The following is a 53466-nucleotide window of genomic DNA, read 5'->3' on the forward strand; positions in this document are numbered from 1 at the left end:
CCGCCCCTGACCCGTACCGCCACGTCTCGCATACGGGTCACGCTAAGGGCCTCCCCAGTCTCCCGGATGATCCTTAAGGCGGGCTTGAGTATCGCCTCACCGGCCCTTAACCACCGCGCTGAGGTGGGCGTTCCGTCGGGGTAACAAGAGCGATGCTGCGGGGAAACAGCGGACGCGCACTCTCGTGACATGACCTCGGACCAGCATGTGGTGGTGATCGGCGGCGGCCTCGCGGGCCTGCGGCTCGCGCAGCGGCTCGGCGCGGGATCGGGCCCGGCGGTCACCGTCCTGGGCGAGGAACCGCACGTCCCGTACAACCGGGTGCTCCTCACCGAGGTGCTGGCCGGCCGGTACGCACCGGAGGTGGCGGCCCTGCCGGCGCCCGGACCGGCGCTGCGCCGCGGCGTCCGGGCGGTCCGCATCGACCGTGCCGACCGGACGGTCCACTGCGACGACGGAAGCACGGAGCGGTACGACACCCTGGTCCTGGCCACGGGTTCCAATCCCGTGCTGCCCCCGCTGCGCGGTCTGTTCGCACCCGGGGGCGGGGACCTCCCCGACGGGGTGCACGCCTTCCGCACCATGGACGACTGCCTGGCGCTCTCGGCGGCCGTACGCCCCGGGGTACGGGCGGTGGTGGTCGGCGGGGGCCTGCTGGGCGTCTCCGCGGCCCGGGCGCTGGCCGCCCGCGGCGCGCAGGTGGTCCTGGCACAGCAGGCGCAGCGGCTGATGGAGCGCCAGCTGGACGCGGACTCGTCGGCCCTGCTCCACGCGCACCTGACCGGGATCGGCGTGGAGATCCACACGGAATGCCGGGCCCGCGGCCTGACCGTGGAGGGTCCGGCGGCAACGGCCGCCGCCGCGGCGAAGGCCCCGCTCCCCGGTGCGGCGGACCCCCGCCGGGTCACCGGGGTCGAGTTCGCCGACGGGTACCGGCTCGACGCCGACCTCGTCGTCCTGGCCTGCGGCGTACGGCCCCGCACCGGCCTCGCCTCGGCCGCCGGCCTGGAGGTGCGCACCGGCATCGTGGTCGACGACGAGCTGCGCACCGCCGACCCCCGCGTCCACGCCCTCGGCGACTGCGCCGAGCACGCGGGCCGGGTGTACGGCCTGGCCGGTGCCGCCCTGGAGCAGGCCGACGCCCTCGCGGCCGTCCTCACCGGTTCCGGGACCCCGTACACCGGGACCCGCGCCCTGACCCGCCTCACCCTCACCGCCGGTGAACACCCCCTCGACCTCGCCGCCTTCGGCGAGACCGACCCGCTGCCCGGCGACGACGTGCTCCGCCTCGCCGACGCCACCCGCCGGACCTACCGCAAGGTCGTCGTCCGCGGCGACCGCCTCGTCGGCGGAGTGCTGGTCGGCGAACTCTCCACGGTGGGGGCCCTCGCCCGCACCTGGAACGACGACGCTTCCCTGCCCGACCCCGCCGACCTGTTCCACCTGCTCACCGACGACGGAGGCCACTGACATGACCGAGCCCCAGCCCACGATCGTGCTCATCGGGCACGGCATGGTCGGCCAGCGCTACCTCGAAGCGCTCGCCGAGGACGGGACCACCGCCACGCACCGGATCACCGTGCTCTGCGAGGAGCCCCGGCCCGCCTACGACCGTGTGCACCTGACCTCGTACTTCTCGGGCAGCAGCGCGGAGGACCTGTCCATGACCCCGGCGGGGTTCATGGAGGAGCACGGCATCTCCCTCCACCTCGGTGACCCGGCCGAGTCGATCGACCGGGACGCCCGCACCGTGACCTCCCGCTCCGGGCGCGTCTTCCCGTACGACGTCCTCGTCCTGGCGACCGGCAGCTACCCCTTCGTTCCGCCCGTGCCCGGCAAGGACGCCACCGGCTGCTTCGTCTACCGCACCATCGAGGACCTCCTGGCGATCGAGGAGTACGCCAAGGACCACGTCCGGGGCGCGGTCGTCGGCGGCGGTCTCCTCGGGCTGGAGGCGGCCGGCGCCCTCAAGGGGCTGGGCCTGGACACGCGCATCGTCGAGTTCGCCCCGCGCCTGATGCCCGTCCAGGTCGATGACGGCGGCGGCGCCGCCCTGCTGCGCACCATCGAGTCCATGGGCCTGACCGTGCACACCGGGGTCGGCACCCAGGAGGTGCTGACCGGCGAGGACGGCCGGGTGACGGGCATGCGGCTCTCCGACGGCTCGTCCGTCGAGACCGATCTCGTGGTCTTCTCCGCCGGTGTCCGCCCCCGCGACCAGCTGGCCCGCGACGCGGGGCTGGAGGTCGGCGAGCGCGGCGGCATCACGGTCGACTCCCGCTGCCGCACCTCCGACCCCCGCGTCTACGCCATCGGCGAGTGCGCCCTGGCCAGCGACGGCCGGGTCTACGGCCTGGTCGCCCCCGGCTACGAGATGGCGCTGACCGCCGCAGGTGACCTGCTGGGCCGGGACAAGGAGTTCACCGGGGCCGACCTCTCCACCAAGCTGAAGCTCCTCGGCGTGGACGTGGCCTCCTTCGGCGACGCCCACGGCAACGCCCCGGACAGCCTGGACGTGGTCTGGTCCGACTCCCGCTCCGGCGTCTACAAGAAGCTCGTGGTCTCCCCCGACGGGGTGCTCCTGGGCGGGGTGCTGGTCGGCGACGCCGACTCGTACGGCCTGCTGCGCCCGCTCACCGGCAGCGTCCCGCCGGTCGCCCCCGAGCAGCTGGTCCTGCCCGCCGGGCTCGGGGCGCCCGCCGCGCTCGGCCCGTCCGCGCTCCCCGACAGCGCGGTGATCTGCTCCTGCCACAACGTCACCAAGAAGTCGATCACCGCCTGCTCCACCCTCCCCGAGGTCAAGAAGTGCACCAAGGCGGGCACCGGCTGCGGCAGCTGCCTCAAGGTGATCGGCCAGCTGCTGCCCGCCGCCACCGACAAGGGGCTCTGCGCCTGCTTCCCGCACACCCGCGCCGAGCTGTACGAGATCGTCCGCACCCGCCGCCTGACCTCGTACGAGCAGCTGCTCGACGGGCACGGCCGGCCGGAGGCCCGCGGCGGTGACGGGTGCGAGGTCTGCAAGCCCGCCGTGGGCTCGATCATCGCCTCCCTCGCCCCGACGCTGGGTGCGAGCGGCTACGTCCTGGACGGGGAGCAGGCCGCCCTCCAGGACACCAACGACCACTTCCTCGCGAACCTGCAGCGCAACGGCTCGTACTCGGTCGTCCCGCGCATCCCCGGGGGCGAGGTCACCCCGGAGAAGCTGATCGTGATCGGCGAGGTGGCCCGCGACTTCGGGCTCTACACGAAGATCACCGGCGGTCAGCGGATCGACCTGTTCGGGGCGAGCGTGGACCAGCTCCCGCAGATCTGGGCCCGGCTCGTCGACGCCGGGTTCGAGTCCGGGCACGCGTACGGGAAGTCCCTGCGGACGGTGAAGTCCTGCGTGGGACAGACCTGGTGCCGCTACGGGGTCCAGGACAGCGTGCGGATGGCCATCGACCTGGAGCTGCGCTACCGGGGCCTGCGCGCCCCGCACAAGCTGAAGTCGGCGGTCTCCGGCTGCGCCCGCGAGTGCGCGGAGGCACAGAGCAAGGACTTCGGGGTCATCGCGACGGCGAATGGCTGGAACTTGTACGTCGGCGGCAACGGCGGGGCCGTGCCCCGGCACGCCGACCTGCTCGCCCAGGACCTCTCGGACGCCGAACTGGTGCGGCTCATCGACCGGTTCCTGATGTTCTACATCCGCACCGCCGACCGGCTGGAGCGGACCTCCACCTGGCTGGACCGGCTGGAGGGCGGCCTGGACCACCTGCGGGACGTGGTCGTGCACGACTCGCTCGGGCTGTGCGACGAGCTGGAGTCACTGATGGCCGACCACGTGTCGCACTACCGCGACGAATGGGCCGAGACGCTCCAGGACCCGGAGCGGCTGCGCCGGTTCGTGTCCTTCGTCAACGCGCCCGGCGCCCCCGACCCGACCGTGAAGTTCGTCCCCGAACGGGACCAGGTCAAGCCCGACCTGGCCGTTCTCACCCTGGAGCCCGTAGGAGGCACCCGATGACCGTCGAACTCGAAGTCGCCGAGGGCTGGCTGACGGTGTGCGAACTGTCCGCGCTCACCCCCGGGCGCGGGGTCGCCGCCCTGCTGCCCGACGGGAGCCAGGCCGCCGTGTTCGCCGACCGCTCGGGGCGCACGTACGCGATCGGCAACCGGGACCCCTTCACCGGCGCGCAGGTGCTCTCGCGGGGGCTGCTGGGCCGCGCACAGGGCAGGCCCTTCGTGGCCTCTCCGCTGCTCAAGCAGCGATTCGACCTGGAGTCGGGGCGCTGCCTGGACGACGAGGAGGTGGCGGTCCGGACCTACCGGGTACGGACCGCCGCGACCTCGTAGGGGGCGGGGCTCAGCCCTGGACCGCCGCCGGGTCCATCCACATGATCTCCCAGGTGTGGCCGTCGAGGTCGTCGAAGGCGCGGCCGTACATGAAGCCGTGGTCCTGGGCCGGCCGGGGCTCGGTGGCTCCGGCCGCGAGGGCCCCGTCGACGAGTTCGTCGACCTTGGTGCGGCTCTCGGCGCTCAGACACAGCAGCACCTCGGAGGTCTTGGTGGCGTCCGCGATCTCCTTGTGGGTGAAGTCCTTGTAGCGGGCCTCGGCGAGGAGCATGGCGACGATGGTGTCGCTGATCACCATGGAGGCGGTGTTCTCGTCGCTGAACTGGGCGTTGAAGGAGTAGCCGAGCTTGCCCCAGAAGGCCTTGCTGGCCTCCAGGTCCTTGACGGGCAGGTTGACGAAGATCATGGTCGCGGACATCTCGGTCCCTCTTCTTCTCTCGTGGTGCGCTGTCGAGAGGTAGACCGGGGGCCTTGCGAGAACTCATCGCTGGGGCGGGATTTTTCTCCGGAGTTTTTTCCTCGGCCCGCCGGACCGGTGAAAGCGCAGGTCAGGCCGCCGAGCGCAGTTCCAGCGCGGCCAGCGGGACGAAGCCGACGCGGCCCTCGGCGTGCAGCGGCGGGGCGTCGGCCCCGGCCAGGCGCTTGTGCAGGGTCAGCGCGATCCGCTCGCCCTGCGCCTTGGCCCGTTCCGCGTTCGGCCCCCGGTGCAGGCCGTCGACCGTGGCCCGCCACAGCTGGACCCAGCGTCCGAAGTCCGCGCCGGTCATGGCCCGGGCGGAGTGCACTGCGGCGTGCGGGGCGAAGGCGTTGCGCCGGTAGTCGGCGCTGCGGAAGAGGGCCCGCTCCCAGAAGTCGGTGATCCGGGGCAGGTGGACCTCCAGGTCGGTGCCCGCGATCTCGGTGAAGAAGGGTCCGATCCGGCGGTCGGCGAAGGCGGCGGTGTAGAAGCGGCGCAGCACGACGTCGAGGTCGGCGCGGCCGCGGATGTCGGTGCCGGGGTCGGTGCCGGCGGCGCAGTGGTTCACCGTTCCAGCATCCTCCCCGGTGGGCGGCCTCCCCAGGGCAGAAAGTCCCTGCGCTGGTCCCTGCACAGGTCCCGCGGCGCCGGGACCCGCCGCCCGACGCCCGGTGCGGTGGAGGCCTTGAAGTCTGCGCCGGAGGATTGAACTCGTAGCGGTCGCTCGTGCGTAATGAGGATTTGAGGTCACGTCAACTCAGTGCTCCTAGGTTCCTCGACGCGTGCGACTCCGCGCCCGACCGGGCGCGGGGCCTTCCTCCCACAGGAGTGACCGTGGAACGTCGTACCTTTCTGCGCGGTGCCGTCATCGGCTCGTCGGCTGCCGCCTTCGGTGGCACGCTGATGCACGGCGCCGCCTACGCGGCCCCGGCTCAGCCCGGCGCCGGTCCGTACGGGGCCCTCGGCGCGGCGGACGCGAACGGCATCCAGCTGCCCGCCGGCTTCACCAGCAGGGTGATCGCCCGCTCCGGCCAGAACGTCGGCTCCACCTCGTACAAGTGGCACAGCGCCCCGGACGGCGGCGCCTGTTTCGTGGACGGCACGGGCTGGATCTACGTGTCGAACTCGGAGATCAACCCCAGCGGCGGCGCGAGCGCGGTGAAGTTCAACTCCTCCGGCACGATCACCGGCGCCTACCGGATCCTCTCCAACACCCGGCAGAACTGCGCGGGCGGCAAGACCCCCTGGAACACCTGGCTGTCCTGCGAGGAGGTCACCCGCGGCTACGTGTACGAGACCGACCCGTACGGGGTGAACGCGGCCGTCCAGCGGCCCGCGATGGGGCAGTTCAAGCACGAGGCGGCCGCCGCCGACCCGGTCCGCCAGGTGATCTACCTGACGGAGGACGAGACGGACGGGTGCTTCTACCGCTTCGTCCCGACCACCTGGGGGAACCTCTCCTCGGGCACCCTCCAGGTGCTCAAGGCCTCCACCGCCACCTCGGGCTCCTTCACCTGGGCCAACGTCCCCGACCGCGACGGCTCCCCCACCGCCACCCGCAGCCAGGTCTCGGGCGCGAAGAAGTTCAGCGGCGGCGAGGGCTGCCACTACGCCAACGACACCGTCTGGTTCACCACCAAGGGCGACAACCGGGTCTGGCAGCTCAACCTCACGAACAACACCTACGAGCTGGCCTACGACGACTCGCTGGTCCCCGGCGGCGCGGCCCCGCTGACGGGCGTGGACAACGTCACCGGGTCCTCGTACGGCGACCTGTACGTCGCCGAGGACGGCGGCAACATGGAGATCTGCCTGATCACCCCGGACGACGTGGTCGCGCCGTTCCTGCGGATCACCGGCCAGTCCTCCTCGGAGATCTGCGGTCCGGCCTTCTCCCCCGCCGGGAACCGGCTGTACTTCTCCAGCCAGCGCGGCACGAGCGGCAGCTCCTCCGGCGGCATCACCTACGAGGTCACCGGACCGTTCCGGGTCTGACCCGGCAGCGGTGAGGGCGCGGTCCCCGGGGAGCTCCCCGGGGACCGCGCCCTCGCGCGTTCCTACGAGGCCACCGCGCCGCCCTTGAGGAGGGCGGCGCCCAGCGGGGTCACCGTGTGCAGCACCGCATTGCCGTGCCGCAGGGTGGTGACTAGGCCCGCCTCGCGCATCACGCAGGCGTGCTGGCTCGCGGAGGCCAGCGAGACCCCGGCCCGGCGGGCGAGTTCGCTGGTGGTCGCGCCGTCGCCGATGGCCTTCAGCACCACCGAGCGGGTGTGCCCGACCAGTTTGCCCAGGGTGCGCACCCGCTGGTCCTCCGCCGGTCCCGCTGCGTCCCCGGTCGGCGCGGAGACCAGCTGCGCGGCGGCCGGGTAGACCAGCACCGGCGGCAGCTCCGGGTCGTGCAGGGTCACCGCGGTGCGGCGGCAGAAGAAGGAGGGCTGGAGCAGCAGCCCGCGCCCCCGCAGCCGTACGTCCCGGTCCACCGGGTAGTCGCACTCCAGCACCGGGGCCCGCCAGCGCAGCATCGGCGGCAGCGAGGCCAGCAGCTCGTCGGCGCCCCCGTCCAGCAGGGCCCGGCCGCGCGCGGCCCGCTCGGCCTCGATCTGTGCCTGGATGTGCGTCCAGTACGGCTCCACGGCGGAACGGTGATAGGCGCGCAGCTCGCCCAGCAGGCGGGGCAGGTGCTTGGTGCCGCCGTCCATGAACTCCCGCAGCCGGGGCGTCACGGGGGCGCCGGCGCCGAGCAGCGCGAGTTCCCCGCGCATGCGCTCGGGGCGGATCGCGCGGAGCGCGTCGACTCCCACGTCCCACCCGTACTGCCCCTCCACAGGGGTCAGGAAATCGGGGAAATAACCGCGGCTCGGTATGAGCATACCGAGCATGCGTGTTTCACTGTTCAACCGGCTCCGAGTTTCCGTTCGCCATTCACCGAACAACCGGGCGTCACGCCGGTCCCTTAAGCGGTGAAAGCTGAGAATCGTTTCCCACAACGCATCGGGACGCCCTGCCATCCGTACGCGTGCCAGGTCCACTCCAGTGAAATGGATACGCAGCACCGAACCCCCACCTGTGCAACCGCAATCCCCCCGCCCCATGAGTATGCATGCCGTCACACGTGGTCACCACGCCCTTTCGGCCACAGTTGAAACCCCTTTCGGCAGGGGCGTGACAACCGAAATCCTGTACTCCGCCGGGCACACTCCGATGCGACCGAAACGCTCCGCGAAGGCCGTGGGGGGCTTTGCGGGGCCTGGCGGTCGGTCGCACGGGAAGCGCCGACGTGCCCGGCAGAATGACAGCAGGCGGTGGACGGGTGGGGATCCGTCCGCCGCCTGCTGCCGTAAAGACTTGTTGAACAATAAAAATAGGCGCGCCCGCCCCCAGGGTGTCAGGGAACCCGGGGGCAGGCGCGGTCTGTGGGCCCTGTGCAGGGCGGGGGATCAGCGGCTGTCGCTGCCCTTGGACTCGGCGGCGGCACGGCCGGCCTCCAGGCGCGCCACCGGGATCCGGAAGGGCGAGCAGGAGACGTAGTCGAGGCCTACCTCGTGGAAGAAGTGGACGGACTCGGGGTCGCCGCCGTGCTCGCCGCAGACGCCGAGCTTGAGGTCGGGGCGGGTGGCCCGGCCGGCCACGACCGCGCTGCGCACGAGGGCGCCGACGCCGTCCTTGTCGATGGTCTCGAAGGGCGAGACCCCGAAGATGCCCTTCTCCAGGTAAGCGGTGAAGAACGAGGCCTCCACGTCGTCCCGGGAGAAGCCCCAGACCGTCTGCGTCAGGTCGTTCGTGCCGAAGGAGAAGAACTGCGCGGCCTCGGCGATCTGCCCTGCGGTCAGGGCGGCGCGGGGCAGCTCGATCATGGTGCCGATGGTCAGCTTGAGGCTGGTGCCGGTGGCGGCCTCCACCTCGGCGATGACCTGGTCGGCCTCCTCGCGGACGATCTCCAGCTCCTGGACCGTGCCCACGAGCGGGACCATGATCTCGACCCGCGGGTCGCCCTTCGCGTTCACGCGCTCGGCCGCGGCCTCGGCGATCGCCCGGACCTGCATGGCGAACAGACCGGGGATGACCAGGCCGAGGCGGACGCCGCGCAGACCCAGCATCGGGTTCTGCTCGTGCAGCTTGTGCACGGCCTGGAGCAGGCGCAGGTCGTTCTCGTTGGCGTCCTGACGGGACTCCGCGAGGGCGACGCGCACCGACAGCTCGGTGATGTCGGGCAGGAACTCGTGCAGCGGCGGGTCCAGCAGGCGGACGGTGACGGGCAGGCCGTCCATCGCCTCGAACAGCTCGACGAAGTCCTTCTTCTGGAGCGGCAGGAGGGCACTGAGTGCCTCCTCGCGCTCGCCGTCGGTGTCCGCGAGGATCAGTCGCTCCACCAGTTCACGGCGCTCGCCGAGGAACATGTGCTCGGTGCGGCACAGGCCGATGCCCTGGGCGCCGAAGCGGCGGGCGCGCAGCGCGTCCTCGGCGTTGTCGGCGTTGGCGCGCACGCGCAGCCGGCGGACGCGGTCGGCGTAGGCCATGATCCGGTGGACGGCGGCGACCAGCTCGTCGGCGTCGTCGGCGCCGGCGTGCATGCGGCCCTCGAAGTACTCGACGACCGGGGACGGTACGACGGGTACCTCACCGAGGTAGACCTTGCCGGTGGAGCCGTCGATGGAGACGACGTCGCCCTCTTCGATGACCGTCCCGCCGACCGTCATGCGGCGGCGCTTGGTGTCGACGTCGAGCTCCTCGGCGCCGCAGACACAGGTCTTGCCCATGCCGCGGGCGACGACGGCGGCGTGCGAGGTCTTGCCGCCGCGGGAGGTCAGGATGCCCTCGGAGGCGATCATTCCGTCGAGGTCGTCCGGGTTGGTCTCGCGGCGGATCAGGATGACCTTCTCGCCGGAGCGGGACCACTTCACCGCGGTGTACGAGTCGAAGACGGCCTTGCCGACGGCCGCGCCCGGGGAGGCGGCGATGCCGCGGCCGAGCAGCTCGGTCTTCGCGTTCTCGTCGAAGCGCGGGAACATCAGCTGGGCCAGCTGGGCGCCGTTGACGCGCTGGAGGGCCTCGGCCTCGTCGATCAGGCCCTGGTCCACGAGCTGCGTGGCGATGCGGAAGGCGGCGCCGGCGGTGCGCTTGCCCACGCGGGTCTGGAGCATCCACAGCTGGCCGCGCTCGATGGTGAACTCGATGTCGCACAGGTCCTTGTAGTGCGTCTCGAGGGTCTCCATGATGCCCATGAGCTGGTCGTAGGACTTCTTGTCGATCTGCTCCAGATCGGCGAGCGGCACGGTGTTGCGGATGCCCGCGACGACGTCCTCGCCCTGCGCGTTCTGCAGGTAGTCGCCGTAGACGCCCTGGTGGCCGCTGGCGGGGTCGCGGGTGAAGGCGACGCCGGTGCCGGAGTCGGGGCCGAGGTTGCCGAAGACCATGGAGCAGATGTTGACCGCGGTGCCCAGGTCGCCGGGGATGCGCTCCTGGCGGCGGTAGAGCTTGGCGCGGTCGGTGTTCCAGGAGTTGAAGACCGCCTCGATGGCGAGGTCCATCTGCTCGCGGGCGTCCTGCGGGAACTCGCGGCCGGCCTCCTTCGCCACGATCTTCTTGAAGAGCTTGACCAGCTTCTTCAGGTCGGCGGCGTCGAGGTCGGTGTCGACGGTGACCTTCTTGGCGGCCTTGGCCTCCTCGAGGGCTTCCTCGAAGAGCTCGCCGTCGACGCCGAGGACGGTCTTGCCGAACATCTGGATGAGGCGGCGGTAGGAGTCCCACGCGAAGCGCTCTTCGCCGGCCTGGGTGGCGAGGCCGGTGACCGACTCGTCCGAGAGGCCGATGTTGAGGACGGTGTCCATCATGCCGGGCATCGAGAACTTCGCACCGGAACGCACGGAGACCAGCAGCGGGTCGTCCGACTGCCCGAGCTTCTTGCCCATCTTCGTCTCGAGGGCCGCGAGGTGGGCGCTGACCTCGTCGCGCAGGGCGGCCGGGGCCGCGCCGCTGTCGAGGTAGACCTTGCAGGCCTCGGTGGTGATGGTGAAGCCGGGAGGGACCGGCAGACCCAGGTTGGTCATCTCGGCGAGGTTGGCTCCCTTGCCGCCGAGAAGGTCCTTGAGGTCGCGGTTGCCCTCGGTGAAGTCGTAGACGAGCTTCTGATCTTTGTTTTCCGACACGGGTCTCGACTCCTCGAGGCTCGGTGGCTGCCCTGACGGCCAGGAACATACCCAGATCGAAGGCTTCTGGGTACGTCCACATGCTCGTCATACGGCTGTAACCACCCGTGCGCCAGCAGATCGAAAGTAACCGGTGGGTAATGGGAAAGTACGAAAAGCCTTCACAACCCGAAGGCGGAGGGGGCTCCTGGGGCCTGATTGCGCTCGGATGAGCGATCATCGATACATTTGCGTTCAAGTCTTGAACGCTCAAAGGGTGGCACCCAGTGCCACCCTTTGAAAGTCTTACCCGTGACTTCAGTGCTCATCTGAGCGAAACCCCACCCATGCGTGGCGTATATCACGCGACACGGAGGGCGATTTGTCAGCCTCCGGAGGTGTCCAGTTCGGCTTCCTCGCTCACGCCCGCGCAGTCGTACGGGTCCTTCAGCCAGCCCTCCGGCAGGACAACTCGGTTGTTTCCGGACGTCCGCCCCCGGGGACCGTCCGCACTCTCGGGCCAGGCTTGATCCAGATCAAGCTCGCTCAGATGAGCGTCCAGTTCGGCGAGGGACGAGGTGACGGCGAGCTTCTTGCGCATCTCCGACCCCACCGAGAAGCCCTTGAGGTACCAGGCCACGTGCTTACGGAAGTCGATCACCCCGCGCGCCTCGTCGCCGATCCACTCCCCCAGCAGCTGCGCGTGCCGGTGCATGGTGCCCGCGACCTCGCGCAGCGTGGGCTTGTGGAAGTCCTCGGGGCGCCCCTCGAAGGCCGCCACCAGGTCGTTGAACAGCCACGGCCGCCCCAGGCAGCCGCGGCCGACGACCACGCCGTCGCAGCCGGTCTCGCGGACCATGCGCAGGGCGTCCTCGGCGCACCAGATGTCGCCGTTGCCGAGCACGGGGATCTCGGGCACGTGCTCCTTGAGCCGCGCGATGGCCTCCCAGTCGGCGGTGCCGCCGTAGTGCTGGGCGGTGGTGCGCCCGTGCAGGGCGATCGCGGTCACCCCCTCCTCGACGGCGATCCGGCCGGCGTCGAGGTAGGTGAGGTGCTCGTCGTTGATGCCCTTGCGCATCTTCATGGTCACGGGCAGGTCCCCGGCGCCGGCGACGGCCTCGCGCAGGATCGCCCGCAGCAGGTTCCGCTTGTACGGGAGGGCCGAGCCGCCGCCCTTGCGGGTCACCTTGGGGACCGGGCAGCCGAAGTTGAGGTCGATGTGGTCGGCGCGGTCCTCTTCGACGATCATGCGGACCGCTTTGCCGACCGTGCCGGGGTCGACCCCGTACAGCTGGATCGAGCGGGGCTTCTCGGTCTCGTCGAAGTGGATCAGCTGCATGGTCTTCTCGTTGCGCTCGACCAGGGCGCGGGTCGTGATCATCTCGCTCACGAACAGCCCCTTGCCGCCCGAGAACTCCCGGCAGAGGGTACGGAACGGGGCATTGGTGATGCCGGCCATGGGCGCGAGCACCACCGGGGGCTGCACGGTGTGCGGGCCGATCGCGAGAGGCGGAGGGAGCGTGGTCATTCCTCCATTGTCGCGCACGGCCAGAACGCCAGTTTGGCGTACTCTCCCCGATATGTCCGACTTGAGTCACCGGCGGCGCATGCTCGTGCTGGGGATCTGCTGCACGAGCCTGTTCATCGTCAGCCTCGACAACACCGTCCTGAACGTCGCCCTGCCCTCCATGCGCCAGGACCTCGACGCCTCGGTCGCCGGGATGCAGTGGACGATCGACGCGTACACATTGGTCCTGGCCTCGCTGCTGATGCTGGCGGGGTCCACGGCCGACCGGATCGGCCGCCGGAAGGTCTTCATCGCGGGCCTGGTCCTCTTCACCCTCGGCTCGCTGCTGTGCTCGATGACCCCGAGCCTGGAGTGGCTGATCGTCTTCCGGATGATCCAGGCCGTCGGCGGCTCGATGCTGAACCCGGTCGCCATGTCGATCATCGCCAACACCTTCACCGAACCAGCGCAGCGCGCCCGCGCCATCGGGATCTGGGGCGCGGTGGCGGGCATCTCCATGGCCGCGGGCCCGCTGATCGGCGGGGTGCTGGTGGACTCGGTGGGCTGGCGGTCCATCTTCTGGGTGAACCTGCCGGTCGGACTTCTCGCCCTCGTGCTGACCGTGCGCTACATCCCGGAGTCGCGGGCCGCCCGGCCGCGCCGCCTGGATCCCGTCGGTCAGCTGCTGGTCATGACCCTGCTCGGCACGGTGACGTACGCGATCATCGAGGGCCCCGCCGCGGGCTGGGGCTCGCCGGTGATCACCGGCTGCGCCCTGGTGGCCGTCGCCTCGCTGGTGGCGCTGCTGCTGTACGAGCCCCGGCGGACGGATCCGCTGATCGATCCGCGCTTCTTCCGCAGCGTCCCCTTCAGCGGCGCGACGGTGATCGCGGTGAGCGCCTTCGCGGGACTGTCCGGGGTGCTGTTCCTGAACACCCTCTACCTCCAGGACGTACGGGGGCTCAGCGCCCTGGACGCCGGGCTGTACCTGCTGCCGATGGCGGTCCCGACCTTCCTGAGCGCGCCGCTGGCGGGGCGGCTGGTGGGCACCCGGGGGCCGCGGCTGCCGCTGCTGATCGCGGGCGTGGCGATGGCGGTGAGCGGGCTGCTCTTCGCGGTCTTCTCGGCCGAGACCTCCACTCCCCTGCTGTTCGTCGGCTACGTGCTCTTCGGGATCGGCTTCGGCATGGTGAACGCCCCGATCACCAACACCGCGGTCTCCGGGATGCCCCGCTCCCAGGCGGGCGTGGCGGCCGCCATCGCCTCCACCAGCCGGCAGACCGGCGGCGCGCTGGGCGTCGCGATCGCCGGGGCGGTCCTGTCGGCCGGGCTGGCCGGGGGCGCGGAGTTCACCGCGGCGGCCCGTCCGGCCTGGTGGTTCATCACGCTCTGCGGGCTCGTCGTCCTGGTGGTGGGCGTGGCGACGAGCGGCCGCTGGGCCCTGGCGACGGCGGAGCGGACGGCGCGCACGCTGGAGGCCACGGCCGGCCCGAACCCCGACCGGGCCCCTTCGCACTGACGAGTGACAGATATTGAAATCTGTCACTCGTCATGCCATTCTCGTTCCATGACTACTCCGCAGACCGCACACCGCACCCTCGGCTCCACCGGGCCCTCCGTCTTCCCGCTCGGCCTCGGCTGCATGGGCATGTCCGCCCTCTACGGCGAATCCGACCGGGCCGAGTCCCTCTCGACCATCCACGCCGCCCTGGACGCCGGGGTCACCCTGCTCGACACGGGCGACTTCTACGGCATGGGCCACAACGAACTGCTGATCAACGAAGCCCTGCGCACCGCCCCCACCGCCGCCCGCGAGCAGGCCCTGACCAGCGTCAAGTTCGGCGCGCTGCGCACGGTCGAGGGCGGCTTCACCGGCTACGACGGCCGCCCGGAGGCCGTCAAGAACTTCCTGGCCTACTCGCTGCAGCGGCTCGGCCGGGACCACATCGACATCTACCGGATCGCCCGGGTGGACCCGGACGTGCCGATCGAGGAGACCGTCGGCGCGATCGCCGAGGCCGTCGAGGCCGGGCACGTGCGGCACATCGGCCTCTCCGAGGTCGGCGCGGACACCCTGCGCCGGGCCGCAGCCGTGGCCCCGATCGCCGACCTCCAGATCGAGTACTCCCTGATCTCCCGCGGCATCGAGGAGGAGATCCTGCCCACCGCCCGCGAGCTCGGCATAGGCGTCACGGCGTACGGGGTGTTGTCCCGCGGCCTGATCAGCGGCCACTTCACCCGCGACCGCGCGCTGACCCCGGGCGACTTCCGCGGCATGAGCCCCCGCTTCCAGGGCGATAACCTCGACCGGAACCTCGACCTGGTGGACGCCCTGCGCAAGGTCGCGGAGGGCAAGGGCGTGAGCGTGGCCCAGACCGCCATCGCCTGGGTCCTCGCGCAGGGCCAGGACATCGTGCCCCTGGTGGGCGCCCGCCGCCGCGACCGGCTCGCCGAGGCACTGGGTGCCATGGAGGTGGAGCTGGAGGCCGCCGATCTGGCCGCCATCGAGGAGGCCGTGCCCGTCGGCGCCGCGGCGGGCGAGCGGTACCCGGCCGCGCAGATGGCCCACCTCGACAGCGAGCACTGAACGGCCGGTACGGTCGTACCCATGCCCCCCGCAGCTGCCGAGCCCCTGACACCCGAGCGCATCCTCGAGACGACCGAGGAGGTGCTGCGCCGCTTCGGCCCCAGCAAGGCGACCGTGGTGGACGTGGCGCGCGCCCTGGGAGTCAGCCACGGCAGCGTGTACCGGCACTTCCCGTCCAAGGCGGCGCTGAGGGAAGCCGTCACGGACCGCTGGCTCGCCAAGAGCGTGGTCATGCTGGAGGAGATCGCCTCGGCCCCGGCCGAGAGCGCCCCCTCCAAGCTGGAGGCGTGGCTGGAGGCCCTCTTCGCCGCCAAGCGCCGCAAGGCGGGCGATGATCCCGAGCTGTTCGCCACCTACACCGTGCTGCTCGGCGAGAACAGCGGTGTGGTGGACGCCCATCTCACCGAGCTGATCGCCCAGCTGGCCCGGATCATCGGCGAGGGCGTCGCCGCCGGCACGCTGGCCGCCGAGGACGTGCCCGCCGCTGCCCGCGCGGTGTTCGACGCCACCGGCCGCTTCCACGATCCGCAGTACGCGGCCGACTGGCTCTCGCCGACGATCCTCACGGAGTTCGAGGCCGTCACCGCCCTGGTCGTGCGCGGCCTGCGCGCCTGACAGGCGGTCCGCACTGTCCGGAAGCTGCCGGTCCGGACACCTTGGCAAGCATTTTGATCCGCTCGCCTTGTACATGCCATAAAACTGTCCCTACGGTCCCCCTACCGCACCCATCAGGCCGTTCCAGGGGGAACCTTGTCCACCGCAGCAGCCCGACCCGCACCACCCGCACGTTCCGGCGCAGCCACCGCCCTCGGCTGGATCCTGACCATCGGCCTCAACGTGGTCGCGCCGATCATCACCTACAACACGCTCACCGACGACCACGGATGGAGCGAGTTCTCGGCGCTGCTGCTCAGCAGCGCCTGGCCGGTGCTCGACAGCGCCATCCATGTGGCCTGGCGGCGCAAGCTCGACGAGTTCGCCGTCGTCACCCTGGTGTTCCTGCTGATCACGGCCGTCGTCTCGCTCGTCGGCGCCCACTCGGGCCGGGCCCTGCTGATCAAGGACTCCGCCGTCACGGGGCTCTTCGGGCTGCTCTGTCTGGCCACCCTGGCGGCGGCCCGTCCGCTGATGTTCTACTTCGGCCGCAAGTTCGCCACCGACGGCACCCCGGAGAGCACCGCCTGGTGGAACGGCCTGTGGCAGTACGAGGGTTTCCGCACGACCATGCGGCGCATGACCCTCGTCTGGGGCGTGGCCTACGTCATCGAGTCCCTGGTCCGGATCGCCCTGGCGTACGTCCTGGACACCGACACGATGGTGATCGTCAGCCCGATCATGATCTACGGCGTGCTGGCGGCCCTGGGCGTGTGGACCGCCCGCTACGGCAAGCGCTCCCAGGCCGAGGGCGAGCGGCGCGCGGCCGAGGCCGAAGCGGCGGCCGCGGGAGGCTGAGCCCGCGGCCGGAACGGCCGGTGGCCCGGTGCGCAGTGTGCGCACCGGGCCACCGGTCGTTCAGCGGGGGAACCTAGCAGCCGAGCAGGCGGCTGCCGAGGTAGCTCTGGATCTGGTCCAGGGAGACGCGCTCCTGCTTCATGGTGTCGCGCTCGCGCACGGTCACCGCGTTGTCATCCAGGGTGTCGAAGTCCACGGTGACGCAGAACGGCGTACCGATCTCGTCCTGGCGGCGGTAGCGGCGGCCGATGGCGCCCGCGTCGTCGAACTCGATGTTCCAGAACTTGCGCAGGTCCGCGGCCAGGCCCTTGGCCTTCGGCGAGAGGTCCGCGTTGCGGGACAGCGGCAGGACGGCGACCTTGATGGGCGCCAGGCGCGGGTCGAGGCGCATCACGGTGCGCTTCTCCATGACGCCCTTGGCGTTCGGAGCCTCGTCCTCGACGTACGCGTCGAGCATGAAGGCGAGCATGGCGCGGTTGACACCGGCCGCCGGCTCGATGACGTACGGGGTGTACTTCTCCTTGGTCTCCTGGTCGAAGTAGCTCAGGTCCTGACCGGAGGCGGCGGAGTGGGCCTTGAGGTCGAAGTCGGTGCGGTTGGCCACGCCTTCGAGCTCGGAGAACTCGTTACCACCGAAGTTGAAGCGGTACTCGATGTCGGCGGTGCGCTTCGAGTAGTGGGACAGCTTCTCCTTCGGGTGCTCGTACCAGCGGATGTTCTCCTCGCGGATGCCGAGGTCGCGGTACCAGTTCCACCGCTCCTGCATCCAGTACTCCTGCCACTGCTCGTCCTCGCCCGGCTTGACGAAGAACTCCATCTCCATCTGCTCGAACTCGCGCGTGCGGAAGATGAAGTTGCCCGGAGTGATCTCGTTCCGGAAGGACTTGCCCATCTGCGCGATGCCGAAGGGGGGCTTCTTGCGCGAAGCGGTCTGCACCAGGGCGAAGTTGGTGAAGATGCCCTGGGCGGTCTCGGGGCGCAGGTACGCCTTGGAGGCGGTGTCCTGGCTCGGGCCGAGGTGGGTCTCCAGCATGCCGGAGAACTGCTTGGGCTCGGTGAACTGGCCCTTCACGCCGCAGAACGGGCAGTTGATGTCGGCGAGGCCGTTGGCGGGCAGACGGCCGTGCTTGGCCTCGTACGCCTCTTCAAGGTGGTCCGCACGGTGACGCTTGTGACAGGACGTGCACTCGGTCAGCGGGTCCGAGAAGGTCGCGACGTGACCGGAGGCCACCCAGACCTCGGGGGCCAGGATCACGGACGAGTCGAGGCCGACGATGTCCTCACGTCCGGTGACCATCGCCTTCCACCACTGGCGCTTGATGTTCTCCTTGAGCTCGACACCCAGCGGACCGTAGTCCCAGGCAGCCCGGGAGCCGCCGTAGATGTCACTGCACGGGAAAACGAAGCCACGGCGCTTGCTCAGGCTGACGATGGTGTCGATCTTGTCGGCGGCCACGGTGCTCTCTTCATTACGAGGACGAACGGCGAAGTCTTTAGATTACCGGCGCCCGTACCCCCCCTTTCAAATCGGTTCCCCTTCCACGGCCCGGACCGGGGCCGCCCACCTGGGTTTTTGACAATCGTTTCCATCTTTGATGAAAATGGATGTCATGAACGTACGACGCCTGATACCCACCGCCGCCCTCGCCGGAGCCGTCGCCCTCGGCGCCACGGCCCTCACCGCCTGCTCCGGAGCCGCTGCCACCGGTGGTACGGACGGCAAGCTCGCCGTGACGGCGTCGTTCTACCCGATGCAGTTCCTCGCCGAGCAGATCGGCAAGGACCACGTGAAGGTCGACACCCTGACCAAGCCGGGCGTCGAACCGCACGACCTGGAGATCACGCCGAAGCAGACCGCCCAGCTCGGCGAGGCCGACGTGGTCCTCTACCTCAAGAGCCTCCAGCCCGCCGTCGACAAGGCCGTCGCCCAGTCCGGCGTGAAGAACGTCGTCGACGCCGCCGCCCTGACCACGCTGGAGTCCCACGGCTCCGCGGGACACGACCACGGCCACGAGGGCGAGGGCGAGGCGGGCCACTCCGAGGACGAGCACGGCCACGGGGCCGAGGGCGCCACGGACCCGCACGTCTGGCTCGACCCGGCCAAGTACGCCGAGGTCGCCCAGGGCGTCGGCAAGGCGCTGGAGAAGGCCGACCCGGACCACGCCGCCGACTACAAGAAGAACACCGACGAGCTCGTCGCCAAGCTGAACGGACTCGACTCGGAGTTCAAGGACGGCCTGCAGAACTCGGCGTCCAAGACCTTCATCACCACCCACGCCGCCTTCGGCTACCTCGCCGAGCGCTACGGCCTGGACCAGGAGGGCATCTCCGGCGTCGACCCCGAGTCCGAGCCGAGCCCGGCCCGGATGAAGGAGCTCCAGGAGGTGGCGAAGAAGGACAACGTCTCCACCGTGTTCTTCGAGACCCTGGCCAGCGACAAGACGGCCAAGACCCTCGCGGCCGACACCGGCCTGAAGACCGACGTCCTCGACCCGCTCGAGGGAATCACCGACAAGTCCCAGGGCGCTGACTACTTCGAGGTCATGCGGTCGAACCTGAAGAACCTGCAGAAGGCACTCGGAGCCAAGTGATGACAGCGGCAGCAACGGAGGCGCGAGCCATGCAGTCCACGCCCGGACAGGCAGCGGACCAGCCCGTCATATCCCTGCGCGGGGCCACCGCCTCGCTCGGCTCGCGCCCCGTGCTGCGCGGGGTCGACCTCACCGTCCACCGCGGTGAGGTCGTCGCGCTCCTCGGCGCCAACGGTTCCGGCAAGTCCACCGCGGTCCGCGCGGTCGTCGGCCAGGTCCCGCTGAGCCGCGGCGAGCTCTCCCTCTTCGGCACCCCGTTCAAGCAGTTCCGCACCTGGTCGCGCATCGGCTACGTACCGCAGCGCACCACCGCGGCCAGCGGGGTGCCCGCCACCGTGCGCGAGGTGGTCACCGCGGGCCGCCTGGCCCGCACCCGCTTCGGGCTGCTGCGCAAGGCCGACCGGGAGGCCGTGGACAAGGCCCTGGCCCTGGTCGACATGGACGGGTACGCCACCACCTCGGTGAACGCCCTCTCCGGCGGCCAGCACCAGCGGGTCCTGATCGCCCGCGCGCTCGCCGTGGAACCGGAGCTCCTGATCATGGACGAGCCCATGGCCGGCGTGGACCTCGCCAACCAGGAAGTACTGGCCAACGCCCTGCGCGCGCAGGTGGCGGACGGCGCGACCGTCCTGCTGGTGCTGCACGAGCTCGGCCCGCTGGAGCCGCTGATCGACCGGGCCGTGGTGCTCCGCGACGGCTGCGTGGTGCACGACGGGCCGCCGCCGGAGGCCGTCGGGCAGCACGCCCTGCCCGGCCACGACCACGTACACCCCCACGCGGCGCACGACGCCGAACCCCTGCGGACGGGACTGCTGAGCTGATGGACCTCCTGAACTACGCCTTCATGCAGCGGGCCCTGATCGCGGCCGCACTGGTCGGCATCACCGCCCCGGCCATCGGCACGTACCTGGTCCAGCGGCGCCAGGCGGTCATGGGCGACGGCATCGGCCACGTCGCGCTGACCGGTGTGGCGCTCGGGTTCCTGCTCAACACCAGCCCGGTGTGGACGGCCACCCTCGTCGCGGTCGCCGGCGCCGTCGGCATGGAGCTCATCCGCTCGCGCGGCAAGACCTCCGGCGACATCGCGCTCGCCATGCTCTTCTACGGTGGTCTGGCCGGCGGCGTCCTGATCATCAACCTGTCGCCCGGCGGCTCCAACGCCAGCCTGAGCAGCTACCTCTTCGGCGCGATCACCGCCGTCTCGGCCGAGGACATCACCGCCGTCGTCGTCCTCGCCGCCTTCGTCGTCGCGGTCACCATCGGGCTGCGCAAGCAGCTGTTCGCCGTCTGCCAGGACGAGGAGTTCGCCCGCGTCACCGGGCTGCCGGTGCGGGCCCTGAACCTGCTGATCGCGGTCACCGCCGCGGTCACCATCACCGTCGCCATGCGCATCGTGGGCCTGCTGCTGGTCAGCGCCATGATGGTGATCCCGGTCGCGGCCGCCCAGCGGGTCACCCGCGGATTCACCGCCACCCTGACGCTGGCCATGGTCATCGGCGTGCTCGTCTCCCTGGGCGGCACCGTGTCCACCTACTACCTCGACGCGCCGTCCGGCGCCACGATCGTGCTGCTCGCCATCGCCGTGTTCATGGTCATGGCGGCGGTGTCCGCGCCCCTGGCCCGGCGCCGGGCGAACGCGGCCCGCGCGGCCGAAGAGCTCTGCACCCGGGACGACGTGAAGGTCTAGGAGGAGCAGCCGCCTGGCACAATGGCGGCAGGCCGATACGAGGAGGAACCGGTGGCGACTGCGCCTGGCGAGACGAATACCGCGCCAGTACGAGGACGATCCACCCGGCAGCGGGCCGCGGTCGCGGCGGCGCTGGACGAGGTGGACGAGTTCCGCAGCGCCCAGGAACTCCACGACATGCTCAAGCACCGTGGTGATTCCGTGGGCCTGACCACCGTCTACCGCACCCTCCAGTCGCTCGCGGACGCCGGCGAGGTCGACGTCCTGCGCACCAGCGACGGGGAGTCCGTCTACCGCCGCTGCTCCACCGGGGACCACCACCACCACCTGGTCTGCCGCAAGTGCGGCAAGGCCGTGGAGGTGGAGGGGCCGGCCGTGGAGAAGTGGGCGGAGGCCATCGCGGCCGAGCACGGCTATGTGAACGTGGCCCACACCGTGGAGATCTTCGGCACCTGCGCGGACTGCGCCTCAGCCGGCTAGGTCGTCTCTTTCGGATCTTGTCGGTCAGGTCCGCGTCGTCCGGTGCCGTGCCTCGGCGTGCTGCCGGGGCTGCCGCGTACTGGACGTACTCGGTTGCCCCGGCAGTGCGGCGAGGCGCGGTGCCGGGCGGCGCGGACCCGGCAAGATCCGAAAGAGACGGCCTAGGCCCGCCCCCTCAGGACGTCCGGGCGACGGACGTCGGGATCTAGAGCCTGCGCAGGTTCCGGTCCAGGACCTCGCGCAGGCGGTCGATGTCGGCGGGGGCCTGGGCGCCGCGCTTCGGCAGCACCGTCATGGCCACCGCCGCCTTGTCGTCGCTGAGCATGAGGAACACCTCGGCCGTCTCCGCGTACGTCGGCTGGGCACCCCAGCCGATGTGCGTACGGGTGTCGGCCGTCGTCACCAGTACGCCGGACCCGTCGACGACGACCCGGGCCTCCCCGCACTTCTCCAGCGCCCCGCCGAAGGCCCGCGCCTGGATCTGCGGGCCGAACAGCGAGAAGGCCAACAGCACGGCTCCGGCGACGAAGAAGAACAGGGGCCTGCCGAGGATCCCGTCCCCTTCGTTCAGGGCCAGCGTGCCGAAGCCCAGCGCCATCAGCCCGCCCAGGGGGAACGCCCACCGCCTGCGGCGTCCCGAGGCGGTGTGCGCGTCCCGCGTGCGCAGTGCGTGCGCGATGTCCGCCTTGGTCACCTGGAAGACCAGCTCGACCGCCTGGCCGTCCCGCTGGGCCGTCGGCTCCGTATCCGTGTTCATGACAGGAGCCTAACGGCGGGATCCGGCCGTTTTCCTCAGCCGCTCTGGCCCTCGGACTGGTTGGGGACGGCTCCGCCGAAGCGGCGGTCGCGCTGGGCGTACTCCAGGCAGGCCCGCCACAGGTCACGGCGGTCGAAATCGGGCCACAGCACGTCCTGGTAGACCATCTCCGCGTACGCGCTCTGCCAGAGCAGGTAGTTGGAGGTGCGCTGCTCCCCACTGGGGCGCAGGAACAGGTCCACGTCCGGCATGTCCGGGTAGTACATGTACTTGGCGAAGGTCTTCTCGTTGACCTTCGACGGGTCCAGCCGGCCCGCGGCCACGTCCCGCGCGATCGTCTGCGCCGCGTCCGCGATCTCCGCGCGGCCGCCGTAGTTCACGCAGAAGTACAGCGTCATGGCGTCGTTGTCGACGGTCTGCTCCTGCGCGACCTGGAGCTCCTGGACGACCGACTTCCACATCTTCGGCATGCGGCCGACCCAACGGATGCGGATGCCCAGTTCGTTCATCTCGTCGCGGCGGCGCCGGATGACGTCGCGGTTGAAGTTCATCAGGAAGCGGACCTCGTCGGGCGAGCGCTTCCAGTTCTCCGTCGAGAAGGCGTACAGGGAGAGGTTCTTGACGCCCATCTCCAGGCAGCCCTTGAGCACGTCCAGGACGACGCCCTCGCCGACCTTGTGGCCCTCGGTGCGCGGCAGGCCGCGCTCCTTGGCCCAGCGGCCGTTGCCGTCCATGACGATGGCCACGTGGTTCGGGACCAGCTCGCCGGGGATCTTCGGCGGGCGCGCACCGGACGGGTGCGGCTCGGGAACCTTGTACTCCCTGCGAGAGCGTCCCAGAATCCCGCGTCGTGCCATGTGCCCAGCTCCTATTTCTCGACGTATCGCAGGGAGCGTAGCCCGCGTTCCAGATGCCAGTGCAAATAGGCGGAGACCAGCCCGCTGCCCTCGCGCACGTGACGCGCCTCGCACGCGTCGGCATGGCCCCAGTCACCCGTCAGCAGGGCACTGAGCAGGGCTATGGCCTCCGACGAGGGTACGACGCTGCCGGGTACCCGGCAGTCCCCGCATATCACCCCGCCCGCGGCCACGGAGAAGTGCCGGTTGGGGCCGTGGATCCCGCATTTCGCGCAGTCCTCGAAGCTGGGCGCGTAGCCGTTGACGGCGAGGGAGCGCAGCAGGAAGGCGTCGAGGATCAGGTTCGGCTCGTGTTCGCCGCGGGAGAGCGTGCGCAGGGCGCCGACGAGGAGCAGGTACTGCTGTACGGCGGGCTCGCCCTCGTTCTCGGTGAAGCGCTCGGCGGTCTCCAGCATGGCGGTGCCGGCCGTGTAGCGGCCGTAGTCGGTGACGATGCCGTTGCCGTACGGGGCGATGATCTCGGTCTGGGTGCAGAGCGGGAGGCTGCGGCCGATGAGCTCGCTGCCGCGTGCGAAGAACTGCACGTCGGCGTGGGAGAAGGGCTCCAGCCGGGCGCCGAACTTGGACTTCGTGCGCCGGACCCCGCGGGCCACGGCCCGTACCCGGCCGTGGCCCCGGGTCAGCAGCGTGATGATGCGGTCCGCCTCACCCAGCTTCTGGGTGCGCAGCACGATGCCGTCGTCGCGGAACAGACTCATGCGCCCATTGTCACCCGCGCGGCGGTGGTTCCGGGGACAGCGCCGGCCCCTCGTCCGGACCGGTGTCCGGACGAGGGGCGGGCACCCCTTGGGAGGATCAGGAGGCGGGCGTACCCGCGCCGTCCGCCTTCTCGGAGCCGTCGGCCTTCTCGGCGCCGGCTGCGGGGGCCGCCGCCTGGGCGGGCACCGCGGCGACGGGCTCGGCGTTCGCGTCCCCGGCCTCGGAGTCGGAGTCGGAGTCGGCGGTCGCGGGCTCGGCGTGCGCCGGCACGGCGGCCACGGGCTCCTCGGCCGCGGAGCCGTGGGCGGTGTCCTTGGCGAGACCGTTGAAGATCAGGTTGAGGACGATGGCGGCCGTGGCACCGAGGGTGACACCGCTGTTGAGCAGCGAGGACAGGTCCGCGTCCATGTGCTTGGTGAAGAAGACCGGGACGGTCGCCGGGAGCAGGGCGAAGGCCAGGGAGACGCCGACGATCAGTGCGTTCTTCTCCTCCTTGAGGTCCACCTTGCCCAGGGTCTGGATGCCGGCCAGGGCGACCATGCCGAACATGACGGTCGCGGCTCCGCCGAGGACCCCGTGCGGGACGGCGGCGACGATGGCGGCGGCCTTGGGCAGCAGACCCAGGACGATCATGAAGACACCGGCGGCGACGACCACGAACCGGCTCTTCACCTTCGTCATGCGCACCAGGCCGACGTTCTCGGCGAAGGCGACGTAGGGGAAGGAGTTGAGGACGCCGCCGAGGGCGGTCGCGGCGCCGTCGGCACGCAGGGCGCGGGCCACGGTCTCGCTGTCGACCTCCTTGCCGACGATGTCGCCGACGGCGTAGGTGTCACCGGTCGTCTCGACCATGGTGATCAGCATGACGATCAGCATGAGGACGATGGGGAACCACTGGAACTGCGGGACGCCGAAGTGGAAGGGGGTGGTGACGCCGATCCAGTCGGAGTTGCCGACGTCGCCGAACTTCGCGTCCCCGAGGAGGAAGGCGACGAGGGTGCCGCCGACCAGGCCGAGCAGGATGGAGATGCTGGAGAGGAACGGCTTGCCGATCTTCATCAGGATCAGGATGAAGAGCATCGTGCCGCCGGCGTAGGCGAAGTGCTTCGGGTTTCCGAAGTCGGGGCTGCCGAGGCCGCCGGCGGCGTCGTTGAGGCCGACCGGGATCAGGACGATGCCCAGCACGGTGATGACCGTGCCGGTGACGACCGGCGGGAACAGCCGCATCACCGTCCGGAAGGCCTTGGCGGGCAGCCAGGCGAAGGCGAAGGTCGCTATGCCGGCCGTGATGACCGCGCCGTAGATGACCAGCAGTGCGGCCGTCCCGCCGCCCGCGCCGAGTCCGATGGCGATCATCGGGGAGACGGCGGTGAAGGTCACGCCCTGGATCAGGGGCAGCCGTGCGCCGATCCGGCCGATGCCGAAGGCCTGGATGATCGACGCGATGCCGCAGGTGAAGAGGTCCGCGTTGATCAGGTAGACCAGCTGCTCGGGGCTCAGTTTCAGCGCGTTGCCGACGATGATCGGGACGATCACCGCGCCGGCGTAGAACGCGAGTACGTGTTGGAAGCCGTAGAGCGCGAGCTTGGGGAGGGGGAGCACCTCGTCGACCGGGTGGGTGCTCTGCTTTCCGTTGCCGGAAAGCCGGGCGGCGACACGTGCCATCTGCCTGGCCCTTCAAAGAGGTAGGTAAGTGAGAGGAGATCTGGTTATCCCTGGCCGGAGTGGGTCGCTAACCCGTTGGTCCGCCAGGGTTGTCAGTGCATTCACTTGGATCGAAGCCCCGGTGTGTTACGGGCGGCGCCTCGTCGTGTGACCGAAATTGAACGCCTGTGGGGGGGCTCACAGATATCGTCAACTTCTACAAATTGTTGACAGTCGTCGATCTTCGAACTGTAGGTTCACCCCATGGCGGAGTGCCGCGCACGGGGGTATGCACCACACCCCTCCGAGAGGCACCCTCCGGTCGCGCAGTCGCGGACCGAGACCCCAACTGCCCACGCCACGCGCGGTGATGCACTCCGGGCGGGCGAAGTCACAGTCCCCACTCCGGCTGTCCGAGGCGTGGGACGCATCCGGCCCGCTTCGGCCTCCCCCGCGGCCGGGACGCCGCCCGGAGGGTACGAATCCGGTCGCGCGAGGCCGGATCGTTACGTCCGGAGGGGCCGTTTCGGACGGTTCCGGAGGCCTGCGCCCGTACACGAGGGCAGGGCCCGGCGGATGTCCGCCGGGCCCTGCCCTCGTGTTCCTCGTGGTGTGCGCGTGCCTCAGGGCGCGCGGACGGCCGACAGCAGCCGGTTCACCTCGTCGGTGCCGATGCGCAGCGCCGCGCCCACCGTGGCCAGGACCTCGCGCTCGGCCGGGGTGTACGGGCCGTCCGCGAGCGCGATGCGGGCGCCCTGCAGCAGGATCGATTCGCGGCCCGGGCCGGCCAGGTGCGGGGCCAGCGGCTCCAGGGCCTCGTGGAGCTCTATCGACAGGGCCGCCCCGCAGCACTCCGGGACGTCGTACAGGCCGAGCCGGCCCTCCTCGGTGGACAGCGCCTCCACGAGGGACTCCAGCTGGTCCTCCGTGCACTCCTGGAAGCCCACGGCCCGTACGGCGCACACGGCGGCCTCCAGGGGCCCGCGTGAGGCCGTCCCGCCCGCGGCCAGCACGGCCAGGCTCACGGTGTGCACGGCGTCGCGCAGCAGCGCCGTGAAGCGGGTCGTGGTCAGGTGGTCCAGGACCTCAGTGCCGAAGCGCTCGCGGCAGCCCTGGCACTCGACGACGGGCCCGGCCTCCCCGCGCGGCACCAGCGGCACCCCGAGGACGGTGAACCGGCGGCGCCCGGTCCGCCTGCGGTAATTGCGGTCCCCACCGCAGGCCGGGCAGAAGAACTCCCCGTCGCCCACAGTGCTCCAGGTGGTACGGATGCCCCAGACCGTAAGCTTCCGGCCGTCCCCACCCCGAACTGGCAGCACGTCGCACCTCCGTAACCGTCCGGCAGCACCGCCGGGTTGGCGTGATGTTAGCCACATCGGTGAGGATGCGTCAGCCGTGTGACAGGACAACCTCCTCCGCGGCCCGGACTTGGCCGAACTGTGCCCCGCCCCGGCCGCGCCTCCCGGGCGCCCACGAGGTGTCCTCCCTAGGGTCTTCCCCATGAACGAGAAGTCCTGTCTGGTGACCGGTGCCGCGAGCGGGATCGGCCGGGCGACCGCCCTGCTCCTGGCGCGTTCCGGGGCCCGGGTGACCGCGTCCGACGTGAACGGCCGCGGCATCGAGGCCCTGCGTACGGAGCTGGCCGGGGAGGGGTACGAGATCACCGCGGTCACCGGTGACGTGTCCGATCCGCAGTCCAACCGGGCGATGGTCGAGGCCGCGGTCGGGGCGTACGGGAGGCTCGACGTGGCCGTGGCGAACGCCGGGGTGCTCCCTCTTTCGGATGTACGGGAGACCAGCCCGCAGGACTGGGACCACGTCATGGCGGTCGACGGCCGCGGCATGTTCTTGACCTGTAAGTACGCCATCGAGGCGATGACGGCGCAGCCGCGGCCCGGCGGGGCGCTGGTCTGCGTGTCCTCGATCTCGGGGGTGGCCGGACAGGCCCGCCAGGCGGCCTACGGGCCGGCGAAGTTCGTCGCGTCGGGGCTGACGAAGCACCTCGCGGTGGAATGGGCGGCGCGCGGGATCCGGGTCAACGCGGTGGCCCCCGGAACCATCCGTACGGAGCGGGTGGTCGCGCTCCGGGACGAGCCGGGCGGGCCGGAGTACCTGGCGGAGATGACGGCCGCGCACCCGATGGGGCGGATCGGCGAACCGGAGGAGGTGGCCCGGGTGATCGCCTTCCTGGCCTCCGACGCCGCCTCGTTCGTGACGGGCGTGGTGCTGCCGGTGGACGGCGGCTACCTGGCTCGCTGAACCGTCCGGCGGCGGGTACGGCGACGGCCCCGCCCCTCCTCGCGGAGGTGCGGGGCCGCGGCCGGGTGGATCAGCGGCCCGCGCGGTTGACGGCGGAGATGACCGCCTTCAGGGAGGCGCGGGTGGTGTTGGCGTCGATGCCGATGCCCCACAGGACCCGGCCGTCGATCGCGCACTCGATGTACGAGGCGGCCACGGCGGAGGCGCCCTCGCTCATGGTGTGCTCGGTGTAGTCCAGCAGGCGGGCGTCGACGCCGATGCCGGCCAGGGCGTCGAAGAAGGCCGAGATCGGACCGTTGCCGGTGCCGTTCAGCACGGTGTCCACGCCGTCCACGACCGCCTCGACGGTCAGCGTGTCCGTACCGTCCTTGTCGGTCGTCGTCTGGCCGGAGCGCAGCTGGATGCGACCCCACGGGTTTTCGGGGTTGGGCAGGTACTCGTCCGAGAAGACGTCCCAGATGGCCTTCGGGGTGACCTCGCCGCCCTCGGCGTCGGTCTTGGCCTGGATGATCCGGGAGAACTCGATCTGCATGCGGCGCGGCAGGTCCAGCTTGTGGTCGTTCTTCAGGACGTACGCGATGCCGCCCTTGCCGGACTGCGAGTTGACCCGGATGACGGCCTCGTAGGAACGGCCGACGTCCTTCGGGTCGATGGGCAGGTACGGGACCGCCCACTCGATGTCGTCGACGGTGACGCCCCTGGCGGCCGCGTCGGCCTCCATGGCGTCGAAGCCCTTCTTGATGGCGTCCTGGTGGGAGCCGGAGAAGGCCGTGTAGACCAGATCGCCCGCGTAGGGGTGGCGCGGGTGCACTTCCATCTGGTTGCAGTACTCGCTGGTGCGACGGATCTCGTCGATCTGCGAGAAGTCGATCTGCGGGTCGATGCCCTGGGAGAACAGGTTCATGCCCAGCGTGATCAGGTCGACGTTGCCGGTGCGCTCGCCCTGCCCGAACAGGCAGCCCTCGATGCGGTCGGCGCCGGCCATCAGGGCCAGCTCGGCGGCGGCGACGGCGGTGCCGCGGTCGTTGTGCGGGTGCACGGAGATGCAGATGTGCTCGCGGCGGGTCAGGTTGCGGGCCATCCACTCGAAGCGGTCCGCGTGGGTGGAGGGCGTCGAACGCTCCACAGTGGCGGGCAGGTTCAGGATGATCTCGCGGCCCTCGGACGGCTGCCAGACGTCACAGACGGCCTCGCAGACCTCCAGGGCGAAGTCCAGCTCGGTGTCGGTGAAGATCTCCGGGCTGTACTGGTAGCCGAAGGTGGTCTCCGGGCCCAGCAGCTTCTCGGCGTACTCCATGACCAGGCGGGTGCCGTCGACGGCGATCTGCTTGATCTGCTCCTTGGAGCCGCGGAAGACGACCCGGCGGAAGGTCGGGGCGGTCGCGTTGTACAGGTGGACGGTGGCGCGCTTGGCGCCGACCAGGGACTCCACGGTCCGCTCGATCAGGTCCTCGCGGGCCTGGGTCAGTACGGAGATGGTGACGTCGTCCGGGATCGCGCCCTCTTCGATGATGGAGCGCACGAAGGCGAAGTCGGTCTCGCCGGAGGAGGGGAAGCCGACCTCGATCTCCTTGTAGCCCATCCGCACCAGCAGGTCGAACATCTCGCGCTTGCGGGCGGGGGTCATGGGGTCGATCAGCGACTGGTTGCCGTCGCGCAGGTCGGTGGACAGCCAGCGGGGAGCCTTGGTGACGCGGGCGTTCGGCCAGGTGCGGTCCGGGATCTCGACCTGCTCGTAGAAGCCGTACTTGTGGACCGGCATACCGGAGGGCTGCTGGGTGTGGGTCGCGTTGGTGATGGGCGTGGGGCGACCGACAAAAGGCTGCTGGCTCATGGCGTTGGGCTCCTCGCGTGTCCGCGTGTAGTTCGCTGGGACGGCCGACGGCGGTCGTAAAAACCGCAACACCAAACTCCGCGGGGAGGGGGTCGGCCTACGACTACAGACCCTCGCCGCGGCAGCTAAGGAGAAGCAGCCCGAAACGCATGATGGACCGAGCCTAGCCGAGCCGCGCCGTGATGCGAGGACCTGTTTCAGTATGCAAGACCGACGCGTCCGATTTGTACCGAATGTGAGCCAGACCTCGCTTCGCCCCGCAAAGTCGGTTCGATCCGTCAACCCGACGTCACCCCATTCAGACAAGTGAATGAATCATGGTCGCAGCTAGTGACAGCGGCATGACCCACTGCCACATTGCCGGGCATGGATGCCACCCGTACCCCCCGCCACCCCGTCTTCTGCACCGTCGTGCCCCCGCACCTCCTCGACCGGATCGCACAGTCCGAGGACGCCCGGCGCGCCGGTCTCGCCCTGCGCACCCTCGAACGCGACGCCGCGCTGCGCACCCGGCGCCGGATCACCACCGTCCGGGGCGTCGCCTCCGCACTGGCCGCGCCCGCCTCCGACGATCCGCAGCGCACCGTCTACGACGCGGAGCACCGCACCCGGCTGCCCGGCAGGAAGGTCCGCGGTGAAGGCGACCCCGCGGGCCAGGACGCCACCGTCAACCGCGCGTACGCCGGGCTCGGGGCCACGTTCGAACTCTTCCTGAAGGGCTTCGGGCGGCGCTCGATCGACGATGCCGGGCTGGCCCTGGACGCGACCGTCCACTACGGCGAGGAGTACAACAACGCCTTCTGGGACGGTCAGCAGATGGTCTTCGGCGACGGGGACGGCGACCTCTTCCTCGACTTCACGGTGTCCCTCGACGTCATCGGCCACGAACTGACCCACGGGGTCACCCAGTACACGGCCAACCTCGACTACTACCAGCAGTCGGGCGCGCTGAACGAGTCCATGTCGGACGTCTTCGGCTCGCTGATCAAGCAGTACTCCCTGGGACAGACCGCCGAGGAGGCGGACTGGCTGATCGGGGCCGGGCTGCTGGGGCCCGAGGTGAGCGGTGTCGCGCTGCGGTCGATGAAGGCCCCGGGGACCGCGTACGACGACGACGAGCTCGGCAAGGACCCGCAGCCCGCGACGATGGACGACTACGTACGGACCTCGCGCGACAACGGCGGGGTGCACATCAATTCCGGCATCCCCAACCACGCCTTCTACGTCGCGGCGACCGAGCTGGGCGGCAAGGCCTGGGAGCGGGCCGGACAGATCTGGTACGACACCCTCACGGGCGGGGAGCTGGCCTCGGACGCCGACTTCGCGGACTTCGCCCGGCTGTCGGTCGCCGCGGCCGTGTCCCGGTACGGGGACGGCGGCGCCGAGCACCAGGCCCTCCAGAAGGCGTGGTCGGCGGTGGGCGTCCCGCTCGCCGGGTAGACCGTCCCCATGCGCATCCAGGTGATCAGGACGGGCGGTTTCGCGGGCATCGAGCGCCGGGCCGAGGTGGACACCACGGGCCGGCCCGACGAGGACGAGTGGCGGGCCCTGGCCCAGCTGGCCCTGCGGCCGGGTCCGCCGGGGCACGGGGCGGACCGGGTGCGGGACGGGTTCTCGTACCGGATCACGGTCGACGGCCGGACGGTGTCCTGCCAGGACCCGCACCTCTCGGACGCCCAGCGGACGCTGATCTCGCGCGTCCTGAAGGAGGGCGCCTGACGGGGCCCGCAAAGCAGGTGCCCGGACGGCCGCCCTTTGCTTGGATGGCCGGATGTCCGACCACATGACCGATACGAAGCTGTCCGAGCTGGAGCGGTACTACGACGCGGCGCCGCGCCGCGGCGGGGCGCGGGCCGAGGACTTCGGCCCGCTGACCCTGTTCGTCCAGGAGGGCGACGGCTGGCCGTACTACGCGCGGCCCGCGCTCGGCGGCGCCGACGCCACCCCCGCGGACGTGGAGCGGGTACGGGCCCGCCAGCGGGAGCTGGGGGCCCCCGAGGCCTTCGAATGGGTGGCCGAAACCAGCCCCTCGCTCCGGGCCGCTGCGCAGGCGGCGGGCCTGTACGTCCACGCGCACCCCCTGATGGTCCTGGACCCGGCGGCGGCAGCGGTGCCCGCCCTCCCGGAGGTCCGCCTGCTCGACGCGGACGACCCGCTGCTGACCGCGGCCGTGACCCTCCCTGCCCTGGCCTTCGCGGCCCCGGGAACGGCGGTGGGCGAGGCCGGGCCCGCCGAACTGGCGGTGGCCGCGGCGACGGCGGAGGCAGCGGCCCGCCGGGCTCAGGTGGCCGCCCAGCTGGCCTCGGGACGTACGGTCCTGGCGGCGGCCGAGCGGGACGGCGTCGTGCTGTGCTCCGGCCAGTACATCGCGGTCGGCGACGTCGCCGAGGTGGTGGGCGTGGGCACCCTGCCCGCGGCGCGGCGGCGCGGACTGGCCCTCGGGGTGACGGCGGCCCTGGTCGCCCGGGCCCGCGAGGCCGGCATCCGTACGGTGTTCCTCTCCGCGGGCGACGAGGACGTGGCCCGCCTCTACGCCCGGCTCGGCTTCCGCCGGGTGGCCACGGCCCTGATCGCGGAACCGCCCGCCGCGTAGGCCCCGGCCCCGGCCGGGATTTGCCGTAACGGCAAGGATGTTTGCCTCCCGGACGGACCCGGCGGAGCATCGGCGGCACGGGCAATCCGAGCGAGAAGAGGCCGCCGTGACCGAGCACGCGCACACCGACGACCCCCGGCCCGCCGGGGGCGAGGAGTTCTGGGACGACCGCTACCGGGAGAGCGACCGGATCTGGAGCGGCAACGCCAACGCCGTCCTGGTGCGGGAGGTCCGGGGGCTGGCCCCCGGCCGCGCCCTGGACCTCGGCTGCGGCGAGGGGGCGGACGCCGTGTGGCTGGCCCGGCAGGGCTGGCAGGTCACCGGGACCGACATCTCCGGCGTGGCGCTGGGCCGCGCGGCCGGGCACGCAGCCGAGGCGGGGGTCGGCGACCGGGTCTCGTGGCAGCGGCACGACTTCGCGCGGTCCTTCCCCGAGGGGGAGTTCGACCTCGTCTCGGCCTGCTTCCTGCACACCTACGGGGAGTTCCCGCGGCCCCGGGTCCTGCGCACGGCCGCCGCGGCCGTGGCCCCGGGCGGCGTCCTGCTGGTCGTCGGCCACGCGGGCGGCCCCTCGTGGAACCCGGACGCGCACCCCGGGCTCGTGCTCCCGACGCCGGGCGAGGTCCTGGAGCAGCTGGAGCTCGCGGAGGGCGCCTGGGAGGTCCTGCTCGCGGAGGAGCACGTACAGCCGATGAAGGCGCCCGACGGCAGCGCCGCGACCCGCCCCGACAACGTCGTGAAGGTCCGGCGCCTGCCCTGAGGACGCCCGTGACGAAAGAACGGCCGGGCCCCGTCGGGGCCCGGCCGGAGGGTCAGAAGCCGAGCTTGCGCAGCTGCTTGGGGTCGCGCTGCCAGTCCTTGGCCACCTTCACGTGGAGGTCGAGGAAGACGGGCGTCCCGAGGAGGGCCTCGATGTGCTTGCGCGACTTCATCCCGACCTCCTTCAGACGGGCGCCCTTCGGGCCGATGATGATGCCCTTCTGGCTCGGCCGCTCGATGTAGACGTTCGCGTGGATGTCGAGCAGCGGCCGGTCGGCGGGGCGGTTCTCCCGCGGGATCATCTCCTCGACGACCACGGCGATGGAGTGCGGGAGCTCGTCCCGTACGCCTTCCAGCGCGGCCTCGCGGATCAGCTCCGCGACCATGACCATCTCGGGCTCGTCGGTGAGGTCGCCCTCCGGGTACAGCGGCGGGCTCTCGGGCAGCATCGGCGCGATCAGGTCGGCCAGCAGCTGCACCTGGCTGTCGCCCACCGCCGAGACGGGGACGATCTCGGCCCACTCGAAGCCCAGCTCCTCGGCGAGCTGGTGGACGGCGATGAGCTGCTCGCCCACCACCTTCGACTCGACCAGGTCGGTCTTGGTGATGATGGCGATCTTGGGGGTCTTCTTGATCCCCGCGAGCTCCTTGGCGATGAACTTGTCGCCGGGGCCGAGCTTCTGGTCGGCGGGCAGGCAGAAGCCGATGACGTCGACCTCGGACCAGGTCGCGCGCACGACGTCGTTGAGGCGCTCGCCGAGGAGGGTGCGCGGCTTGTGCAGACCGGGCGTGTCGACGAGGACGAGCTGCGCGTCGGGGCGGTGCACGATGCCGCGGACGGTGTGGCGGGTGGTCTGCGGCCGGTTGGAGGTGATCGCGACCTTGGTACCCACGAGTGCGTTGGTGAGGGTCGACTTCCCCGCGTTGGGGCGGCCGACGAAGCAGGCGAAGCCCGCACGGTGCGGGCTGGTGGACTCGGGGGAACGATCGCTCATACGGGCCATTCTCCCCGATGCGGCTCCCAGCGCCGACCAGGCCACCGCGGCGAGCGCCGACAGGCCCGCGAGCCAGGGGGCGAGAAGGGGGCGGCGGACGTAGGAGGCACTGCCCTGAGCTGTGGTTCCGCCGGCCTGCGCGCGCACCGTGACCCGGGCCGCTTCGATCCCGGGCGGGTCCTCCCAGCGGGCGCTGAGCCGGACCTCCTGGCCCGGCAGCAGTTCGGCGGGCAGCCCGGTGAGCGCGTGGCCGGCCAGCGGGCGGCCGAGGGCGCCGGAGGCGGTGAGGGCGGCGCGCGGGCGGAGGGTGATGTTGCCGAGGTTGTGGAGCGTGTACGAGACCTCCGCGCCCGCGCCGCGGCGGCCGACCGCGACCTCCCGGACCGCGAGGGCGGGGGCCGTGGGGCCCGTCACCCGCAGGTACACCCGGGCGGCGACGGCCTGCTGCACTCCGATCCCCCGGGCGGTGGCGCCGGGCCGGTCCTCCAGGGCCACGACGGCGCCGGGGTGGTCCCCGGGTTCGGCCCGGTCGGGGACGGCGAGGGTGAAGGGGACGCTGACCGAGCCGCCCGGCGGGACGGTGACCCGCTCCTGGGCGAGGCGCGCCCAGGCTCCGGTGCTGCGGCGCGGCTCGTCGGGGCCGCGCACGGCGAAGCCGCCGTCGCGGGCGGTGTTGTAGGCGTCGGCGGCGTACAGCCGGAAGGTGCGGGGCCGGTCGGTGCGGTTGGTGACGGTCACGGCGTCGGCGACGCTCCGGCCGGGAGCCGCGGCCAGGTAGAAGTACGGGCGCTGCCCGGCCGCGCCGGCGGCGGGCAGCACCGACCACTGCCCGTTGTCGGCGGCGGTGGCCGGGGCGGGACCCGCGCCGAGCAGCAGGACGACGAGAACGCCGCCGGACAGCGCGAGCCGGCGCATCGGCCGAGACGGCGACCCTGCCAGGAACCAGGCCAGGACCTGGGCGAGGGGCCAGGGCAGGGACCAGGCCAGAGGCCAAGGCCGGGGCACGGGCCGGGGTCGGGAGCGGGTCAAGAGCCCGCCCGTCACGACAGGGTCAGGGTGAGGACCGCCGCGTACGCGCCCGGCGGGGTGTACGGCGGGACCTGGAGGGCGACCGTCGCGTCGACCGTGAAGGTGCCCCCCGCGAGCGGGGCGTCCGGGGTGGAGGCGAGGACCGCCCCGTCCGGGCCGACCGGGCCCGCGCTGCCCGCGGCGCAGGTGCTCGGGCTGCCCGCCGCCGCGGTGCACGAGGGGGTCCAGGAGAGGGCGGCTCCGGGGATGCGGACTCCACCGGGCCCCGTGAAGTCGCTGACCTTGCCGGTCAGGGACCAGCCCGCCGGGCCCCCGCGGGCGTCCTGGACGGTGACGGTGGCGATCCGGCCGGGGGCCGCGCCGCCCTCGCCGTACGGGACCGCGCCCAGGGCGATGTCCTGCCCGGTCTGGGTCATGGCGAGGGCGCCGGGCTCGACGGTGGCGGTCACCTTCTGGGTGCCGGGCTGCGGCGGGGCGGCATCGAGGACCGTGTACGCGGCCGGGCCGGAGCCCTGTTCGGCCGACCAGGCCCTGCCCTCGTAGGCGACCACCGCGGTGGTGGTCCGGTCCGTGACGGGCAGCTCCGCCCGGACGACGCCCAGTTCGTCGGCGGTGGCGGCGACCCGGTCGGCGGTCTCCGCGGCCCCCGCCCGTCCGGCGACGGTGACGGCCGCGCCGGGGAGGAAGCCCGCACCGGTCACCGCCACCTTCGCGCCCGGCGCTCCGTGGGCCGCGGCGAGGGAGACGCTGCGCAGGTTGGCCGTGGGCAGCGGACTCGCGGTGATCCGTACGGCGACGGGCCCGGAGGCGGCAGCGGGGGCGGGCGCAGGGGCAGGACCCGGAGCCGGGCCCGGGGCGGCGGGCGGTACGGCGGCCGGGAGGCCTGCGGCTGCGGCGGATGCGCCGGGGGCAGCCGGTGCACCAGGTACGGCCGGTGCCGCGGGAGCACCGAGGGCGGCCAGCGCGCCGGGCGCTTCAAGTGCGGCCGGTGCGGCGGGTGCGGCGAGTGCCGCCGGTGCGGCGGGCGCTTCGGGTGCGGCCGGTGCCGCCGGTGCGGCCGGTGCCTCGGATTCAGCGGGTGGCGCGGGCGTGCCAGGCGCTTCAGATGTGGCCGGGGCAGCCGGTGCCGCCGGTGCCGCCGGTGCCGCCGGTGCCGCCGGTGCCGCCGGTGCTTCGGGTGCCGCCGGTGCCGCCGGTGCTTCGGGTGCCGCCGGTGCCGCCGGTGCTTCGGGTGCGGCGGTTGCCGCAGGGGTGGCCGTGCAGACCGTGTCCAGGGCCAGGAGATGGCTGGTGTGCAGGGTGTAGCCGCCCGGGGCCAGGGTGATCTCGCCCGGCGCGGTGACGGTGAAGGTGCCGGTCATGGTGACGGTGGGAAGGGCCCCGCCCTCGCGGACGGGATCGTTGCGCCTGGCCCCGACGACCGTGACCTCGCCGCTCTGCGCTCCCCCGAGCACGATCCGCCCCGTCGGGGTGAGCACGTCGGCGGGGAGTTCACCGGCGACCGGGTTCACGGCGGGGCCGCCGGTCAGCCGGTACGTCACGGTGACGGTGTCCCCCACCCGGGGCGTCGGGTCGGAGACGGTGACGCGGGCAGCGGTCGGCCCTTCGGCGGGCGGGAGTCCGGCCTCCTGGGGCGGCAGGCACTGCGTCGGGAAGGTGACCTGGCCCGGCACCGGAACCGGCGGCGGTTCCCCCTCGGCGGCCGCGGGCGGGCTCAGCACTCCCCCGGTGGCCGCCGCGAGCACGGCCGTCCCCACCGCCGCCGACCATCTCCTGCTGCGCGCGCCTCTGCCCACTGCCCGCCCCCTGGGTTCCGCCCCGACAGGGGGCCATTCACGAGCGGGCGGCGGGAGAAGTCAATGCACGGGTCCGGCAGCGTCTGATGGCCCATCAGGAGATGGCAGGGTGGGCGACCCGGGCCCACCGCCCGGACCCTCGCGGAAGGTCCGCCGGTACGCCGTCGGGCTCACCCCCAGCGCCGTCTGCACGTGCTTGCGCAGGGACTGGGCCGTCCCGAAGCCGGCTTCCCGCGCCACCTGTTCCATCGGCAGGTCCGTCTTCTCCAGCAGCCGCCGGGCCCGCTCCACCCGCTGCCCGACGATCCACTGGCCGGGGCTGACCCCGGACTCCTCTCGGAAGCGGCGCGTGAAGGTGCGTACGGACACGGCCTCCTTGCGGGCCAGGTCGGTCAGCCGCAGGGGTTCGTGCAGCCGGTCCAGCACCCAGGCGCGGGCCGCCGCGGTGCTGGCGAGCTGCGGCTGCGGCACCGGGCGCTCGATGAACTGGGCCTGCCCGCCGTCCCGGTGCGGCGGCACCACGGTCCGCCGGGCCACCTCGTTCGCGACGGCAGCGCCGTGGTCGCGGCGCACGATGTGCAGGCACAGGTCGATGCCCGCGGCGACCCCGGCGGAGGTGAGCACGTCGCCGTCGTCGGTGTAGAGCACGCCGGGGTCCACCCGGACGGCCGGGAAGAGCTGCTGGAAGTGCTCGGCGCTGGCCCAGTGGGTGGTGGCCCGGCGGCCGTCGAGGTATCCCGCGGCGGCCAGGACGTAGCCGCCCGTGCAGATCGAGACGAGCCGCGTGCCCGGCCGGATGTGCGCCAGCGCCGCCGCGAGCTCCTCGCTCAGCCGGCCCTCCTCGTAGGCCGGGCCCAGCTCGTACGAGGCCGGCACCACGACCGTGTCCGCCGTGGCCAGCAGCTCGGGGCCGTGCTCGACGTGGATCGCGAAGTCGGCGTCCGTGCGCACCGGCCCGGGGGCGAGCCCGCAGGTCGAGATCGTGTAGAACGGCCGCCCGGCCGGGTCCTTGGCCCGGCCGAAGATCCGGTGCGGGATGCCCAGCTCGAAGGGCAGCAGCCCGGAGAGGGCGAGTACGACGACGTGGTGGGCACCCGCTGATGCGTCCATGGCCCGATCATAACGAAGCATGACAGTCAGGCCACTGTCGTCGTGGGTCCCGCAGGCCGGAAGCTGACGGCGTGACCCAGACAGCCTCCGGCCCCGTGGCCGCCCCGCCCGCCCCTCGTCCCGCGGGACGGATCCACCGCGCCTGGTTCGTCGCGGCCGTCGCCTTCGTGACGATCATCGGCGCCGCGGGCTTCGCCTCCCTGCCCGGCCTGCTCATCGAGCCCCTCCACGAGGAGTTCGACTGGTCGCGCGGCACGATCGCCTTCGCCGTATCGGTGAACCTCGCCCTGTACGGGCTCACCGCGCCCTTCGCCGCGGCGCTCATGGACCGCTTCGGCATCCGCCGGGTCGTGGCCCTGGCCCTGGTCGTCATCGCCGGCGGTTCGGTGGCCACGGTGTGGATGACCGCGCCCTGGCAGCTGGTGCTGTTCTGGGGCGTCGTGGTGGGCCTGGGCAGCGGCTCGATGGCCCTGGCGTTCGCCGCGACGGTGACCGGCCGCTGGTTCACCGCCCGGCGCGGGCTGGTCACCGGGATCCTGACCGCGGCCGGGGCCTCCGGCCAGCTGGTCTTCCTGCCGCTGCTGTCCTGGCTGGTGGAACACCACGGCTGGCGTCCGGCGGCGGTGACCGTCTCGCTGGCCGCGCTGGCCGTCGTCCCGTTCGTGTGGCTGCTGCTGCGCGACCACCCGGCGGACGTGGGGCTGGCCCCGTACGGGGGCGCGTACGCGCAGAAGCCGGCGCCCGTCCCGGGAGCGGCGCGACGGGCGATGACGGTGCTCTTCAAGGCCGCGCGCACCGGCCCGTTCTGGCTGCTGGCGGGCACCTTCGCGATCTGCGGGGCCTCGACCAACGGCCTGGTCCGCACCCACTTCGTACCGGCCGCCCACGACCACGGCATGCCGGTGACGGCGGCCGCCGGCCTGCTGGCGGTGATCGGGGTGTTCGACGTGGTCGGCACGGTGGCCTCGGGCTGGTTCACCGACCGCTTCGAGGCGCGGCGGCTGCTGGCCGTCTACTACGCGCTGCGCGGGATCTCGCTGCTGTTCCTGCCGATGCTGCTGGCGCCGTCGGTGCGGCCCCCGCTGATCTTCTTCATCGTGTTCTACGGCCTGGACTGGGTCGCGACCGTCCCGCCCACGATCGCCCTGTGCCGCGAGCACTACGGGCCGGACGGCGCGATCGTCTTCGGCTGGGTGCTGGCCTCGCACCAGGTCGGCGCGGCGGTGGTGGCCTTCCTGGGCGGCCTGGCCCGCGACGCCTTCGGCTCGTACGACGTCGTCTGGTACGCCTCGGGGGCGCTGTGCGCGATGGCGGCGCTGATGGCGATGGTCATCCGCCGGCCGGGACCCCTGCCCCGGCCGGCGGCGGTGACGGTGGGCTGAAGGCGGGTCAGCCGGCCGGGGTCGTCGACTTGAGCGTGCCGTCCGGGGCCGCCAGCAGCACCGGGGTGTCCGGGCCGCCGAGGTCGCGGACGGCCGCGCGGTCGGCCTCGGCGGGAACGTCGGCGGCGCTGACGACGGCGGCGGCCTCCAAGGACTGCGCCCCGCTGGCCACGGCCATCGCGACCGCGGTCTGCAGCGCGCTCAGCTTCAGGGAGTCGAGCTCCACCGTCCCGGCGACGTAGGTACGGCCCGTCTCGTCCCGCACCGCCGCACCCTCGGGCACGCCGTTGCGGGCCCGGGCGCTGCGCGCCAGCGTGATGATCTTGCTGTCCTCGGGGGCGATCCCGGTGGTGTCGGTCATGGTCGAAAGCATAGGGAGCGCCCCGGCGGCGGCGTGCAACGACCCCGCCGGGGCGGCGGTCACGGCCGGTCGAGCCGCAGCCGCTCCGCCTTCGGCAGGCCCGCCACCACCAGGTCGTACGAGTCCTCCACCAGCTCCCGCACCAGCGCGTCCGGCAGCGCGCCGGGGCCGCCCGCCGTCACGGTGTTCCAGTGCCGTTTGTTCATGTGGTAGCCGGGCACGACCGCCGTGTGCTGCTCGCGCAGCCGCACGGCCTGCTCCGGCTCGCACTTGAGGTTGACCTTCAGCGGATCGGCGTCCAGCGCGCTGAGCGCGAACACCTTCCCCAGCACCTTGAACACCGAGGTCTGCGGAGTGAAGGGGAACTCCTCCACCGCCGCGTTGAAGCCCAGGCACAGGGCCCGCAGTGCCTCCGGGGTCATTCGCCCTCCTCGCCCGCCGGCTCCGCCACGGGCACCGGCTCCACGAGCACCGTCACGATCTTGTTCCGCCGCCCCGCGGGCGATTCGGCCGTCAGCCGCAGCGGCCGCCCGTCGGGCAGTTCCACCAGCGCCGAGGCGCCGGCGATCGGCACCCGGCCCAGCGCCTTCGCCAGGAGGCCGCCGACCGTCTCCACGTCCTCGTCGTCGAAGGCCTCGACCTTGAACAGTTCGCCCAGGTCGGTGATGTCGAGGCGGGCGGTGACCCGGTAGCGGTCCCCTCCCAGCTCCTCGACCGGCGGCAGCTCCCGGTCGTACTCGTCGGTGATCTCGCCGACGATCTCCTCCAGGATGTCCTCGATGGTGACGATCCCGGCCGTGCCGCCGTACTCGTCGATCACCACGGCCACGTGGTTGCGCACCTGCTGCATCTCCCGCAGCAGGTCGCCCGCGTTCTTGGTGTCCGGTACGAAGACCGCCGGGCGCATGACCGTGGAGACCAGGTCCGACTCCGCCTCACGGCTGATGTGGGTCTTGCGGACCAGGTCCTTCAGGTAGACCATCCCGACGATGTCGTCCTCGTTCTCCCCGGTCACCGGGATGCGCGAGAAGCCGGACCGCAGGGCGAGCGTGGTCGTCTGACGGACCGTCTTGTAGCGCTCGATGCAGACGAGGTCGGTGCGCGGCACCATCACCTCGCGCACCAGGGTGTCGCCGAGTTCGAAGACCTGGTGCACCATCCGGCGCTCGTCGTCCTCGATCAGCGATTCCTTCTCCGCCAGGTCCACCATCGCGCGCAGCTCGGCCTCGGAGGCGAACGGCCCCTTGCGGAAGCCCTTTCCGGGCGTGAGCGCGTTGCCGATGAGGATCAGCAGCTGCGGGACCGGCCCCATGACCCGGGCCAGCGGCACGAGGACGTACGCGGCCGCCGTCGCAGTGTTCAGCGGGTGCTGGCGGCCGATCGTACGGGGGGACACGCCGACGGCGACGAAGGAGACCAGCACCATCACGGCGATGGCCACGAGCAGCGCGGTCCAGTTCTCGCCGAACTCGTCGAGGCAGACGTAGGTGACGAGGACCCCCGCCGCCATCTCGCAGGTGATCCGCACCAGCAGGGCCACGTTCAGGTAGCGGGTGGGGTCACCGGCCACCTGGGCGAGCTTCTCGCTGCCGCGCCGGCCCTCCCGCACCGCCTGCTCGGCACGGAAGCCGGAGATGCGGGCGATCCCGGACTCGGCGCAGGCGGCGAACCAGGCCACCACCACGAGCAGGACCGCGCCGGTGATCAGTTGCGGGGCGTTCACGAGACGGTCGGCGCCGGGGACGGGCCGGTCATGCCGCGCTCACCGCGCCAGCCGTCGACGATGGCCGCCTGGAGGCCGAACATCTCGGCCTTCTCGTCCGGCTCCTCGTGGTCGTAGCCGAGCAGGTGCAGCACCCCGTGGACGGTCAGGAGCTGGAGCTCCTCGTCCATGGAGTGCTGCGTCGGCGCGTCCTCGCCCTGCTTCTTGGCCACTTCGGGGCAGAGCACGATGTCGCCGAGGAGCCCCTGCGGGGGCTCCTCGTCGTCCTTCGCCGGCGGACGCAGCTCGTCCATCGGGAAGGACATGACGTCGGTGGGTCCGGGCAGGTCCATCCACTGGATGTGGAGCTGCTCCATCGCCTCCTCGTCGATCACGATGACGGAGAGCTCGGAGAGCGGGTGGATCCGCATCCGGGTGAGCGCGTAGCGGGCGATGTCGAGGATCGCCTGCTCGTCGACCTCGGTGCCGGACTCGTTGTTGACGTCGATCGACATGGTGCGCTGGGTTCTACTTCCGCTGGTAGCCGTTCGCGGCCTGGTGGCCGTCGTACTTCTCGTACGCGTCGACGATACGGCCGACCAGCTTGTGGCGGACGACATCCTCGGACGTGAGCCGCGAGAAGTGGATGTCCGGCACCCCGTCCAGGATCTGCTGGACCTCGCGCAGACCGCTCTTGGCCCCGCCCGGAAGGTCGATCTGCGTGATGTCGCCGGTGACGACGATCTTCGAGTCGAAACCGAGCCGGGTCAGGAACATCTTCATCTGCTCGGCGGTCGTGTTCTGCGCCTCGTCCAGGACGACGAAGGCCTCGTTGAGGGTCCGGCCCCTCATGTAGGCCAGGGGCGCCACCTCGATGGTCCCGGCGGCCATGAGCCGCGGGATGGAATCGGGGTCGAGCATGTCGTGCAGCGCGTCGTAGAGCGGGCGCAGGTACGGGTCGATCTTGTCGAAGAGGGTGCCCGGCAGGAATCCGAGCCGCTCCCCCGCCTCGACGGCGGGCCGGGTCAGGATGATCCGGCTGACCTGCTTGGACTGCAGGGCCTGGACCGCCTTGGCCATGGCCAGGTAGGTCTTTCCGGTACCGGCCGGGCCGATGCCGAACACGATCGTGTTCTTGTCGATCGCGTCGACGTACCGCTTCTGGTTGAGGGTCTTGGGCCGGATCGTGCGGCCGCGGCTGGAGAGGATGTTCTGGGTGAGCACCTCGGCCGGCGTCTCCTCGGGGCCGCCGTCCTTGCCGTTGCCGCTCGCCTTGAGCATGGCGATCGAGCGTTCCACTGCGTCCTCCGTCATCGGCTGCCCGGTGCGGAGCACCAGCATCATCTCGTCGAACAGGCGCTGGATCAGGGCGACTTCCGATGCCGCGCCGACCGCACTGACCTGATTGCCCCGAACATGGATGTCGGCCTTCGGAAAGGCCTTCTCGATCACGCGCAACAGGGCGTCACCCGAGCCGAGGACCGTCACCATCGGGTGCCTGGCCGGAACGGTGAAGTGGGCTCGCGCCTGCCCCGGCGCAGGAGTGTGGGCTGTAGGTGTCTGAGTCATGGGCCGGCACTGTGGCCTGCACATACCTCCCGCTGAAGGGCCGCGCCGATCGACGGCCTCCGGACTACCAAGCGTACGTCTCCGCCCCTGCTTCCCCGAGGGGTTTTCCCCGCGGACCGGGGCCGGTACCGGCGCCGGTACCGGCGGCCCGCACTAGGCGGAGTGCCGGAAGCCGATCGTCGGCACCGCCCGGCGCCGCTCGGCCGGGGTCGAGCCCTGCGGGATCAGGTCGTCCAGGAAGCCGTAGCGGCCGCGCAGCGCCTCCGGTGCGGAGCGCCACCAGTGGGCCACCTCCGGCCAGCCGGGGGCCGACAGGGAGCCGCCGAACTCCTGGACCGACAGGGCCGCCGTCAGCCCCGCGAAGGCGAGGCGGTCCGCGAGCGGCCAGCCCGCCAGGGTGCCGGTCACGAAGCCCGCCACGTACACGTCCCCGGCCCCCGTCGGGTCCAGCGCGTCCACCGTGATCCCCGGGACGTGCGCCGTCTCCCCGGTGCGTCCGTCCACCGCGTACGAGCCCTCCGCGCCCATCGTCACCACCGCGATCGGCACCTTCTCGGCCAGCGCCCGGGCGGCCGCCCGCGGGCAGTCGGTCCGCGTGTACCGCATCGCCTCCCCCGCGTTGGGCAGGAAGGCCTCGCAGTGCTCCAGGTCGGCCAGGGCCGAGAGGTCCCAGCGGCCGCTCTCGTCCCACCCGACGTCGGCGAAGACCTGCGAGCCGCGGCGGGCCGCCTCCCCGATCCACGGCTCGCCCCGGCCCGGGCCGAGCGAGGCCACGGCGGCGCGGGCCAGCGGCGGGCACTGCGGGAAGGGCCCGGGGCCCGCCGGGGGCGGTGCCTCGTGGCCGTGGGAGACCATGGTGCGCTCGCCCTCGTAGGCCATCGAGACGGTGACGGGGCTGTGCCAGCCGGGCACGGTCCGCGACATCGACAGGTCGATGCCCTCACCCTGCTCCAGCGCGTCCCAGCAGTACTCGCCGTAGTGGTCGTCGCCGAAGGCCGCGGCCAGCGAGGTGCGCAGGCCGAGCCGGGCCAGGGCGGTGGCCATGTTGGCCACGCCGCCCGGGGAGGAACCCATGCCGCGCGCCCAGGACTCCGTGCCGCGCACCGGCGCCGAGTCGAGGCCCGTGAAGATGATGTCGAGGAAGACCGTCCCGGTCAGGAAGACGTCGCAGCCCGGTTCCTGGGGGTCCCGCAGCGGACCGAGCGGGTCCACTGCTGCGGCGCGGCTCTCATAGCTGTCCCGACTGGTCACGGTGCACTCCCCGTTGCTCTTGAAGGGTCGTTCCTGCATGAGGGTTTTCAGTGGAAAGCTGCGAGCCCTGCCCGTCCAGGACGAGCGCAAAACCCAGTGTGTCGCAGATCACCGGCAGAATGCCCTTTTCTTCACATCAGGCCGCTTGATAGACATGGGCCCCGCCCTCTCTCCGCGGTGTCCCCGGCCCACCACGCACCACCAGGAACGCCCGTGCTCCCCCGCGCCTCCGCGCCGCCCGCCGCCTGGCCCCTGGTGGCCCTCTTCACGGCCGGTTACGCCGCCCCGTACCTCCTGCCGACCGTCGTCGGACGCCTGGACGCCCATCTCCCGCTGAGCCCCGCACAGGCCGGCGTGATCGGCACGGCCCTGCTGCTCGGGTCCGCCACGGCCGGCTTCACCCTCGCCTCCCGCATCCCGCGCCACGGCCCCCGCCCGCTGGCGCGGCTCGGGCTGCTGCTCGCGGTCGCGGGCTACGGGACCGCCGCCGCGAGCACGCTGCTGCCGCTGGTCGTCGTGGGCGCGGTCGTCGGCGGCTTCGGCTCCGGTACGGCGACCGCCGTGGCCGCTGCCGGGATCGCCGGTCAGCGAGACCCGCACCGCACCTCCGCCCTTGGACTGCTGTCCGTCTCGGCGGCCGCGGGCGCGCTCTACCTGACCCTGCCGCGGCTCGGGGGCGGGCACGGGCTGCCGTTCGCCGCCATCGCGCTGGTCGCCGCGGCGGTCTGGCCCGCCACCGGCCGCCTGGACGGGCCCGGGGCCGCCGCTGCCTGCGGCGGCGGGGGCGCGGAGCCGGGCCGGGGACGGCTGCCGTACCCGCGCGCCGGGGTGGTCCTGGCGGGGTGCCTGATGCTGTGGTCGCTGGCGCAGAACGCCCTGTGGGGGGTCAGCGGCCGGATCGGCGCCCAGCAGGCGGGTCTGTCGGAGGTCACCCTCGGGATGGTCTTCGCCGCGGCGCTCGGCGCGGGCCTGCTCGGGGTGAGCGCCGCCTCCGCGCTCGGCGCCCGGCTGGGCCGGGCCGTACCGATCGGCGTCGGCACGGCACTGATCGCCTGCTGCGTGGTGCTCTCCTCCTCGGCGCGGGGCCTCGGCTCCTTCGCGGCCGGGGAGATCCTGTGGAACGCGCTCTACCCGGTCGTCCTGTCGTACGCCATCGGCCTCGCCGCGGCGCTGGACCCGCGCGGCCGCTGGGCGGTGCTGGCGGGCTCCGCCTCCTCGCTCGGCGTGGCCTGCGGGCCGGTCACCGGCAGCCTGCTCGCCGAGGGGGCCGGCTTCCCGGGCATGGGCCTGGTGCTGGGCGGACTGCTGCTGGCCGTGGCCGGGCCGATGACCGCCGTCGCCCTGCACACGGGCGGGCGCCCGCTGACCGCGGGCTCGGTGCGCCGCCGCGGCGGGGCCCCGGCCGCGGTGCTGGCGGCGGGCGCGGGCACCCCGTCGGGCGCGGTGCCGCGGGTCGGCGCCGCCGAACTGCGGGTCGCGGAGGTCTCCGTACGCCGCCTGCCGCGCCGGATCCTGCTGCTCTCACCGGCTGCCCGCCGGGCCCGCGAACGGGCCCGGGCGCAGGTCTGACCGGCCGGGCGTCAGGGGCGCTTGGGGAGCGCGACCCGCACGAGGTCGGCGGCGACGGTGAGTTCGCCCTCGAAGCCCGCCGCGCGCGCCTGGCGTTCGAACTCCGACGGGTCGCCGTAGCGCTGCGAGAAGTGCGTCAGCACCAGGTGCCGTACGCCCGCGTCCCGTGCCACCCGGGCGGCCTGTCCGGCGGTGAGGTGGCCGTGGTCGGCGGCCAGTTGCACGTCCTCGTCGAGGAAGGTCGACTCGATGACCAGCATGTCGCAGCCCTCGGCGAGCTCGTCCACGCCGGGGCAGAGCCGGGTGTCCATGACGAAGGCGAAGCGCTGTCCGGGCCGGTGCTCGCTGACCTCGTCGAGGGTGACCCCGTCGAGCCGTCCCTCGCGCTGGATCCGGCCCACGTCCGGCCCCTTGATCCCGTGCCGGGCGAGCAGTTCGGGGACCATGCGGCGCCCGTCGGGCTCGCTGAGGCGGTAGCCGAAGGACTCCACGGGGTGCGAGAGCTTGCGGGTCTCCAGGACGTACGGGGGCCCCTGCGCCAGGATGCCGTCCGCGGCGACGGGTTCCTCCTGGAGCTCGACGGTCTCCCGGTACGCGGTGGCGTACCGCAGCCGGTCGAAGAACTTCTGCCCCGAGGCGGGGTAGTGCGCGGTGACGGGGTGCGGGACCCGGTCGAGGTTGATCCGCTGGATCACCCCGGCGAGGCCGAGGCTGTGGTCACCGTGGAAGTGGGTGATGCAGATCCGGTTGATGTCGTGGGCGGCCACCCCGGCCCGCAGCATCTGGCGCTGGGTGCCCTCACCGGGATCGAAGAGGATGCCCTCGCCGTCCCAGCGCAGCAGGTAGCCGTTGTGGTTGCGGTGGCGGGTGGGCACCTGGCTGGCAGTGCCCAGCACCACGAACTCGCGTACGGACACGGTCTATCCGGGGGGCCACTGGAGGCCGCGGCCGCCGATGACGTGGGCGTGGGCGTGGAAGACGGTCTGGCCTGCGCCGGCACCGGTGTTGAAGACGATCCGGTAGCCGTGCTCGGTGATCTTCTCGTCCAGGGCGATCTGCCCGGCCTCGCGCAGTATGTCGGCCGCGACGGCCGGCTCGGCGGCGGACAGGGAGGCGGCGTCCGGGTAGTGCACCTTGGGGATCACGAGGACGTGCGTGGGCGCCTGCGGGTTGATGTCCCGGAAGGCCACGGTCGTCTCGGTCTCCCGGACCACGGTCGCGGGGACGTCCCCCGTGACGATCTTGCAGAACAGGCAGTCGGCCTGCGGTTCCCCGGCCATCGCTTCGCCTCCATGTCGTTGATCGGTCCCGGCATCGTATCCCCGGGCCCGGGAGCCCGGCCGGTCAGGCCGGGGCCGCCCATCAGGCCGCGGGGCTACGACCAGCGTCCGGTGCGGGCCAGCAGGACCGCCGTCGCCGCCGTGCCCGCCGTCGAGGTCCGCAGCACGGACGGCCCCAGCCGGTACGGGAGCGCGCCGGCCCCGGCGAAGACGGCCAGCTCCTCCGGGGAGACCCCGCCCTCGGGGCCGACCACCAGCACCACGGAGCCCGAGTCCGGGAGTTCGGCCGTGGCCAGGGCTCCCGAGGGCGCGTCGCGGTCCTCGTGGAGGACCATCGCCAGGTCGGCCCCGGCCAGCAGCGCCGCGACCTGCTTGGTGGACAGGGCCTCCGCGACCTCGGGGAAGCGGACGCGGCGGGACTGCTTGCCCGCCTCCCGGGCCGTGGCCCGCCACTTGGCGAGGGACTTGGCCCCCCGGTCGCCGCGCCACTGCGTGATGCAGCGCGAGGCCTGCCAGGGCACGATCGCGTCCACGCCCGTCTCGGTCATGGTCTCGACGGCCAGTTCGCCCCGGTCGCCCTTGGGGAGGGCCTGGACCACGGTGATGCGGACCTGGGGCTCCGGTTCCCGTCCGGCCGCGGACACCGCCACGGTCAGCCGGTCCTTGCCCTCCGCGGACTTCACGACCCCTTCCGCCCAGCCGCCCCGGCCGTCGGTGAGGACCACCGCCTCGCCCGGGTTCAGCCGTTTCACGGACACCGCGTGCCGGCCCTCGGGGCCCTCCAGGACGTACTCCGGTCCCGCCGGGACCTCCTCGACCACGAACACGGGGGCGGTCATGACGCACTCCTCATCTGCAACACCTTCAACGCGCTCTGCGCCTCGGCCAGTTCGGCCGCCAGCACCTCGACCAGTTCACCCGCCGGCAGGGTCCGCGCCAGCCGGTGCCCCTGGCCCGCCCACAGGGCCATGCCCTGGGGGTCCCCGGCCGCGGCGGCCGCCTTGCGCAGCCCCGAGGTCATGTGGTGGACCTGCGGGTACGCGGCCGGGGCGTACGGCCCGTGCTCCCGCATGAAGCGGTTCACCAGGCCCCGCGCCGGCCGTCCCGAGAAGGCCCGGGTCAGCTCCGTGCGCACGAACAGGGGGTCCGTCAGGGCCTTCTTGTGCAGCGGGTGCGCCCCGGACTCGGGGCAGGCGAGGAAGGCCGTACCGAGCTGGGCCGCCTCGGCGCCCGCCGCGAGCAGCGCCGCGATCTGCGAGCCCCGCATCAGTCCGCCCGCGGCGACGATCGGCAGGGCCACGGCCTCGCGGACCTGGGCCACCAGCGCGAGCAGCCCCACCGCGGCCGTGCCGTCGGCCTGCGGGTCGTCGCGGTGGGTGCCCTGGTGACCGCCGGCCTCCACACCCTGGACGCAGACGGAGTCGGCGCCCGCCTCCTGCGCGGCGCGGGCCTCCTCGACGGAGGTCACGGTGACGACGCTGTGCGTACCGGCCTTGCGCAGGGAGGCGACGACGGCGGAGGAGGGGCAGCCGAAGGTGAACGAGACGACCGGGACGGGGTCTTCGAGGAGGATGGCGAGCTTGGCCTCGTAACCGTCGTCGCAGGTGCCCATGATGTCCTCGGCGGCGAGGGAGACCTGGTACCAGCTCGCCTCGCCCGCCAGCTGGCCCCGGTACGTCTCCACGGCGGCCGGGTCCACGTATCCGGTCTGCGGCATGAACAGGTTCACGCCGAAGGCGCGGCGGGTGAGCGCGCGCAGTTGTTTGATCTCCTGGTACATGCCGTCGGCGGTCTTGTAGCCGCCGGCCAGGAAGCCCAGCCCGCCCGCCTCGCACACGGCGGCGGCGAGCGGCGGGCACGAGGCGCCGCCCGCCATGGGAGCCTGCACGACCGGGTAGGGGGAGAGACCGTTCAGTGCGGTGGACATGGACTGCATCGTGCCATGTCCCGCTCATCGCACCGAATCACTGCATTCGCCTGGCATAGTCCGCTTCCCCGGGGCCCCGTACGGCCGCGTCCGGGGCCGGCCGCAAAGCGACGGGCCCGGCCCCGGGAGCTCCCCGGGGCCGGGCCCGCGCAACGGTCCGGCGGACCGGTCAGCGACCGTTGAAGGCGTCCTTCAGGCGGCTGAACAGGCCCTGCTGCCCCGGCGCGAACTGACCCGTGGGCCGCTCCTCGCCGCGCAGCTTCGCCAGCTGGCGCAGCAGCTCCTCCTGCTGGGCGTCCAGCTTGCTCGGGGTGGTGACCTCGACGTGGACGATCAGGTCGCCCCGGCCGCCGCCCCGCAGGTGGGTGACGCCGCGCCCGTGCAGCGGGATCGACTGGCCGGACTGGGTGCCGGGCCGGATGTCGATCTCCTCCAGGCCGTCCAGCGTCTCCAGCGGGCACTTGGTGCCCAGTGCCGCCGCGGTCATCGGGATGGTGACCGTGCAGTGCAGGTCGTCCCCGCGCCGCTGGAAGGTCGGGTGCGGCAGCTCGTGGATCTCCACGTACAGGTCGCCGGCGGGGCCGCCGCCGGGGCCGACCTCGCCCTCGCCCGCGAGCTGGATGCGGGTGCCGTTCTCGACGCCCGCCGGAATCTTGACCGTGAGGCTGCGGCGGGAGCGGACCCGGCCGTCACCGGCGCACTCCGGGCACGGCGTCGGGACCACGGTGCCGAAGCCCTGGCACTGCGGGCAGGGACGCGAGGTCATGACCTGGCCCAGGAAGGACCGGGTGACCTGCGAGACCTCACCGCGGCCGCGGCACATGTCGCACGTCTGCGCGGAGGTGCCGGGGGCGGCGCCCTCACCGGAGCAGGTCGTGCACACCACGGCCGTGTCGACCTGGATGTCCTTGGTGGTCCCGAAGGCCGCCTCGTCCAGTTCCAGGTCGAGGCGGATCATGGCGTCCTGGCCGCGGCGGGTCCGCGAGCGCGGTCCGCGCTGCGAGGCCTGGCCGAAGAAGGCGTCCATGATGTCCGAGAAGTTGCCGAAGTTGCCCGCGCCGAAGCCGCCCGCACCGCCGCCGCCGGAGGCGGACAGCGGGTCGCCGCCGAGGTCGTAGGTCTGCTTCTTCTGCGGGTCCGAGAGCACCTCGTACGCCGCGTTGATCTCCTTGAAGCGCTCCTGCGTCTTCGGGTCCGGATTCACGTCCGGGTGGAGTTCACGGGCGAGGCGGCGGAAGGCCTTCTTGATCTCGTCCTGCGATGCGTCGCGGCGCACGCCGAGAACGGCGTAGTAGTCCGTGGCCACTTACGACTCCGCCAGGATCTGTCCGACGTAACGTGCCACTGCGCGTACCGCTCCCATCGTTCCGGGGTAGTCCATGCGGGTCGGTCCGACCACGCCGAGTTTGGCGACTGCTTCGCCGCCCGAACCGTAACCGACGGAGACGACGGACGTGGAGTTCAGTCCCTCGTAGGCATTCTCATGCCCGATCCGTACGGCCATTCCCGACTCGTTGGCCTCGCCGAGCAGCTTGAGGAGCACGACCTGCTCCTCCAGTGCTTCGAGCACAGGCCTGATCGTCAGGGGAAAATCGTGTCCGAAGCGGGTGAGATTGGCGGTTCCGCCGATCATCAGCCGTTCCTCGGCTTCCTCGACCAGGGTTTCGAGGAGGGTGGCGAGCACGGTGGAGACCGTGCCGCGGTCCTCGGCCTCGAAGGACTCGGGCAGGTCCTGGACGAGCGGGGGCACATCGGTGAAACGGCGGCCGACGACCCTGCTGTTGAGCCGCGCCCGCAGGTCCGCGAGGGAGGTCTCCCCGAAGGGGCCCGGGCAGTCGATCAGCCGCTGCTCGACGCGTCCGGTGTCCGTGATCAGGACGAGCATCAGGCGCGCGGGCGCGAGCGAGAGCAGCTCCACGTGCCGGACGGTCGACCGGGTCAGGCTCGGGTACTGGACGACGGCGACCTGCCGGGTGAGCTGCGCGAGCAGCCGCACCGTACGGCCGACCACGTCGTCGAGGTCGACGGCCCCGTCGAGGAAGTTCTGGATGGCCCGGCGCTCGGGCGACGACAGCGGCTTGACCCCCGCCAGCTTGTCGACGAAGAGGCGGTAGCCCTTGTCGGTGGGGATCCGGCCGGCGCTGGTGTGGGGCTGGGCGATGTAGCCCTCTTCCTCCAGCACGGCCATGTCGTTGCGCACGGTGGCGGGCGAGACGCCGAGCCGGTGCCGCTCGGTGAGCGCCTTGGAGCCGACCGGCTCCTCCGTCCCGACGTAGTCCTGGACGATGGCGCGCAGCACTTCGAGTCTGCGTTCGCTGAGCATCGCGCACACCTCCAGCTGTGGTCCGTTGCCTTGCTCGCTGCTTGCTGTCTGGCACTCTGAGCGTTCGAGTGCCAGAGAACCCCCGCTCAGTGTACGGCCGGGTAGTAAGACCCTGGCAAGGGCGGCCCGCCAGGGTAGCGTCGCCGCATGGACGTGCATTGGGAAGAGGCGGGCTGGGAAGAGCTGACCGGGCGGGCCGGCCGTCGGCGCCTCCCGGTGTGGGATTGCACGGCGGGACTGGTGGTGGGGGACGACTCGGTGCTCCTGATCGACCCGGGTTCCTGCCTCCGGGAGGGGGCGGAGCTGCGGGAACAGGCGGAGCGGCTGACGGGCCGGAGGGTGACCCATATCGCATTCACCCACGGACATTTCGACCACGTGCTGGGGGCGTCCGCCTTCGCCGGGGCCGAGATCTACGGCGCGGTGGGCCTGGACGCGGTGCTGTCACTGGGCCGCGAGGAGCTGCGCGAGGACGCGGTGCGCCAGGGGCTCGCCGGGTCCGAAGCCGCCGAGGCGACGGACTCCCTGGTGGTGCCCCGCCACCAGGTCTCGGGCGAGTGGACCCTGGACCTCGGCGGCGTGCAGGTGCTGCTGGCCAACGTCGGCCCCGGCCACACCGGGTACGACCTGGCCGTCTTCGTCCCCGGCGAACGGGAGGTCGTCTTCTGCGGGGACCTCGTGGAGGAGTCCGGCGAACCGCAGGCGGGCAGCGACGCGGTGCCCCTGCAGTGGCCCGCGGCCCTGGACCGGCTGCTGGCCCTGGGCGGGGAGGACGCCCTGTACGTGCCGGGTCACGGAGCGGTGGTCACCGCGGGTTTCGTCCGTGAGCAACGCGCCACACTGGCCGCCCGTTTCGGCGTGTCGGAGGCATGACGGCCACCGCTCTCCTACTGTCGGCCGGATGCGCGAGTACTCCCCCGACCTGACCCCGCAGTGGAAGCGCCCCCGGGCCGTACCGGAGGTGGCGGCGGAACCCGACCTGGTGGTCGAGGTCGCCGGTACGGACTTCTGCGGCGCGGTGGTGGCCTGCGAGGCGGGCACGGTCACGCTGGAGGACCGGTTCGGCAAGCGGCGGGTGTTCCCGATGGAGCCGCGGGGCTTCCTGCTGGAGGGGACCGTCGTCACCCTGGTCCGCCCGCCCCGGGCACCGGCGGCCCCGGCGCGCACGGCGTCCGGGTCGGTCGCCGTTCCGGGCGCCCGCGCCCGGGTGGCCCGGGCGGGCCGGATCTACGTCGAGGGCCGGCACGACGCCGAGCTGGTGGAGCGGGTCTGGGGCGACGACCTGCGGATCGAGGGCGTGGTGGTGGAGTACCTGGAGGGCATCGACGACCTGCCGGCCGTCGTGGCCGAGTTCGGTCCGGCCCCCGACGCCCGGCTGGGCGTCCTGGTGGACCATCTGGTGCCCGGGTCGAAGGAGTCCCGTATCGCCGCGTCCGTGACCTCGCCGGACGTGCTGATCGTGGGCCACCCGTACGTGGACGTCTGGCAGGCCGTGAAGCCCTCCGCCCTGGGCATCCCGGCGTGGCCGGTGGTCCCGCGCGGCCAGGACTGGAAGACGGGCATCTGCCGGGCCCTGGGCTGGCCGGAGAACACCGGGGCCGCCTGGCAGCACATCCTGTCGCGCGTGGGCTCGTACCGGGACCTGGAGCCGACCCTGCTGGGCGCGGTGGAGCACCTCATCGACCACGTCACGGCGCCCTGAGGCGTTCCTCCACCGGGCCTGCATCACGATTCCGGCGAAACCCGGCGGAGCCGGACCGCCGTTCATATGATGTGCCTCCTTTCAGCGGTTCCAGGTGGGGGTACACATGCGCAGCGCGCACACCGGAAGCAGCAGCAGCGACGCCGGCCGAGGCGACGAAGACGGCAGAGACGACAGAGGCGGCAGAGGCCACAGACCTCCGGGGGGCCGGCTGCGGCGGGCGCTGGTCGCCCTCCTGGTGGCGGGCGCGGCCGTCGCCTGCGGTCCGGCGGCGACCGAGGGGCCCGCCGTGTCCGCGCCGCCGACCCTCGCGTCGGCGAGCCCGAGCACGGCCTCCCCGAGTCCGAGCCCCTCGCCGACTCCCCCGGAGGCCTCGCCCACGCCCACGGCGGCGCCGGCCCCGCCGGCCACCACCGCTCCCGCCCCGGGCACCGACCAGAAGGCGCCCAGCACGGCGCCGGCGACCAAGGCCGCGCCGAAGCCGGCGCCCAAGCCCACGACCAAGGCCCCGGCGCCGCCGACCCAGCCGGTGGCCGCCGAGTGCGAGATCGTCTCCAACGCGGGCAACTGCTACAACGCGGGCCAGTTCTGCCGCAAGGCCGACATCGGCCGCTCCACGCACGCCGGGAACGGCCGGATGATCCACTGCCGCCAGGACGGCAGCCAGGCGCGCTGGGGCTACTAGGTCGTCTCTTTCGGATCTTGTCGGTCAGGTCCGCGTCGTCCGGTGCCATGCCTCGGCGTGCTGCCGGGGCTGCCGTGTACTGGACGTACTCGGTTGCCCCGGCAG

50 protein-coding genes (1 of these 50 cut by a window edge) are annotated in these 53466 nt (G+C 72.0%); 22 read left to right on the top strand and 28 right to left on the bottom strand.

All coding sequences use genetic code 11. The annotated features are described in order from the left end of the window. Positions 1-32, bottom strand: the start of a protein-coding gene (locus IO30_RS0137675) for a ferredoxin reductase family protein (RefSeq protein ID WP_031150841.1). It extends 1264 nt beyond the left edge of the window; only the first 32 of its 1296 coding nucleotides appear in the window; the start codon lies at positions 30-32; its stop codon lies beyond the left edge, outside the window. A gap of 157 nt (positions 33-189) precedes the next feature. Here IO30_RS0137675 and IO30_RS0137680 point away from each other — a divergent pair, with 157 nt between their 5' ends. The 3 genes from IO30_RS0137680 to nirD are packed head-to-tail and all read left to right on the top strand — an operon-like array spanning position 190 to position 4332. Beyond that, complete coding sequence (locus IO30_RS0137680) at positions 190-1470, top strand: NAD(P)/FAD-dependent oxidoreductase (protein ID WP_031150843.1); 1281 nt, start codon at positions 190-192, stop codon at positions 1468-1470. 1 nt (position 1471) lies between these two features. Further along, entirely contained in the window at positions 1472-4003 is a 2532-nt protein-coding gene (gene nirB, locus IO30_RS0137685; protein ID WP_031150844.1) for a nitrite reductase large subunit NirB, read from the top strand. Next, entirely contained in the window at positions 4000-4332 is a 333-nt protein-coding gene (nirD, locus tag IO30_RS0137690) for a nitrite reductase small subunit NirD (protein ID WP_031150847.1), read from the top strand. Before nirB ends, nirD begins: the two co-directional genes overlap by 4 nt. 10 nt (positions 4333-4342) lie before the next feature. Here the strand turns inward: nirD and IO30_RS0137695 are convergent, their stop codons facing one another. Both IO30_RS0137695 and IO30_RS0137700 read right to left on the bottom strand, forming a co-directional pair. Continuing rightward, entirely contained in the window at positions 4343-4750 is a 408-nt protein-coding gene (locus tag IO30_RS0137695) for a VOC family protein (RefSeq protein WP_031150848.1), read from the bottom strand. A 130-nt stretch (positions 4751-4880) separates the two neighbouring features. Beyond that, complete coding sequence (locus IO30_RS0137700) at positions 4881-5357, bottom strand: group III truncated hemoglobin (protein WP_051902832.1); 477 nt, start codon at positions 5355-5357, stop codon at positions 4881-4883. Positions 5358-5623: 266 nt separating this feature from the next. On the opposite strand from IO30_RS0137700, the gene IO30_RS0137705 reads away from it, so the two are divergent. Further along, positions 5624-6784 (top strand): alkaline phosphatase PhoX, encoded by a 1161-nt coding sequence (locus IO30_RS0137705; protein WP_031150852.1) that lies wholly within the window; start codon positions 5624-5626, stop codon positions 6782-6784. Between the two features lie 62 nt (positions 6785-6846). Here IO30_RS0137705 and IO30_RS41490 read toward each other — a convergent pair whose 3' ends face one another. The 3 genes from IO30_RS41490 to dusB form a co-directional block, all read right to left on the bottom strand. Beyond that, a complete protein-coding gene (locus tag IO30_RS41490) occupies positions 6847-7842 on the bottom strand; it encodes an ArsR/SmtB family transcription factor (protein ID WP_078904100.1) in 996 nt (331 codons plus the stop codon). Between the two features lie 384 nt (positions 7843-8226). Continuing rightward, positions 8227-10935 carry a pyruvate, phosphate dikinase gene (ppdK, locus tag IO30_RS0137715; RefSeq protein WP_031150855.1) on the bottom strand — a complete coding sequence of 903 codons (2709 nt, stop codon included), beginning with the start codon at positions 10933-10935 and terminating at the stop codon, positions 8227-8229. Between the two features lie 364 nt (positions 10936-11299). Next, complete coding sequence (gene dusB / locus IO30_RS0137720) at positions 11300-12442, bottom strand: tRNA dihydrouridine synthase DusB (protein WP_031150857.1); 1143 nt, start codon at positions 12440-12442, stop codon at positions 11300-11302. 52 nt (positions 12443-12494) lie between these two features. Here dusB and IO30_RS0137725 point away from each other — a divergent pair, with 52 nt between their 5' ends. The 4 genes from IO30_RS0137725 to IO30_RS0137740 all read left to right on the top strand — a co-directional run bounded on the left by IO30_RS0137725 (position 12495) and on the right by IO30_RS0137740 (position 16460). After that, positions 12495-13940, top strand: coding sequence for an MFS transporter (locus IO30_RS0137725; RefSeq protein ID WP_031150859.1), 1446 nt, complete (start codon positions 12495-12497; stop codon positions 13938-13940). A 48-nt stretch (positions 13941-13988) separates the two neighbouring features. Next, positions 13989-15008 (top strand): aldo/keto reductase, encoded by a 1020-nt coding sequence (locus tag IO30_RS0137730; RefSeq protein ID WP_031150861.1) that lies wholly within the window; start codon positions 13989-13991, stop codon positions 15006-15008. A 21-nt stretch (positions 15009-15029) separates the two neighbouring features. After that, positions 15030-15623, top strand: a complete 594-nt coding sequence (locus IO30_RS0137735) for a TetR/AcrR family transcriptional regulator (protein ID WP_031150863.1) — start codon at positions 15030-15032, stop codon at positions 15621-15623. A 135-nt stretch (positions 15624-15758) separates the two neighbouring features. Beyond that, positions 15759-16460 carry a VC0807 family protein gene (locus tag IO30_RS0137740; RefSeq protein ID WP_031150865.1) on the top strand — a complete coding sequence of 234 codons (702 nt, stop codon included), beginning with the start codon at positions 15759-15761 and terminating at the stop codon, positions 16458-16460. A gap of 73 nt (positions 16461-16533) precedes the next feature. On the opposite strand, the gene IO30_RS0137745 is transcribed toward IO30_RS0137740, so the two are convergent. Further along, entirely contained in the window at positions 16534-17916 is a 1383-nt protein-coding gene (locus IO30_RS0137745) for a glycine--tRNA ligase (protein ID WP_031150867.1), read from the bottom strand. A gap of 154 nt (positions 17917-18070) precedes the next feature. Here IO30_RS0137745 and IO30_RS0137750 point away from each other — a divergent pair, with 154 nt between their 5' ends. The 4 genes from IO30_RS0137750 to IO30_RS0137765 are packed head-to-tail and all read left to right on the top strand — an operon-like array spanning position 18071 to position 21218. Then, the gene (locus IO30_RS0137750; protein ID WP_031150869.1) at positions 18071-19051 is read left to right on the top strand and encodes a metal ABC transporter substrate-binding protein; all 981 of its coding nucleotides are present in this window, start codon (positions 18071-18073) and stop codon (positions 19049-19051) included. A gap of 29 nt (positions 19052-19080) precedes the next feature. Further along, positions 19081-19872: a metal ABC transporter ATP-binding protein gene (locus IO30_RS0137755; RefSeq protein WP_031150871.1), complete on the top strand. Its 792-nt coding sequence runs from the start codon at positions 19081-19083 to the stop codon at positions 19870-19872. Then, positions 19872-20738 (top strand): metal ABC transporter permease, encoded by an 867-nt coding sequence (locus tag IO30_RS0137760; RefSeq protein WP_037896319.1) that lies wholly within the window; start codon positions 19872-19874, stop codon positions 20736-20738. The genes IO30_RS0137755 and IO30_RS0137760 overlap by 1 nt, the downstream gene beginning before the upstream one ends. Before the next feature lie 51 nt (positions 20739-20789). After that, positions 20790-21218, top strand: a complete 429-nt coding sequence (locus tag IO30_RS0137765) for a Fur family transcriptional regulator (RefSeq protein ID WP_031150874.1) — start codon at positions 20790-20792, stop codon at positions 21216-21218. Between the two features lie 205 nt (positions 21219-21423). On the opposite strand, the gene IO30_RS0137770 is transcribed toward IO30_RS0137765, so the two are convergent. The 5 genes from IO30_RS0137770 to IO30_RS0137790 form a co-directional block, all read right to left on the bottom strand. Then, positions 21424-21975, bottom strand: a complete 552-nt coding sequence (locus IO30_RS0137770; protein ID WP_031150876.1) for a hypothetical protein — start codon at positions 21973-21975, stop codon at positions 21424-21426. Between the two features lie 35 nt (positions 21976-22010). After that, positions 22011-22832 carry an isoprenyl transferase gene (locus tag IO30_RS0137775; RefSeq protein ID WP_031150878.1) on the bottom strand — a complete coding sequence of 274 codons (822 nt, stop codon included), beginning with the start codon at positions 22830-22832 and terminating at the stop codon, positions 22011-22013. Between the two features lie 11 nt (positions 22833-22843). Beyond that, positions 22844-23590 carry a DNA repair protein RecO gene (gene recO / locus IO30_RS0137780; protein ID WP_031150880.1) on the bottom strand — a complete coding sequence of 249 codons (747 nt, stop codon included), beginning with the start codon at positions 23588-23590 and terminating at the stop codon, positions 22844-22846. 97 nt (positions 23591-23687) lie between these two features. Further along, on the bottom strand, positions 23688-25256 hold the full coding sequence (locus IO30_RS0137785; RefSeq protein WP_031150882.1) for a nucleobase:cation symporter-2 family protein: 1569 nt from the start codon (positions 25254-25256) through the stop codon (positions 23688-23690). 602 nt (positions 25257-25858) lie between these two features. Next, positions 25859-26554, bottom strand: a complete 696-nt coding sequence (locus IO30_RS0137790) for a TerB family tellurite resistance protein (protein WP_031150884.1) — start codon at positions 26552-26554, stop codon at positions 25859-25861. Positions 26555-26735: 181 nt separating this feature from the next. Between IO30_RS0137790 and IO30_RS0137795 the strand changes: the two genes are divergently transcribed. Further along, on the top strand, positions 26736-27494 hold the full coding sequence (locus tag IO30_RS0137795) for an SDR family NAD(P)-dependent oxidoreductase (RefSeq protein WP_031150886.1): 759 nt from the start codon (positions 26736-26738) through the stop codon (positions 27492-27494). A 70-nt stretch (positions 27495-27564) separates the two neighbouring features. Here IO30_RS0137795 and leuA read toward each other — a convergent pair whose 3' ends face one another. Further along, entirely contained in the window at positions 27565-29328 is a 1764-nt protein-coding gene (gene leuA, locus IO30_RS0137800) for a 2-isopropylmalate synthase (RefSeq protein ID WP_031150888.1), read from the bottom strand. Positions 29329-29694: 366 nt separating this feature from the next. Here leuA and IO30_RS0137805 point away from each other — a divergent pair, with 366 nt between their 5' ends. From IO30_RS0137805 to IO30_RS0137820, 4 genes are all read left to right on the top strand, one after another. After that, the gene (locus tag IO30_RS0137805) at positions 29695-30768 is read left to right on the top strand and encodes a M4 family metallopeptidase (RefSeq protein WP_031150890.1); all 1074 of its coding nucleotides are present in this window, start codon (positions 29695-29697) and stop codon (positions 30766-30768) included. Between the two features lie 9 nt (positions 30769-30777). Then, on the top strand, positions 30778-31047 hold the full coding sequence (locus tag IO30_RS0137810) for a protealysin inhibitor emfourin (RefSeq protein ID WP_031150892.1): 270 nt from the start codon (positions 30778-30780) through the stop codon (positions 31045-31047). Between the two features lie 64 nt (positions 31048-31111). After that, a complete protein-coding gene (locus tag IO30_RS0137815) occupies positions 31112-31921 on the top strand; it encodes a GNAT family N-acetyltransferase (protein WP_031150893.1) in 810 nt (269 codons plus the stop codon). A 106-nt stretch (positions 31922-32027) separates the two neighbouring features. Beyond that, positions 32028-32681, top strand: coding sequence for an SAM-dependent methyltransferase (locus IO30_RS0137820; RefSeq protein WP_031150895.1), 654 nt, complete (start codon positions 32028-32030; stop codon positions 32679-32681). 52 nt (positions 32682-32733) lie between these two features. Here the strand turns inward: IO30_RS0137820 and era are convergent, their stop codons facing one another. From era to IO30_RS0137835, 3 genes are all read right to left on the bottom strand, one after another. Further along, a complete protein-coding gene (gene era / locus IO30_RS47455) occupies positions 32734-33684 on the bottom strand; it encodes a GTPase Era (protein WP_373316549.1) in 951 nt (316 codons plus the stop codon). A gap of 1031 nt (positions 33685-34715) precedes the next feature. Then, the gene (locus IO30_RS42495; RefSeq protein WP_051902833.1) at positions 34716-36461 is read right to left on the bottom strand and encodes a WxL domain-containing protein; all 1746 of its coding nucleotides are present in this window, start codon (positions 36459-36461) and stop codon (positions 34716-34718) included. Between the two features lie 99 nt (positions 36462-36560). Then, entirely contained in the window at positions 36561-37610 is a 1050-nt protein-coding gene (locus IO30_RS0137835; protein ID WP_031150901.1) for a GlxA family transcriptional regulator, read from the bottom strand. Between the two features lie 71 nt (positions 37611-37681). On the opposite strand from IO30_RS0137835, the gene IO30_RS0137840 reads away from it, so the two are divergent. After that, the gene (locus IO30_RS0137840) at positions 37682-38992 is read left to right on the top strand and encodes an MFS transporter (RefSeq protein ID WP_031150903.1); all 1311 of its coding nucleotides are present in this window, start codon (positions 37682-37684) and stop codon (positions 38990-38992) included. A gap of 7 nt (positions 38993-38999) precedes the next feature. Here IO30_RS0137840 and IO30_RS0137845 read toward each other — a convergent pair whose 3' ends face one another. The 6 genes from IO30_RS0137845 to IO30_RS0137870 all read right to left on the bottom strand — a co-directional run bounded on the left by IO30_RS0137845 (position 39000) and on the right by IO30_RS0137870 (position 43875). Next, positions 39000-39353 (bottom strand): cytidine deaminase, encoded by a 354-nt coding sequence (locus IO30_RS0137845; protein WP_031150905.1) that lies wholly within the window; start codon positions 39351-39353, stop codon positions 39000-39002. Between the two features lie 59 nt (positions 39354-39412). Beyond that, on the bottom strand, positions 39413-39775 hold the full coding sequence (locus IO30_RS0137850) for an MmcQ/YjbR family DNA-binding protein (RefSeq protein ID WP_031150908.1): 363 nt from the start codon (positions 39773-39775) through the stop codon (positions 39413-39415). Then, positions 39772-41076, bottom strand: a complete 1305-nt coding sequence (locus IO30_RS0137855; RefSeq protein WP_031150910.1) for a hemolysin family protein — start codon at positions 41074-41076, stop codon at positions 39772-39774. The genes IO30_RS0137850 and IO30_RS0137855 overlap by 4 nt, the downstream gene beginning before the upstream one ends. Further along, positions 41073-41570, bottom strand: a complete 498-nt coding sequence (ybeY, locus tag IO30_RS0137860; RefSeq protein WP_031150912.1) for an rRNA maturation RNase YbeY — start codon at positions 41568-41570, stop codon at positions 41073-41075. Before ybeY ends, IO30_RS0137855 begins: the two co-directional genes overlap by 4 nt. A 13-nt stretch (positions 41571-41583) precedes the next feature. Next, the gene (locus IO30_RS0137865) at positions 41584-42624 is read right to left on the bottom strand and encodes a PhoH family protein (RefSeq protein WP_031150914.1); all 1041 of its coding nucleotides are present in this window, start codon (positions 42622-42624) and stop codon (positions 41584-41586) included. 153 nt (positions 42625-42777) lie between these two features. Beyond that, complete coding sequence (locus IO30_RS0137870) at positions 42778-43875, bottom strand: carbohydrate kinase family protein (protein ID WP_051859432.1); 1098 nt, start codon at positions 43873-43875, stop codon at positions 42778-42780. 213 nt (positions 43876-44088) lie between these two features. Here IO30_RS0137870 and IO30_RS0137875 point away from each other — a divergent pair, with 213 nt between their 5' ends. Then, positions 44089-45444, top strand: a complete 1356-nt coding sequence (locus IO30_RS0137875; RefSeq protein ID WP_051902834.1) for a hypothetical protein — start codon at positions 44089-44091, stop codon at positions 45442-45444. Positions 45445-45455: 11 nt separating this feature from the next. Here IO30_RS0137875 and IO30_RS0137880 read toward each other — a convergent pair whose 3' ends face one another. The 6 genes from IO30_RS0137880 to hrcA form a co-directional block, all read right to left on the bottom strand. Next, positions 45456-46361 carry a ribonuclease Z gene (locus tag IO30_RS0137880; RefSeq protein WP_031150920.1) on the bottom strand — a complete coding sequence of 302 codons (906 nt, stop codon included), beginning with the start codon at positions 46359-46361 and terminating at the stop codon, positions 45456-45458. A gap of 3 nt (positions 46362-46364) precedes the next feature. Continuing rightward, complete coding sequence (locus tag IO30_RS0137885) at positions 46365-46724, bottom strand: histidine triad nucleotide-binding protein (protein WP_031150922.1); 360 nt, start codon at positions 46722-46724, stop codon at positions 46365-46367. A gap of 95 nt (positions 46725-46819) precedes the next feature. After that, the gene (locus IO30_RS0137890) at positions 46820-47563 is read right to left on the bottom strand and encodes a 16S rRNA (uracil(1498)-N(3))-methyltransferase (RefSeq protein WP_031150924.1); all 744 of its coding nucleotides are present in this window, start codon (positions 47561-47563) and stop codon (positions 46820-46822) included. Then, complete coding sequence (locus IO30_RS0137895) at positions 47560-48651, bottom strand: nitronate monooxygenase (RefSeq protein ID WP_031150926.1); 1092 nt, start codon at positions 48649-48651, stop codon at positions 47560-47562. The genes IO30_RS0137890 and IO30_RS0137895 overlap by 4 nt, the downstream gene beginning before the upstream one ends. A gap of 169 nt (positions 48652-48820) precedes the next feature. Continuing rightward, on the bottom strand, positions 48821-49957 hold the full coding sequence (dnaJ, locus tag IO30_RS0137900) for a molecular chaperone DnaJ (RefSeq protein WP_031150928.1): 1137 nt from the start codon (positions 49955-49957) through the stop codon (positions 48821-48823). Further along, complete coding sequence (gene hrcA / locus IO30_RS0137905; RefSeq protein WP_031150930.1) at positions 49958-50974, bottom strand: heat-inducible transcriptional repressor HrcA; 1017 nt, start codon at positions 50972-50974, stop codon at positions 49958-49960. Positions 50975-51121: 147 nt separating this feature from the next. On the opposite strand from hrcA, the gene IO30_RS0137910 reads away from it, so the two are divergent. From IO30_RS0137910 to IO30_RS42500, 3 genes are all read left to right on the top strand, one after another. Beyond that, positions 51122-51847 (top strand): MBL fold metallo-hydrolase, encoded by a 726-nt coding sequence (locus IO30_RS0137910; RefSeq protein WP_031150932.1) that lies wholly within the window; start codon positions 51122-51124, stop codon positions 51845-51847. A gap of 28 nt (positions 51848-51875) precedes the next feature. Next, positions 51876-52676, top strand: a complete 801-nt coding sequence (locus IO30_RS0137915) for a DUF3097 domain-containing protein (protein WP_031150934.1) — start codon at positions 51876-51878, stop codon at positions 52674-52676. A gap of 106 nt (positions 52677-52782) precedes the next feature. Then, complete coding sequence (locus tag IO30_RS42500) at positions 52783-53361, top strand: hypothetical protein (RefSeq protein ID WP_031150936.1); 579 nt, start codon at positions 52783-52785, stop codon at positions 53359-53361. Positions 53362-53466 lie beyond the last annotated feature (105 nt).

It is taken from the genome of Streptomyces xanthophaeus (assembly GCF_000725805.1).
In the GTDB taxonomy this organism is placed as follows: Bacteria; Actinomycetota; Actinomycetes; order Streptomycetales; family Streptomycetaceae; genus Streptomyces; species Streptomyces xanthophaeus.

What these genes read in the sequence shown, in the direction of transcription:
- IO30_RS0137680 (WP_031150843.1), top strand. Translation starts at nt 190, where the DNA reads ATGACCTCGGACCAGCATGTGGTGGTGATCGGCGGCGGCCTCGCGGGC.
- nirB (WP_031150844.1), top strand. Translation starts at nt 1,472, where the DNA reads ATGACCGAGCCCCAGCCCACGATCGTGCTCATCGGGCACGGCATGGTC.
- nirD (WP_031150847.1), top strand. Translation starts at nt 4,000, where the DNA reads ATGACCGTCGAACTCGAAGTCGCCGAGGGCTGGCTGACGGTGTGCGAA.
- IO30_RS0137695 (WP_031150848.1), bottom strand. Translation starts at nt 4,750, where the DNA reads ATGTCCGCGACCATGATCTTCGTCAACCTGCCCGTCAAGGACCTGGAG.
- dusB (WP_031150857.1), bottom strand. Translation starts at nt 12,442, where the DNA reads ATGACCACGCTCCCTCCGCCTCTCGCGATCGGCCCGCACACCGTGCAG.
- IO30_RS0137725 (WP_031150859.1), top strand. Translation starts at nt 12,495, where the DNA reads ATGTCCGACTTGAGTCACCGGCGGCGCATGCTCGTGCTGGGGATCTGC.
- IO30_RS0137730 (WP_031150861.1), top strand. Translation starts at nt 13,989, where the DNA reads ATGACTACTCCGCAGACCGCACACCGCACCCTCGGCTCCACCGGGCCC.
- IO30_RS0137735 (WP_031150863.1), top strand. Translation starts at nt 15,030, where the DNA reads ATGCCCCCCGCAGCTGCCGAGCCCCTGACACCCGAGCGCATCCTCGAG.
- IO30_RS0137750 (WP_031150869.1), top strand. Translation starts at nt 18,071, where the DNA reads ATGAACGTACGACGCCTGATACCCACCGCCGCCCTCGCCGGAGCCGTC.
- IO30_RS0137755 (WP_031150871.1), top strand. Translation starts at nt 19,081, where the DNA reads ATGCAGTCCACGCCCGGACAGGCAGCGGACCAGCCCGTCATATCCCTG.
- IO30_RS0137760 (WP_037896319.1), top strand. Translation starts at nt 19,872, where the DNA reads ATGGACCTCCTGAACTACGCCTTCATGCAGCGGGCCCTGATCGCGGCC.
- IO30_RS0137770 (WP_031150876.1), bottom strand. Translation starts at nt 21,975, where the DNA reads ATGAACACGGATACGGAGCCGACGGCCCAGCGGGACGGCCAGGCGGTC.
- IO30_RS0137775 (WP_031150878.1), bottom strand. Translation starts at nt 22,832, where the DNA reads ATGGCACGACGCGGGATTCTGGGACGCTCTCGCAGGGAGTACAAGGTT.
- recO (WP_031150880.1), bottom strand. Translation starts at nt 23,590, where the DNA reads ATGAGTCTGTTCCGCGACGACGGCATCGTGCTGCGCACCCAGAAGCTG.
- IO30_RS0137785 (WP_031150882.1), bottom strand. Translation starts at nt 25,256, where the DNA reads ATGGCACGTGTCGCCGCCCGGCTTTCCGGCAACGGAAAGCAGAGCACC.
- IO30_RS0137795 (WP_031150886.1), top strand. Translation starts at nt 26,736, where the DNA reads ATGAACGAGAAGTCCTGTCTGGTGACCGGTGCCGCGAGCGGGATCGGC.
- leuA (WP_031150888.1), bottom strand. Translation starts at nt 29,328, where the DNA reads ATGAGCCAGCAGCCTTTTGTCGGTCGCCCCACGCCCATCACCAACGCG.
- IO30_RS0137805 (WP_031150890.1), top strand. Translation starts at nt 29,695, where the DNA reads ATGGATGCCACCCGTACCCCCCGCCACCCCGTCTTCTGCACCGTCGTG.
- IO30_RS0137810 (WP_031150892.1), top strand. Translation starts at nt 30,778, where the DNA reads ATGCGCATCCAGGTGATCAGGACGGGCGGTTTCGCGGGCATCGAGCGC.
- IO30_RS0137815 (WP_031150893.1), top strand. Translation starts at nt 31,112, where the DNA reads ATGACCGATACGAAGCTGTCCGAGCTGGAGCGGTACTACGACGCGGCG.
- era (WP_373316549.1), bottom strand. Translation starts at nt 33,684, where the DNA reads ATGGCCCGTATGAGCGATCGTTCCCCCGAGTCCACCAGCCCGCACCGT.
- IO30_RS0137835 (WP_031150901.1), bottom strand. Translation starts at nt 37,610, where the DNA reads ATGGACGCATCAGCGGGTGCCCACCACGTCGTCGTACTCGCCCTCTCC.
- IO30_RS0137845 (WP_031150905.1), bottom strand. Translation starts at nt 39,353, where the DNA reads ATGACCGACACCACCGGGATCGCCCCCGAGGACAGCAAGATCATCACG.
- IO30_RS0137850 (WP_031150908.1), bottom strand. Translation starts at nt 39,775, where the DNA reads ATGACCCCGGAGGCACTGCGGGCCCTGTGCCTGGGCTTCAACGCGGCG.
- ybeY (WP_031150912.1), bottom strand. Translation starts at nt 41,570, where the DNA reads ATGTCGATCGACGTCAACAACGAGTCCGGCACCGAGGTCGACGAGCAG.
- IO30_RS0137865 (WP_031150914.1), bottom strand. Translation starts at nt 42,624, where the DNA reads ATGACTCAGACACCTACAGCCCACACTCCTGCGCCGGGGCAGGCGCGA.
- IO30_RS0137885 (WP_031150922.1), bottom strand. Translation starts at nt 46,724, where the DNA reads ATGGCCGGGGAACCGCAGGCCGACTGCCTGTTCTGCAAGATCGTCACG.
- IO30_RS0137890 (WP_031150924.1), bottom strand. Translation starts at nt 47,563, where the DNA reads ATGACCGCCCCCGTGTTCGTGGTCGAGGAGGTCCCGGCGGGACCGGAG.
- IO30_RS0137895 (WP_031150926.1), bottom strand. Translation starts at nt 48,651, where the DNA reads ATGTCCACCGCACTGAACGGTCTCTCCCCCTACCCGGTCGTGCAGGCT.
- hrcA (WP_031150930.1), bottom strand. Translation starts at nt 50,974, where the DNA reads ATGCTCAGCGAACGCAGACTCGAAGTGCTGCGCGCCATCGTCCAGGAC.
- IO30_RS0137910 (WP_031150932.1), top strand. Translation starts at nt 51,122, where the DNA reads ATGGACGTGCATTGGGAAGAGGCGGGCTGGGAAGAGCTGACCGGGCGG.
- IO30_RS0137915 (WP_031150934.1), top strand. Translation starts at nt 51,876, where the DNA reads ATGCGCGAGTACTCCCCCGACCTGACCCCGCAGTGGAAGCGCCCCCGG.
- IO30_RS42500 (WP_031150936.1), top strand. Translation starts at nt 52,783, where the DNA reads ATGCGCAGCGCGCACACCGGAAGCAGCAGCAGCGACGCCGGCCGAGGC.